General features: G+C 36.3%; 41 protein-coding genes, 1 tRNA gene and 6 pseudogenes. 29 read left to right on the plus strand and 19 right to left on the minus strand.

All coding sequences use genetic code 11. The features are described 5' to 3' along the window. From ACFIMC_RS05205 to ACFIMC_RS05215, 3 pseudogenes are all read left to right on the plus strand, one after another. A pseudogene (locus tag ACFIMC_RS05205) lies at positions 1-350 on the plus strand (glycoside hydrolase family protein); the annotation flags it as partial. 66 nt (positions 351-416) lie between these two features. After that, positions 417-618, plus strand: a pseudogene (locus tag ACFIMC_RS05210) (hypothetical protein). A gap of 146 nt (positions 619-764) precedes the next feature. Then, positions 765-982: pseudogene (locus ACFIMC_RS05215) on the plus strand (hypothetical protein). Positions 983-1,042: 60 nt separating this feature from the next. On the opposite strand, the gene ACFIMC_RS05220 reads toward ACFIMC_RS05215, so the two are convergent. Together ACFIMC_RS05220 and ACFIMC_RS05225 are read right to left on the minus strand one after the other, a co-directional pair. Next, entirely contained in the window at positions 1,043-1,315 is a 273-nt protein-coding gene (locus ACFIMC_RS05220; RefSeq protein ID WP_375668549.1) for a type II toxin-antitoxin system YafQ family toxin, read from the minus strand. Positions 1,316-1,324: 9 nt separating this feature from the next. After that, positions 1,325-1,605, minus strand: a pseudogene (locus ACFIMC_RS05225) (type II toxin-antitoxin system RelB/DinJ family antitoxin). 277 nt (positions 1,606-1,882) lie between these two features. Here ACFIMC_RS05225 and ACFIMC_RS05230 point away from each other — a divergent pair. From ACFIMC_RS05230 to ACFIMC_RS05240, 3 genes are all read left to right on the plus strand, one after another. Next, positions 1,883-2,845: an L-threonylcarbamoyladenylate synthase gene (locus ACFIMC_RS05230; protein ID WP_375672019.1), complete on the plus strand. Its 963-nt coding sequence runs from the start codon at positions 1,883-1,885 to the stop codon at positions 2,843-2,845. A 2-nt stretch (positions 2,846-2,847) separates the two neighbouring features. Then, positions 2,848-4,257, plus strand: coding sequence for an FAD-binding oxidoreductase (locus tag ACFIMC_RS05235; RefSeq protein ID WP_375634207.1), 1,410 nt, complete (start codon positions 2,848-2,850; stop codon positions 4,255-4,257). Positions 4,258-4,401: 144 nt separating this feature from the next. After that, the gene (locus ACFIMC_RS05240) at positions 4,402-4,929 is read left to right on the plus strand and encodes a DUF6101 family protein (RefSeq protein ID WP_375628324.1); all 528 of its coding nucleotides are present in this window, start codon (positions 4,402-4,404) and stop codon (positions 4,927-4,929) included. Positions 4,930-6,013: 1,084 nt separating this feature from the next. On the opposite strand, the gene purD is transcribed toward ACFIMC_RS05240, so the two are convergent. Beyond that, the gene (purD, locus tag ACFIMC_RS05245; RefSeq protein ID WP_375634209.1) at positions 6,014-7,288 is read right to left on the minus strand and encodes a phosphoribosylamine--glycine ligase; all 1,275 of its coding nucleotides are present in this window, start codon (positions 7,286-7,288) and stop codon (positions 6,014-6,016) included. 90 nt (positions 7,289-7,378) lie between these two features. Here purD and ubiA point away from each other — a divergent pair, with 90 nt between their 5' ends. Further along, positions 7,379-8,383, plus strand: a complete 1,005-nt coding sequence (gene ubiA / locus ACFIMC_RS05250) for a 4-hydroxybenzoate octaprenyltransferase (protein WP_375634211.1) — start codon at positions 7,379-7,381, stop codon at positions 8,381-8,383. Between the two features lie 237 nt (positions 8,384-8,620). Here the strand turns inward: ubiA and pdxH are convergent, their stop codons facing one another. Continuing rightward, on the minus strand, positions 8,621-9,244 hold the full coding sequence (gene pdxH, locus ACFIMC_RS05255; RefSeq protein WP_375680917.1) for a pyridoxamine 5'-phosphate oxidase: 624 nt from the start codon (positions 9,242-9,244) through the stop codon (positions 8,621-8,623). Between the two features lie 326 nt (positions 9,245-9,570). Here pdxH and ACFIMC_RS05260 point away from each other — a divergent pair, with 326 nt between their 5' ends. The 8 genes from ACFIMC_RS05260 to ACFIMC_RS05295 all read left to right on the plus strand — a co-directional run bounded on the left by ACFIMC_RS05260 (position 9,571) and on the right by ACFIMC_RS05295 (position 18,199). After that, entirely contained in the window at positions 9,571-10,476 is a 906-nt protein-coding gene (locus ACFIMC_RS05260) for a DnaJ C-terminal domain-containing protein (RefSeq protein ID WP_375634213.1), read from the plus strand. Positions 10,477-10,603: 127 nt separating this feature from the next. Beyond that, positions 10,604-11,422: an enoyl-ACP reductase FabI gene (gene fabI, locus ACFIMC_RS05265; protein ID WP_273787904.1), complete on the plus strand. Its 819-nt coding sequence runs from the start codon at positions 10,604-10,606 to the stop codon at positions 11,420-11,422. A 148-nt stretch (positions 11,423-11,570) separates the two neighbouring features. Next, positions 11,571-12,659 (plus strand): chorismate synthase, encoded by a 1,089-nt coding sequence (gene aroC, locus ACFIMC_RS05270; RefSeq protein WP_375613029.1) that lies wholly within the window; start codon positions 11,571-11,573, stop codon positions 12,657-12,659. Positions 12,660-12,674: 15 nt separating this feature from the next. Beyond that, positions 12,675-13,778, plus strand: a complete 1,104-nt coding sequence (ribB, locus tag ACFIMC_RS05275) for a 3,4-dihydroxy-2-butanone-4-phosphate synthase (protein WP_375680918.1) — start codon at positions 12,675-12,677, stop codon at positions 13,776-13,778. A 7-nt stretch (positions 13,779-13,785) separates the two neighbouring features. Beyond that, on the plus strand, positions 13,786-14,040 hold the full coding sequence (locus ACFIMC_RS05280) for an exodeoxyribonuclease VII small subunit (RefSeq protein ID WP_375618413.1): 255 nt from the start codon (positions 13,786-13,788) through the stop codon (positions 14,038-14,040). 241 nt (positions 14,041-14,281) lie between these two features. Further along, positions 14,282-16,189 carry a 1-deoxy-D-xylulose-5-phosphate synthase gene (gene dxs / locus ACFIMC_RS05285; protein ID WP_375680919.1) on the plus strand — a complete coding sequence of 636 codons (1,908 nt, stop codon included), beginning with the start codon at positions 14,282-14,284 and terminating at the stop codon, positions 16,187-16,189. Between the two features lie 16 nt (positions 16,190-16,205). Then, entirely contained in the window at positions 16,206-16,949 is a 744-nt protein-coding gene (locus tag ACFIMC_RS05290; protein WP_375672017.1) for a TlyA family RNA methyltransferase, read from the plus strand. Further along, the gene (locus ACFIMC_RS05295; protein WP_375634223.1) at positions 16,946-18,199 is read left to right on the plus strand and encodes a class I SAM-dependent RNA methyltransferase; all 1,254 of its coding nucleotides are present in this window, start codon (positions 16,946-16,948) and stop codon (positions 18,197-18,199) included. Before ACFIMC_RS05290 ends, ACFIMC_RS05295 begins: the two co-directional genes overlap by 4 nt. 556 nt (positions 18,200-18,755) lie before the next feature. Here ACFIMC_RS05295 and tldD read toward each other — a convergent pair. Beyond that, on the minus strand, positions 18,756-20,180 hold the full coding sequence (tldD, locus tag ACFIMC_RS05300; RefSeq protein ID WP_375634225.1) for a metalloprotease TldD: 1,425 nt from the start codon (positions 20,178-20,180) through the stop codon (positions 18,756-18,758). 110 nt (positions 20,181-20,290) lie between these two features. Then, positions 20,291-20,830, minus strand: a complete 540-nt coding sequence (locus ACFIMC_RS05305; RefSeq protein WP_375611128.1) for an invasion associated locus B family protein — start codon at positions 20,828-20,830, stop codon at positions 20,291-20,293. Positions 20,831-21,174: 344 nt separating this feature from the next. On the opposite strand from ACFIMC_RS05305, the gene cyoE reads away from it, so the two are divergent. From cyoE to rnhA, 4 genes are all read left to right on the plus strand, one after another. Further along, complete coding sequence (gene cyoE / locus ACFIMC_RS05310) at positions 21,175-22,110, plus strand: heme o synthase (protein WP_375634227.1); 936 nt, start codon at positions 21,175-21,177, stop codon at positions 22,108-22,110. A gap of 178 nt (positions 22,111-22,288) precedes the next feature. After that, the gene (gene ispH, locus ACFIMC_RS05315; RefSeq protein WP_375636191.1) at positions 22,289-23,344 is read left to right on the plus strand and encodes a 4-hydroxy-3-methylbut-2-enyl diphosphate reductase; all 1,056 of its coding nucleotides are present in this window, start codon (positions 22,289-22,291) and stop codon (positions 23,342-23,344) included. Next, positions 23,344-24,303, plus strand: coding sequence for a homoserine kinase (locus ACFIMC_RS05320; RefSeq protein ID WP_375672016.1), 960 nt, complete (start codon positions 23,344-23,346; stop codon positions 24,301-24,303). The genes ispH and ACFIMC_RS05320 overlap by 1 nt, the downstream gene beginning before the upstream one ends. 5 nt (positions 24,304-24,308) lie before the next feature. Further along, the gene (rnhA, locus tag ACFIMC_RS05325; protein ID WP_375634233.1) at positions 24,309-24,776 is read left to right on the plus strand and encodes a ribonuclease HI; all 468 of its coding nucleotides are present in this window, start codon (positions 24,309-24,311) and stop codon (positions 24,774-24,776) included. A 26-nt stretch (positions 24,777-24,802) separates the two neighbouring features. Here rnhA and ACFIMC_RS05330 read toward each other — a convergent pair whose 3' ends face one another. Then, entirely contained in the window at positions 24,803-25,681 is an 879-nt protein-coding gene (locus ACFIMC_RS05330) for a protein-disulfide reductase DsbD domain-containing protein (protein ID WP_375661881.1), read from the minus strand. A gap of 71 nt (positions 25,682-25,752) precedes the next feature. On the opposite strand from ACFIMC_RS05330, the gene ACFIMC_RS05335 reads away from it, so the two are divergent. Next, entirely contained in the window at positions 25,753-26,337 is a 585-nt protein-coding gene (locus ACFIMC_RS05335) for a YqgE/AlgH family protein (RefSeq protein ID WP_375672015.1), read from the plus strand. Between the two features lie 42 nt (positions 26,338-26,379). Here ACFIMC_RS05335 and ACFIMC_RS05340 read toward each other — a convergent pair whose 3' ends face one another. From ACFIMC_RS05340 to ACFIMC_RS05370, 7 genes are all read right to left on the minus strand, one after another. Beyond that, positions 26,380-29,265: an EAL domain-containing protein gene (locus ACFIMC_RS05340; protein ID WP_375672014.1), complete on the minus strand. Its 2,886-nt coding sequence runs from the start codon at positions 29,263-29,265 to the stop codon at positions 26,380-26,382. Between the two features lie 398 nt (positions 29,266-29,663). Continuing rightward, the gene (locus ACFIMC_RS05345; protein ID WP_375611135.1) at positions 29,664-30,938 is read right to left on the minus strand and encodes a M16 family metallopeptidase; all 1,275 of its coding nucleotides are present in this window, start codon (positions 30,936-30,938) and stop codon (positions 29,664-29,666) included. Between the two features lie 83 nt (positions 30,939-31,021). Then, positions 31,022-32,419, minus strand: a complete 1,398-nt coding sequence (gene thrC, locus ACFIMC_RS05350) for a threonine synthase (protein ID WP_375613018.1) — start codon at positions 32,417-32,419, stop codon at positions 31,022-31,024. Positions 32,420-33,056: 637 nt separating this feature from the next. Beyond that, the gene (locus tag ACFIMC_RS05355) at positions 33,057-33,419 is read right to left on the minus strand and encodes a hypothetical protein (protein WP_375613017.1); all 363 of its coding nucleotides are present in this window, start codon (positions 33,417-33,419) and stop codon (positions 33,057-33,059) included. Between the two features lie 209 nt (positions 33,420-33,628). Beyond that, the gene (locus tag ACFIMC_RS05360; RefSeq protein WP_375613016.1) at positions 33,629-33,991 is read right to left on the minus strand and encodes a hypothetical protein; all 363 of its coding nucleotides are present in this window, start codon (positions 33,989-33,991) and stop codon (positions 33,629-33,631) included. Positions 33,992-34,180: 189 nt separating this feature from the next. Further along, positions 34,181-34,537 carry a hypothetical protein gene (locus tag ACFIMC_RS05365; protein ID WP_375613015.1) on the minus strand — a complete coding sequence of 119 codons (357 nt, stop codon included), beginning with the start codon at positions 34,535-34,537 and terminating at the stop codon, positions 34,181-34,183. 1,983 nt (positions 34,538-36,520) lie between these two features. Next, positions 36,521-37,216 carry an HAD family hydrolase gene (locus ACFIMC_RS05370; RefSeq protein ID WP_375613014.1) on the minus strand — a complete coding sequence of 232 codons (696 nt, stop codon included), beginning with the start codon at positions 37,214-37,216 and terminating at the stop codon, positions 36,521-36,523. Positions 37,217-37,588: 372 nt separating this feature from the next. On the opposite strand from ACFIMC_RS05370, the gene ACFIMC_RS05375 reads away from it, so the two are divergent. Then, positions 37,589-38,677 (plus strand): site-specific DNA-methyltransferase, encoded by a 1,089-nt coding sequence (locus ACFIMC_RS05375; RefSeq protein ID WP_375613050.1) that lies wholly within the window; start codon positions 37,589-37,591, stop codon positions 38,675-38,677. Positions 38,678-39,432: 755 nt separating this feature from the next. Here ACFIMC_RS05375 and mutY read toward each other — a convergent pair. Beyond that, the gene (gene mutY, locus ACFIMC_RS05380; RefSeq protein WP_375613013.1) at positions 39,433-40,491 is read right to left on the minus strand and encodes an A/G-specific adenine glycosylase; all 1,059 of its coding nucleotides are present in this window, start codon (positions 40,489-40,491) and stop codon (positions 39,433-39,435) included. Positions 40,492-40,694: 203 nt separating this feature from the next. Between mutY and ACFIMC_RS05385 the strand changes: the two genes are divergently transcribed. The 4 genes from ACFIMC_RS05385 (at position 40,695) to ACFIMC_RS05400 (ending at position 46,439) form a co-directional block, all read left to right on the plus strand. Next, positions 40,695-41,195: a DUF721 domain-containing protein gene (locus ACFIMC_RS05385; RefSeq protein ID WP_375611142.1), complete on the plus strand. Its 501-nt coding sequence runs from the start codon at positions 40,695-40,697 to the stop codon at positions 41,193-41,195. Positions 41,196-41,277: 82 nt separating this feature from the next. Further along, positions 41,278-41,934, plus strand: a complete 657-nt coding sequence (locus ACFIMC_RS05390; protein WP_375611143.1) for a DsbA family protein — start codon at positions 41,278-41,280, stop codon at positions 41,932-41,934. A gap of 174 nt (positions 41,935-42,108) precedes the next feature. Then, positions 42,109-44,775, plus strand: a complete 2,667-nt coding sequence (gene ppdK / locus ACFIMC_RS05395; protein ID WP_375680920.1) for a pyruvate, phosphate dikinase — start codon at positions 42,109-42,111, stop codon at positions 44,773-44,775. A gap of 1,493 nt (positions 44,776-46,268) precedes the next feature. Then, complete coding sequence (locus tag ACFIMC_RS05400; protein ID WP_375640278.1) at positions 46,269-46,439, plus strand: hypothetical protein; 171 nt, start codon at positions 46,269-46,271, stop codon at positions 46,437-46,439. Between the two features lie 97 nt (positions 46,440-46,536). Here ACFIMC_RS05400 and ACFIMC_RS05405 read toward each other — a convergent pair whose 3' ends face one another. Further along, on the minus strand, positions 46,537-47,370 hold the full coding sequence (locus ACFIMC_RS05405; RefSeq protein WP_375634277.1) for a peptidoglycan-binding protein: 834 nt from the start codon (positions 47,368-47,370) through the stop codon (positions 46,537-46,539). A gap of 1,053 nt (positions 47,371-48,423) precedes the next feature. On the opposite strand from ACFIMC_RS05405, the pseudogene ACFIMC_RS05410 reads away from it, so the two are divergent. After that, positions 48,424-48,799 (plus strand): annotated as a pseudogene (locus tag ACFIMC_RS05410) (DUF5330 domain-containing protein). A gap of 108 nt (positions 48,800-48,907) precedes the next feature. Continuing rightward, positions 48,908-49,318: a SufE family protein gene (locus ACFIMC_RS05415; protein ID WP_375611146.1), complete on the plus strand. Its 411-nt coding sequence runs from the start codon at positions 48,908-48,910 to the stop codon at positions 49,316-49,318. A gap of 98 nt (positions 49,319-49,416) precedes the next feature. Here the strand turns inward: ACFIMC_RS05415 and ACFIMC_RS05420 are convergent, their stop codons facing one another. Beyond that, positions 49,417-49,854: a MucR family transcriptional regulator gene (locus ACFIMC_RS05420; RefSeq protein ID WP_012754848.1), complete on the minus strand. Its 438-nt coding sequence runs from the start codon at positions 49,852-49,854 to the stop codon at positions 49,417-49,419. An 855-nt stretch (positions 49,855-50,709) separates the two neighbouring features. Here ACFIMC_RS05420 and ACFIMC_RS05425 point away from each other — a divergent pair. Next, positions 50,710-52,803 carry a S9 family peptidase gene (locus ACFIMC_RS05425; RefSeq protein ID WP_375672013.1) on the plus strand — a complete coding sequence of 698 codons (2,094 nt, stop codon included), beginning with the start codon at positions 50,710-50,712 and terminating at the stop codon, positions 52,801-52,803. An 82-nt stretch (positions 52,804-52,885) separates the two neighbouring features. Here the strand turns inward: ACFIMC_RS05425 and ACFIMC_RS05430 are convergent, their stop codons facing one another. Next, positions 52,886-53,488: a superoxide dismutase gene (locus ACFIMC_RS05430; protein ID WP_375628283.1), complete on the minus strand. Its 603-nt coding sequence runs from the start codon at positions 53,486-53,488 to the stop codon at positions 52,886-52,888. Positions 53,489-54,360: 872 nt separating this feature from the next. On the opposite strand from ACFIMC_RS05430, the gene ACFIMC_RS05435 reads away from it, so the two are divergent. Then, positions 54,361-54,435 (plus strand) — tRNA-Gln (locus tag ACFIMC_RS05435). 82 nt (positions 54,436-54,517) lie between these two features. On the opposite strand, the pseudogene ACFIMC_RS05440 reads toward ACFIMC_RS05435, so the two are convergent. Further along, positions 54,518-55,157: pseudogene (locus tag ACFIMC_RS05440) on the minus strand (tyrosine-type recombinase/integrase); the annotation flags it as partial.

Here is a 55,157-nt window from a genome sequence, read left to right on the forward strand (position 1 = left end):
CAATATCCAGATCTTGCCATGAAAATCATAGGCAACACGTTAAGCCCTCAAGAAGGCTATAGAACATTGCTTAAAAGGCTTAATCGGGGTGATTATGAAGCTGTACCAACCGAATTGCAGAAAATGGACCAAAGCCAAGAGGCAAACGTTTACAAGGTCTTGTACTCCGGCGTGTATCAGAGGCAGGGCTATGGACGAAAGGGGCTTGTGTTTCTTCTAATTATCAAACAGTAGAAACGGGGGGTAAAGCAGAAGCATTGGCACCCATTATTGGTTCTTTCTCAGGTCTTGGCGGTTTTTTAGCGGGCAATGGTCTAGTTCAATGGGCTTTAGCCGCCATTATGGTTTGAGCCGCATATGCTGGCATTTTCTTTGTTGCTAAACGTTTTCAGGAGCACTGCCTATGAATCTTATGGATGAAAAGAAATCTGATGCTAACAGGTGCGGCTTTAGCCGCTTTTTTTTATGATTTTAGCAAGAGCTTTTACTCTTGGAAAAAAAGCAGAACAACAAAAGCAAACAGAAAAAGCTTTAAAAGCAGCCACAACACGTTTGGCGGTGGAAAGTGAAGTTAATCAAAAAAGTGCTGCTGATGTGCGTGCTGCTCTCTTTGATTGATTGCGCGACAAATAAATATGCTTCTTCTTGTGTTGGTTGGTTACCTATTTATTTAAGCCAGCAAGATCTGAACACCATCAGTTCCAATTTAGTAAGAGAGATCTTAAAGCACAATAATCTAGGTGAACGCTTGTGTGGGTGGAAACATGGTTAGAAAAAAAACACAAGACGATATAGAAATTACAGAAGTAGAAAAGAAATGCTTCAAGAAATGATCATCACCTATCAAAGCGTGAAAATGATGTCTCGCTTGATGAAGTGGATAGCATTTTTTCTTTTTTTGCTTATCCTTGATTTTGCACGCCTCATGGATGCAATAGACAACATCTTCGCACATTTAAAACAATGGTTCTCAAAAAATTAGAAAAACTGACATACAAGCAAAACTACGAAAAATTCTTTTTACTATGAATTGGAGATCCAATCATAAGCGTAGTTCAGAATGCAAACCAAGTCGTAAAAGCTCTAGTGTTTTGGCATCTGGCTTTCGATAGATCAAAACTAAATCTGGCTTGATATGACAATCACGACAATTGCGCCATTGACCTGTTAGCGCATGATCTCTCCAATGCGCTTTTAGCGGTTCATTCTCCGCTAACGCTTTGACTACAAGCAGTAAATCCTTCTCTAGTGTATTAGCATACCTACCTTTGCTTTCACGTTTAAGGTCAGACCGGAATGAACGCGTATAGACAATATAGCAAGCTTAGGTTTTCTTTTCAGATTTACGCATTTCGGTTCTATCTTCGCGTATCATGGTCCTTAAGCTGTCTAATAATGTACGTTCGACGCATCCCATTTCGACATCCTCGATAGCTCGTAATGTTTCCGGATTTGGTTGAAAGATCCAAGCGGTAATGTACGATCTCTAGCAATGCGGGTCATAAACATGCGTACTACATCCGATACAGTTAAACCCGTAGACTTAATAACTGCACTTGCAATTTCTTGAACTTGATCAGGTATGCGGGCTTGAATTTTTCCCATTGCTAAATCCCCTATTCAATTGTAGCACAATGTACTGTACGTTAAGTCTATGTCAAGAGTTTCAACAATAGCTTTTCACAAGAGAACTTAGCAAAATTCAAAAAATTATTAGAGAAAGTTAGCAGAATAAGATATGTTTTGTAGAAGAATATTGGAAAATCCTATTCCCTAACCTTTATTTATGAACCCCATACTTAAAAAAACATATAAATCAATGTGATATATGAATAAAAAAGAGCATAATATCACTAAAAGAGTGTTATAGAAATGATGTGTCATGACGATTCTACCACTCGATAGTGCTTCGATAAGAGAGGCAATAGCGCTTCTTGAACAAGGGAAGTTAGTAGCATTACCAACGGAAACTGTTTATGGATTAGCGGGCGATGCAACCAATGGGAGAGCAATTTCTTCTATTTATTCTACAAAGGGTCGTCCGCAAATTAATCCTCTTATTGCGCATGTCAGCGGCATCGAAATGGCGGAACGTTATGTTAAAATTGACTTTCTTTCACGCCAATTAATGGAGGAATTTTGGCCAGGTCCTTTGACATTGGTTTTGCCTTTAAAGGAACAGCATAATATCCATCCTTTAACAACCTCTGGTTTGAATACCTTGGCTGTTCGTTTTCCAGACAGTCGTTTTGCGGAAGTGGTACAACATTTTGGCCGCCCACTTGCTGCTCCTAGTGCGAATCAATCGGGGCGTCTTAGCCCTACTTCAGCTGAGGCTGTTTTTGCATCTTTGGGGGAATCTGTTCCTTTGATATTGGACGGAGGACCTGCTAAAATAGGGTTGGAATCAACGATTATTAAAATTTGTGGTGAAAATATTTATCTTTTGCGTCCAGGGGGGCTTGCGGCTGATAAAATTGAAGAGGTTGTGGGGAAGCCTTTAAAACGGATAGATCAAAGGGCGGCGATTGAAGCTCCTGGGATGTTAAAGTCGCATTATGCTCCCAATGCCACGGTTCGTTTGAATGTAGAAAAGGTGGAAAATGGTGAAGCGCTTTTAGCATTTGGTTCAAAGCGTGTTATGGGGGCTGAAAATGCCGTTTCTATTTTAAACCTTAGCGAAGATGGAAAGTTAGAAGAGGCAGCCTCTCATTTATTTCAATATATGAAGGAATTAGATTCATTTAAAGTGAGATGTATCGCAGTAGAACCTATTCCATTATACGGATTAGGGGAGGCTATCAATGATCGTCTTATACGGGCTGCGGCTCCAAAGGAGAAATGAACATGGAGCAGGAATTAATTGAAGGGTTTAGGGAAATTGTTGGTGCTAAGCATGCTATAACAGATCAAGCGTTGATTGCACCGTATTTGCTTGAAGAGCGTGGGCTTTTTCATGGAAAAACGCCTTTACTTTTACGTCCATCTTCTTGCGCAGAGGTCTCATCGATTATGCAGTTAGCGAGCAAAACGCGCACACCGATTGTGCCACAGGGTGGAAATACAGGGCTTGTGGGGGGACAACAACCAGATGAAAGAGGAGAGGGCGTTCTTTTATCCATGGAGCGATTAAATAAGATTAGAGCTATAAATATTGAAGGAAATTTTGTTGTTGTAGAGGCTGGTGTTATTTTACAGGATTTACAGAAAAAAGTGGATGAATCAGGTCGTTTTTTCCCTCTTTCTTTGGCATCTGAAGGTTCTTGCCAAGTAGGAGGAAATCTTTCGTCGAATGCTGGAGGGACAGCTGTTTTAGCCTATGGCAATATGCGTGATCTTTGTCTTGGTTTAGAAGTTGTTTTACCGGATGGGCGTATTTTAGATGATTTGCGTTTTGTTAAAAAAGACAATAGCGGTTACGATTTAAAAGATCTTTTTATTGGTGCAGAAGGTACATTGGGTGTTATAACCGCAGCCGTTTTGAAGATGTTTCCAAAAATAAAAGGAAAAGCTGTTGCTTTGGTGGGATTATATAGTCCGGCGAAGGCTTTAGAGTTTTTATCTCTGGCTCAAGAATATGGAGGAGGGATGTTGACAGGTTTTGAGCTCATGGGAAATCTCAGTTTGCAAATGGCTTTAGATTATAAGATGTGTGAGAAGCCTCCTCTTCAGCGGAAACATGAATGGTATGTATTAATGAACATTTCATCGTTGCAAGGCAATGATGAGGCGTTATCGGTATTGAGTACTATTTTAGAAGAAGCTTTAAAGAATGCGGTGATAGAAGATGCAGTTGTTGCGCAATCTTTAAAACAGCAAGATTTTTTTTGGCAATTACGAGAAAGTATATCATTAGCACAAAAGTTAGCAGGAGGGTCCATTAAGCATGATATTGCAATCCCACTTGCTTCTATTCCTGATTTTATTGCTGATGCAGCGCTTATTGTTGAGGATATTGCTCCAGGAGCACGGGTGATTTGTTTTGGACACATGGGCGATGGAAATTTACATTATAATATTACACAACCTGTAGGAGCTGATACGACAGTGTTCTTGCAGTTATGGTCAACAATGAATCATCGCATTCATAGTTTAGTGGTGGACTATAGAGGTGCATTTTCTGCTGAGCATGGAATTGGTCAGCTTAAGCGCGAAGAACTTCGTTCTTTTAAATCGCCTGTCGCATTGGATATTATGCAAGGGATTAAAAAAACGTTCGATCCTTTAGGGATAATGAATCCTGGAAAAGTATTATAATTCAAGAATGGTGATCATGCATTTTTGTTTAGATTTTAATAACCAAAAAAGAAACCAGTTGTTTTTTATTCAAACTTTTAATAATCCAATGAGAAAAAGCTGCTAAAGGGTGTATGTTATTTAAGATAAATTGGGATAATGTATATGGCTAATCAATGCTTTAATCAGGCAAAAGCGGTGCTTGAATTTCGGTTAGATCCGTGCCATTTGCCACAAACGACGACATATTTTTCATCCAAAACGGGTAATCAGGTTATTTGTTCGTTAAATGAGCGTGGTGTTTCTTTTAAAACGGATATGCCTTCAAGCTTATCGCATTTAATACCCCCTTATCATTTTCAAGGAATTGCAGCACGTACCGTAAAAACGCGTTCAGGAGAAAGAGCTGTTGCATTAGAATTACTTCATGCCGATGAGGAAGCTTGTATACCGCTTTTGGTTTCCAGAGATTTGAATAATGTTCTTCTGGATTGGCGGTTATGGGCGGATACTTATGGCCTTCCCATGCTTATGATCAATGAAGATAATCGCATTCTGGTTGTAAAAGATCGTTCTGATTTACATCGATTTTTTGGTACAACAGCACATTCTAAACAAAAGCATTTTTTACTTCGTTATAGCAATCCGTTAGGCTTGCGTTTGGTGATTGCGAATCGAATTGCACTCCAGTAAATTAACATGCATTCATTTTTGTACTACCGTCAGCATTTATCTTGTTGTGCTGTAAAACATCGTTGTTTGGGGAGGTAACATAAGGCATGTAAACTTCACACATGAAGTGTTGTTAGAAGATATGGCGAATATTCTTAAGTTTGCTTGTAGGTCTTTGTGTAAGTGCAGCATATGAGTGGGAAGCAAGAGGAACCCGCTTAATGAGAATTCAGACCTTTACAGACGGGATTTGGTGTGACTTTTGGTTCTTTAAAACAAAGAGAAAGTCAATGATTGTAAATGAGAGTTTTTTGACACCATACATTGGCAGCAGGAATCGATGATGTAAAACGCTTTTTTCAGAGAGGTAAAAACGGTTTTCATAACAATAGAAACTGTTTTTTTGCGGTATAATTTTGGGTTTTTGCCACATTATTAAAAACACCAGAAGATTACTGGAAGTGTTTTTGAATTTTTTTATAAATCATTTCTTCATGTTGAATGAAAGCTTTGAATATTGCAGAATATTCTTATTTCATCTCTCTTTTATAATCAAAATCATTTAGATAGAAAGGGTTATCGTAATATTGAGAATTGGAAAATACAATGATGGTATAGGTTTTTATTTTTATTCCAGAAAGCTGGCAGAATGGATTTATACTATTTGCAGGTAGTGTCGTAAAATGGGAATGATAAGCATGAGAGATATTGTTTAAGAGTTTGTATGTGAATAACATAACTATCTTTTTTGGGCATTTCATTTTTCGTAAAAGCGGAATTTCACTAAAAACGCGATAAATAAAAGAAATGATAGTATATACGTTTTTCCTCAGGATTTTATAAGAAAGAAAGTGTTTATAAAAATGATGAGAAAATGCGTTTAAAGTAAAGACAACAGTAAAATGATTATTTTATATTACATCTTCAGATTCAGAAAATTTTCCTATTTTATCATGAGTAGATATCCTATTTACAATATTTGATTGTTCAAAGGAAAGCACACTCATTTTTTCAAAATTATGGTCAACGTAAAACAGTGAGAAAATTTTTGTATCATGCTCTTATATAAAATAAGAAAATCGTAAAAAAAGAATATTCAAAGGATTTAATTTTCTCGCGCAACGGCTCTCCATCCGATATCTCGACGAACAAAACCTTCTGGCCAATCAATACAATCAACAGCTTCATAAGCACGTTTTTGTGCATGGGTAATCGTTTTTCCTGTTGCTGTTATATTGAGTACACGTCCACCATTTGCAATGAGTTCTCCATCACGCAACACTGTACCAGCTTGAAAAACTTTCACATCGAGAAGAGTGTTTACTTGATCAACGTTACGGATAACAGTACCTTTTTGGGGAGAGTCTGGATAACCATTAGCAGCCATAACAACGGTGAGAGCTGTTTTTTCAGACCACCGAAGAGGCTGATTTTCAAGTTTTCCTTGAGCTGCAGCAAGAAAAATTGGCAAAATATCATCTTTGAGGCGCATCATTAAAACTTGACATTCAGGATCACCGAATCGTACGTTAAATTCAATTAATTCGGGTCCTTTTTGCGTTATCATTAATCCGACGAAGAGAATACCTTTAAAGGGGGCACCCATTTCTTTCATGCTTTTTAAAGCTGGTTCAACAATTTCTTTGAGAGTACGATTCACTATTTCTTGGGTCATGATGGGCGCTGGTGAATAAGCACCCATACCACCGGTGTTTGCTCCAGTATCCCCATCACCTACACGTTTATGATCTTGAGCAGATCCAAAAGGAAGAGCAACTTTACCATCACAAAGGCAGAAGAAGCTTGCTTCTTCACCTTCAAGAAAAGATTCTACAACAATTTTGTTTTCTGCATCTCCAAATGTACTTTTGAAGCAGGCATCAACTGCGTTAAACGCTTCTTCCATAGTTGTTGCAACCACGACACCTTTGCCAGCTGCTAAGCCATCAGCTTTAATAACAATGGGAACACCTTGTTGCTGAATGTAAGCTTTAGCTTTAGAGGCATCATTAAAGCATTGGTAACTTCCTGTAGGAATGTTATTCTTCCGACATAAATCTTTTGTAAAGGCTTTTGAACCTTCTAGTTGAGCAGCTTTTTGAGTAGGACCAAATACACAGATGTTAGCGCTATTAAGAGAGTCTGTTATACCCGCCACCAAGGGTGCTTCTGGTCCTACAATTACAAGATCAATAGAATGTGCCTTACAAAAATCAATAACAAGGGGATGGTCATCAATGTTCAAATTAATATTTTCACCAAATTCTGTTGTTGCAGGATTTCCAGGAGCACAATATAACTTTGTTAGCAGTGGTGATGCTGCTATTTTCCATGCTAAAGCATGTTCTCGTCCACCTGAGCCAATAAGAAGAATATTCATTGCTTGCTCCTCTCATAAAAGATAATTAATCTCATCCTCTTCTCATAAGAATGAAATGTCTCTATCGCAAGACCAAAGGTAAATCATTTGATGAAAAAAAATAAAAATATCGCGCATGTTCAGTCCTATGATAGCCAAGGACGGGTTATGGATGCATCTTCCAAACAATGGGTCTACAGCTTCCTTCCCCGTTCTTTATGGTTTTATGCGCAATTGGCGCGTTGGGATCGACCTATCGGTTGGCAATTGTTGATGTGGCCTTGTTTTTGGTCAACAACAATGGCTTTTTTCTCTTATAACATGCATTACGATACTCTTTTATCAATGTTTCTTCATTGGGTTTGGTATCTTTTTCTTTTTTTTCTGGGATCTATTGCTATGCGAGGGGCAGGATGTACTTGGAATGATCTTATTGACCATAAAATTGATGCTCAGGTAGAAAGGACACGTTCTCGCCCATTGCCAACAGGACATGTGAGTCGGTTTCAAGCGAGAGTTTTTATCCTTGTGCAATGTTTTGTTGGTTTAGTCGTTTTATCACAATTTAATAGGTTTAGTTTTTTTCTAGGTATTTCGTCATTGATAGCTGTTGCATTTTATCCTTTTATGAAACGCGTAACATATTGGCCGCAGTTTTTTTTAGGCGTTGCATTTAATTGGGGGGCATTAATGGGGTGGGCTGTTGTCTTTGGAAGTTTAAGCTGGGCACCAATCTTGCTTTATGTGGGATCAATTTTGTGGACCATAGGATACGACACAATCTACGCACATCAAGATAAAGAAGATGACGTTACTGTTGGTGTCCGTTCTACGGCTCTTCTTTTTGGTAAAGCAACCAAGCGTGCTTTAGTATTTTTGTATGGTGGTTTTGTGATGTTCGTTAGTCTAGCATTTTATTTAGCTGGAGTCCCTGTTCTTAGTTTTTTGGGGATTTTTGTGGCAAGTATCCATATGTTTATTCAAATTAAAGTCATTGATATAGATGATAGTTCACAATGCCTCAGGCTTTTCAAATCTAATTCGCTTATTGGTTTTGTGATTTTTTCTGGTTTAGTATGTGGGGGTATATGGATGATATTTTATCCTGCGGTCTAAAAATAAGTTAGCTAAAATCATAGTTTCTACTGAATACAGTATGTTTTTTTTAATAAGCTTGTTGCTAATCTATTTTTAAGCAATACAGTAGAAAATATCACCAATTAACCTTTACAGTGAAAATAAAATTCTTCTATTTAAATAGAATAAATCATCTTCTTTTAGAATTTTTCGAATAAAAAATATTTGTTTAATTGTTGCGAAGAAAAAATCTTCATAACGATGAAGTTTGAAGGATTAGGGATAAAGTTTTTGTCTTTTCCAATCGCTGTGTTCAACACAATCCCGTGTAAAAAGCAAACGATCATGTAAACGAAATGGGCGATCGCACCAGAACTCTATAGAAAGGGGTTTAACACGAAACCCAGACCAATAAGGTGGTCGTGGAATATTGCCTAGAGCATAACGCGCAGTATATTGAGCAATTGCTTTTTCGAGCACAAAACGATTGTCTAAAGGTTGAGATTGTTTAGAGGCCCATGCACCAATTCGACTACCACGTGGTCGCGATTGGAAATAGGCATCGGCTTCCTGTTGACTTACTTTTTCAACGATTCCTCTAATTCTGACTTGACGACGGAGTGATTTCCAATGAAAACCTAAGGATGCTTTCATTGATTTTAAAATTTCTTGTCCTTTACAGCTTTCATAATTGGTATAGAAGACGAATCCTTGGGGACTGTAGTCTTTGAGGAGAACCATACGAACATTAGGGAGTCCTGTTTCGTCAACTGTTGCTAATGCCATAGCATTCGGATCATTTATTTCACTTATCGTTGCCTCTTCAAGCCACTTTGCGAAAAGTTCAAAAGGTTTTTGCATTTGCATAAAATGATCATCTGTTGGTATTTTTGTGCTCATAGTTTCTCCAAATATCAGTGAGCATGGGTGAGGCATTTTCTCATTTACTTGATCATCAAGAAGTTACAGTACTATTTTTTCTTATTTTCAAAAAGCCAATGCTATCGTGTATTTCTATGGTAGTTTAATTATTTTTTACTTTAGCATAGACTACAAGGAGCTATATTAAATAAATGTCTCATTTTATCTGGTATTTTAGTTTATTGATAGACATATAAAGAGAAAAGAAGAAATTATTCTCTAGAATAGACTAATGAAGCTATAAGGGATATTGAACAACGTATCAGTTGATATTTTGAAAACGAAGAAATTGAAAAGAGGGCAATATGCGTGATCCCTACACGATTCTGGGTGTGGCACGTACCGCAAAATCGCAAGAGATTAAATCGGCATTTAGAAGATTAGCGAAGAAATATCATCCAGACCATAATAAAGATGATACAAAGGCTAAAGAGAAATTTGCTGAAATTAATCAAGCCTATGAAATTATAGGTGATAAAGATAAAAAGGCACAATTTGACCGCGGTGAAATTGATATGGAAGGAAAACCGCTTTATCAAGCCTATGGTGCTGGTGAAAATTTTAGCAATAAACAAAATCCCTTTTCAGGAAGAGCAAAGGGATTTGATTTTTCCTCTTCAGGTGGTGCAAGTTTTGATGCGAGTGATATTTTTCGGGATCTGTTTGGAGGAGGTGGTAGCTTTTCGAATTCCACACACTATAACCGTCCCCAACAAGGAGCACATGTTCGTGCTAATCTTGCCATAACATTAGAGCAGATGGTTGGCGCAGAAAAGGTGGAGGCTGTTTTTCCAAATGGGAAAAAGTTAAAAATTAAACTTCCAGATTATATTGAAGACGGACAGACTATTCGTTTAAAAGGTCAGGGAGAAGAGGTACCTCACGGGCAAGCAGGAGATGCGTTGATAACCATTCAGATTCAAAAACATCCTCGTTTTCGGGTTGAAGGAAAAGCACTCCATCTTGATTTACCAGTTTCTCTTAAACATGCTGTTTTGGGAGCAAAAGAAGAAGTTGAGACGTTGGAGGGGCGTGTGGTTTTAACGATTCCTGCGTGGTCAAGTTCTGATCGCGTTTTACGGTTGAAAGGGAAAGGGCTTCGTTTAAAAAATGGTACAAGAGATGATCTTTATGTGCATGTTCGCATTATGTTGCCGGGAGATGAAAATGCCGCCGCACTAGAACAGTTTTTGCAAATGCAACAAGATTAATTTTAAAAATTTTATATATAAAAGCGTAGTTTTTGTTTGATTTTAAACCAATTGCTTGAAGAAAAAGTTGACCTGTGTCATAGGCAGGTGAATAATACTAATTTTAAGTAACAATGGGGCAGTGCTGATGGCTAAGGGTAATGGTTTATTGTACGGTAAGCGTGGTTTAATTTTGGGGTTGGCCAATAATCGCTCCATCGCTTGGGGAATCGCTAAAGCGGCAAGTAGCGCAGGGGCAGAGCTTGCTTTTACCTATCAGGGTGAAGCAATGAAAAAGCGTGTCGAGCCTTTGGCTGAAGAATTAAAGGGATTTGTTTGTGGACATTGTGATGTTTCTGACAGTGTCTCTATTGATACGGTCTTTAGAGAAATAGAGAAGAAATGGGGAAAACTTGATTTTTTAGTTCATGCTATTGGTTTTTCTGATAAAGATGAATTAAGTGGTCGTTATATTGATATCAGCGAATCAAATTTTATGATGACGATGAATATTTCCGTTTATTCCCTAACAGCTCTAACGAAGCGTGCAGAAAAATTGATGCCAGATGGTGGTTCAATCTTGACACTAACCTATTATGGTGCAGAAAAGGTTGTTCCCAATTATAATGTAATGGGGGTTGCCAAAGCCGCTCTTGAAGCGAGCGTGAAATATTTAGCGGTAGATTTAGGTCCCCAAAATATTCGTGTTAATGCTATATCTGCTGGACCAATTAAAACGTTAGCGGCTTCTGGTATTGGTGATTTTCGTTATATTTTAAAATGGAATGAATATAATGCTCCATTACGTCGTACGGTAACAATTGAAGAGGTTGGTGATTCTGCGCTTTATTTTCTTTCAGATTTGTCTCGTTCTGTTACCGGTGAAGTCCATCATGTCGATTCGGGTTATAATATCATAGGTATGAAGGCAGTTGATGCACCAGACATTTCTGTCGTTAAAGAATAAAGTTTGGTTTATAAGATTTTATTAGACAGCAGTAATTTGACCAAATTTAAGGTGTCCAAGAGTATTTGGGAGAAAAGAGTTGTCTTGTGTATAGCACACAACATACGTTATCGTTGTATATATTTGACAGAGAAATGGATCTTTTTTCATGTCGCATAATACATTTGGTCATTTGTTTCGTGTAACAACATGGGGTGAAAGTCATGGTGCTGCTCTTGGTTGTGTCATTGATGGTTGTCCACCTGGAATTATTTTTACTCTTGCAGAAGTTCAAGCTTATCTTGATAAACGCAAGCCAGGACAATCAAAATATACAACGCAGCGCCGAGAACCAGATGAAGTAGAGGTCCTTTCAGGAGTTGTTGTTCAAGACGATGGAACGACATTGGTGACAACAGGTACACCAATTTCTCTGTTGATTCGAAATACAGATCAACGCTCTCAAGATTATGGAGCAATTGCTCATCAGTATCGTCCAGGACATGCGGATTATACTTATGATATTAAATATGGCATTCGTGATTTTCGAGGCGGGGGACGTGCTTCGGCACGGGAGACGGCAGCACGTGTTGCAGCAGGTGCATTTGCTCGTAAAATCGTTCCTGGTTTGATTGTACGAGGAGCAGTGATAGCAATTGGTCCTCATAATATTAATCGTGATCGTTGGGATTGGTCAGAGGTCGATAATAATCCTTTTTTTACAGCTGATGCAGAGATGGTTCAAATTTTTAGTGACTATATCAGTAAACTCCGTAAAGAGGGGACATCTGTTGGTGCGGTTGTTGAGATCGTTGCAGAAAATGTTCCGGCAGGTTTAGGAGCCCCTATTTACGCAAAGCTTGATCAAGATATTGCCTCGTTACTTATGTCGATTAATGCGGTAAAAGGTGTGGAAATTGGTGATGGTTTTGCGGCAGCCCGCTTGAGGGGAGAAGAAAATGCGGATGAAATGCGAATGGGAAATGATGGAAAACCGCTTTTTTTATCAAATCATGCGGGAGGTATTTTAGGGGGAATATCGAGTGGACAGCCAATTGTTGCGCGTTTTGCTGTAAAGCCTACTTCATCAATTTTAACACCTCGTCGTTCCATTGATGTTGATGGTCATGATATAGACGTTATAACAAAGGGACGTCATGATCCATGTGTTGGGATTCGTGCCGTTCCTGTTGGTGAAGCGATGGTTGCTTGTGCTATTGCTGACCATTATCTAAGACATCGCGGTCAAGTTGGGTGATTGAAAAGGTGAACAATGGCGTATGATGAAAAAAAAATTGTTTCTGCACTTAAAGCTTTTGAACGCGGTGAAATTGTTGTGGTGACAGATGATGATGACCGTGAAAATGAGGGTGATTTAACTGTTGCTGCAGCGCATTGTACAGAAGAAAAGATGGCGTTTATTCTTCGTCACACAACAGGTATTGTGTGCACACCTATGCCAAAAAAAGAAGCAAAACGGTTTAATCTTTCTCCTATGGTACCAGATAATAACTCTGCACATGGGACGCAATTTACGGTTACTGTTGATTTTAAACACGGCATAACAACAGGAATTTCAGCGCATGACCGTACATTAGCTGTACGTAATCTTGCGAATTCAAATGCAAGTGCGGATGATTTTGTTCGTCCAGGGCATGTTTTTCCTTTAATTGCGCATGAAGGGGGGGTGCTCATGCGTTCAGGTCACACGGAGGCCGCTGTTGATTTATGTAAATTATCTAATTTGCCGCCGGTTGGTGTTATCGGTGAATTAGTCAATGATGATGGAAGCGTTAAACATGGCGATCAGATTATGAAATTTGCGCAAGAACATCGGTTGCATATTATAACGGTTGCAGATTTAATTTCTTACCGCCAACGTAAGGAAATATTGATCAAGCATGTTGGAGAAATGCTTATTGAAACATCTGTAGGTCCCGCTATTGTTCAAAGTTATCAACTCCCTTGGGAAGTCGTTCAGCATATTGCAATTGTTTTTGGTGATGTCCGTGAGGGTGAGAATATTCCTGTGCATTTACATCATGAAAACATTATAAGTGACGTTTTTTGTCAAACTTCAGATATTATGGTGATGATGCGGCGTATGATGGAAAAAGAAAAACGTGGCGTATTTATTTATTTGCGTGAAGGATCTGTTATACAATCAACTGTTGGTATTCAAAACATGACAAGAAACAGTTCAGAAAACCATGTGCAGGCGATTGAACGCGAAGAAGAATGGCGCAAAATTGGTTTAGGATCACAAATTTTAAAATATTTAGGAATAGGCTCTGTTATTGTTTATGTTTCTAAAGAGCATCATTATGTAGGTTTGGAAGGTTTTGGAGTTCGTATATCCAGAACAGATATTTTTTGAGGTTCATATGAAAAAAGAGATACAAGAGGGGGATATTACGACCTTAAGCTTTGAGCAAGCGCTTAAGCAACTTGAAGTTATTGTCGAAAATTTGGAACGTGGCGATGTGCCTTTGGAACAATCCATTGATATTTATGAACGCGGTGAAGCGCTTAAAAAGCATTGTGAAAAACTCTTAAGAGTTGCTGAAGCTAAAGTTGAAAAAATCCAGCTTTCAGAAGAAGGTTCTCCAGAAGGAGTGGAACCACTTGATGCTAAATAATTTAAATCTTTTTGGATATTTATTGTGGGACTTAAGAGAAGCAATAACCTTAGTTTATAAATAGAAAGTTTTATTGATTTCTTTTTTATAAAATAAGTTAAAAATGAGGAAATTATAGCTCATCTCAAATAGAAAAGAGCATTTTTCAGTAAAAAAGATGCAAAACTGTAAATAAAAGAGTAGAGAAGATATATTTTTATCATTGTGTTTTCTTGAGTTAAGATAATAGAAAGGATTTTTTTTGTCTCAAGTCTTAACACCATTGCTTGACCGTGTTTGTTTTCCGCAAGATTTGCGGGCATTGCCTGAGTCTGATTTGGTACAGTTGGCTGATGAGTTGCGGACCGCAACAATTGATGCGGTTTCTGTAACAGGTGGTCATCTTGGCGCGGGACTTGGTGTTGTTGAGCTCACTGTTGCATTACATTATATTTTTAATACACCAGAGGATAGGATTATTTGGGATGTTGGTCATCAAACCTATCCACACAAGATTTTAACGGGGCGTAGAGAAAAAATTCGCACATTACGTCAAGAGGGCGGATTATCGGGTTTTACAAAACGTTCAGAAAGTGTGTATGATCCATTTGGAGCGGGGCATTCGTCTACTTCTATTTCAGCGGGGCTTGGTATGGCGGTGGCAAGTGCTTTGAAAGCAGAGACAAGACGCAATATCATAACTGTCATTGGTGATGGTGCAATGTCTGCGGGCATGGCTTATGAAGCAATGAACAACGCTGGTGCTTTGAATGCACGCTTGATTGTTGTTCTTAATGATAACGATATGTCTATAGCACCACCTACAGGTGCTATGAGTGCACATCTTGCACGATTAGTGTCTCGTCCTTCTTATCGTCATTTGCGTGAACGCGTAAAGATGTTGAGCGAAAAATTGCCAAAGTTTTTTTTGGATAAAGCCCGTCGTTCAGAGGAATTTGCGCGTGGCCTTTTGGTTGGGGGAACTTTATTTGATGAGCTTGGCTTTTATTATGTTGGCCCCATAGATGGGCACAATTTGGGGCATTTATTGCCTGTTTTTAAAAATGTTCGTGAATATCCTAATGGTCCTGTTTTGGTGCATGTTGTAACCCATAAGGGAAAGGGATATCCACCTGCAGAGGCCTCGTCTGATAAATATCATGGTGTTAATCGTTTTGATGTCACGACAGGAAAACAGGTAAAAGCATCAAGTAATATTCTACCCTATACCAAGGTATTTTCTAAAGCTTTAATAGAAGAAGCTCGCCATGATGATAAGATTGTTGGCATAACAGCAGCGATGCCAACAGGGACAGGTCTTGATTCTTTTGCGAAAAAATTTTCTGAAAAAATGTTTGATGTTGGTATCGCTGAGCAACATGCCGTAACTTTTGCGGCAGGACTTGCTTGTGAAGGGTATAAGCCTTTTGTTGCAATTTATTCTACTTTTTTACAGCGTGCTTATGATCAAATTGTTCATGATGTATCAATTCAAAAATTACCGGTACGTTTTGCTATTGACCGAGCAGGTTTTGTGGGGGCAGATGGTGCAACACATGCTGGAAGTTTTGATATTGTTTTTTTGGCCACTCTTCCTGACTTTGTTGTTATGGCACCTTCTGATGAGCTTGAACTGATGCATATGGTGCGTACAGCTGCAGCTTATGATCAGGGACCAATTTCTTTTCGTTATCCGCGTGGTGAGGGGATTGGTATAGATTTACCGCAACGTGGTGAGTTATTAGAAATTGGAAAAGGGCGCGTTCTGCGTGAAGGAAATAGAATCGCTTTGGTTTGTTTTGGAACGCGGATGTCAGAAGTGTTGCAAGCTGCTGATGCGTTGGAGGCTGAAGGATTGTCTACAACGGTTGCAGATGCACGGTTTGCAAAACCTTTAGATAAGGATTTGATGCGTCGTTTGGCACGTGAGCATGAGGTATTGGTGACAATTGAAGAAGGGGCAATCGGTGGATTGGGAGCGCACATATTACAATTTTTAGCGCAAGAAGGGCTCTTAGAGCATGGTTTGAAAGTTCGTACACTAAAATTTCCTGATGAATATTTGAATCATGGTTCACCAGAAAAAGTTCTTTCACGTGTCGGACTTGACGCTATGGGTATTTTAAGCACGGTTTTTGCTGTTTTGGGACGCGAGATTCGAACAGAATAGAAAATTCGAGTATGAGATGGCTTCCAGAAAAAGACTCGATATTTTTTTAGTTGAAAAAAACTTTTTTAGGACACGTTCACGCGCACGTGATGCAATTATGCGCCAAACTGTTAAAGTTAACGGAGAAATCGTTTTTAAAGCTGGGCAAATCGTTTTTGATGATGCAGAGATTACCGTTTGTGATCCAGCACAGAATTATGTTTCTCGGGCAGCGTTAAAATTGATTGCTGCACTTGATGCATTTCCAATTATAACAGATAAAGTGACAGCCATTGATGTTGGTGCATCAACAGGTGGTTTTACGCAAGTTCTCTTAGAGCGTGGAGCAGATCATGTCATTGCCGTTGATGTTGGGCATCATCAATTTGATAAACGTTTATTGGGCAACAGTGCTATAACGTTATTAGAAGGCTTGAATGTCAGAGATTTTAAACAGGAACATTTAGGTGGGCGAGAAATTGATCTTATCGTTTCAGATGTTAGCTTTATTTCGCTCAAACTTGCATTGCCTCCCGTGTTGTCTTTAGCCAAGAAGGGAGCCCAAGCTGTTTTACTGGTAAAGCCTCAGTTTGAGGTTGGTCGTAAACACTTTAGTAAGGGAGGAATATTAAGTCCATCAAGTGCTAAAAAAATTGCTGAGGCGCTTTTTGTTTGGTTAAATACACAAACAGGGTGGAGTGCAAAAGGTTTAATTTCTTCCCCTATTACAGGTGGTGATGGCAACGTGGAATATTTACTATTCGGAGAAAAACAAGAGTGAATGACAATGTCATAATCGATCATATCGGAGCAAATGGTTATGGTACTGCTAAGACGTCTCACGGCTTCGTTTCTGTTCCTTTTACTTTACCAGGAGAGTGTGCTGAAATTACTGTTCATGGAAAATATGCAACATATATAGCATTAAAAGAAAAATCATTAGAACGCATTGATACTCTTTGTCAGCATTTTGGAGAATGTGGAGGGTGTACTCTTCAGCATTGGCATATGGATGCTTATCGCGTATGGAAACAACAATTGGTTGTTGATGCGCTTAAAAAGTATGGACTTAATAATGTTGTTGCGCCTTTAATAGAATGTAAACCTTATAGCCGACGGCGGATTACTCTAACAGCATCTATGACCCCACAGGGGCAAAAAGTTGGTTTTAACCGTTATCTCTCTCATGAGATTGTAGCTCTTGAGGAATGTCCAGTAAGCCGTCCAGAGCTTATTTCTCAGTTGCATAATATTAGAGAGCTCTGTGCTTTTCTAAGCAGCTCTGCCAAACGGTTTCATGTTACGATAACATGTGTTGAAAATGGTTTAGATGTTGCTTTAAGCGGTTGCATTATACACCATGAATCACTTCGTCAGAAAATGATCAGTGCTGCTCTTTCATATGGGATTATACGTTTATCTGTTGACGGTGAAGTTTTGGTTGAACGAGAAAAACCAGAGATTTACTTTGGAGATGTCCGTGTTGAATTTCCTTCTGGTGGTTTTCTGCAAGCAACTTGTGAAGCTGAAAATATAATGGGCAATATTATTTTGACTCATTTTAAAAAAGTAAAGAATGCTGTTGATTTGTTTTCAGGGGTAGGAACATTTACCTTGCGTATGGCAAAAAAGATGAATGTTCATGCAGTAGAAAATAATGAAGATGCATTAAGAAATCTAAATACAGCAGCACGTTTTGCGACTGGTTTAAAAACGTTCACTTGTGAAAAACGTGATCTTTTCCGACATCCCCTTTCTGTAAAGGAACTTGAATGTTTTGAGAGTGTTGTTTTTGATCCTCCCCGTGCTGGTGCAGAGCAACAAGTACGTGAATTAGCGAAGACAACAGTATCACGTGTTGTGGCAATTTCTTGTAATCCTACTACATTTGCTCGTGATTTATCTCTTCTTGTTGCAGGGGGGTATACAGTAGAAAAAATCATACCGATTGATCAATTTTTATGGTCACCACATGTCGAAATTGTTGCTGTTTTGAGCAAAAAGAAAAAAAAGAAAGGTTGGAAACTTTAGCCTAATTTTTTTTAATGCTATGAAGATTTTTTAAAAGTTGACCTGTGTATTATTATAAAATCTCTCCAAAATTTATCTATAATAATAATCTTTTTCTCGTTGAGTTAAGAGCACTGAATGTAGAAAGTGTTTTTTTTCTTTTAAGCTTTTTTATTATGAAATATAAAAGACAAGTTACCCCACACAAAAAAACCACAAAAGACTAATGTATTACGAAGAAGATGTGTCTGAATAAGCCTGTGCCGTCGTTATATTTGCCATCCCCTAATGTTTCTTAAAACTCTTGGTACTTGAGACGGCCCATAAGAGGAATCTTTAGTTCTTTCTTGTACAGTTTTTATCCATATAACTCTCCCCGCCTGTAACGTATAAACGAATGATTTTGATTGATCCAACAGACACAGATTTAAAATGAGAGAATCTTACGGTATTCAAGGTTCTAATAAAATATGAATAACGCTAGATTATCTTTATAAATCAATTCATTGTAACATCCCCCTCACAAAATGGTCGTAATAGACGAGAAGGAGGCAATACTGGGAAGGAATGAGCAAGCTTATTCCTCTATAAGCGCAGTTCCACCGATTGTCATATTATTGATTCGAAGATGAGGTTGACCAACACCAACAGGGACATTTTGCCCTGCTTTTCCGCACATGCCAATACCATTATCAAGTTTGCTATCATTGCCAATCATTGTAATACGTTTCATGGCATCTGGTCCATTACCGATAAGGGTTGCACCTTTAATAGGCGCTACAATTTTACCATTTTCTACTCTGTAAGCTTCAGTACATTCAAAGACGAACTTTCCAGAAGTGATATCAACTTGTCCTCCGCCAAATGAAACAGCGTAGATACCGTTTTTGAATGATGATAGAATTTCTTCAGGTGTTTTATCGCCTCCTAGCATGATCGTATTAGTCATCCGCGGCATTGGTGCATGTGCATAGGATTCACGCCGTCCATTTCCAGTTGGATTAACCCCCATAAGTCGAGCATTTAGTCTGTCTTGCATAAAGCCAACGAGTTTTCCATCTTCAATAAGAACATTATATCCTGATGGGGTTCCTTCATCATCAACAGTAAGTGAACCACGGCATTCGGGAATTGTACCATCATCAACAACTGTAACACCTTTTGCGGCAACTTGTTGGCCAAGAAGTCCAGCAAAAGCAGAAGTTTTTTTGCGGTTAAAGTCACCTTCCAATCCATGACCTACGGCTTCATGAAGCATAACACCGGGCCATCCATTGGCTAAAACAACATCAAATGTTCCTGCTGGCGCTGCTTCTGCTTCTAAATTTGTTAAAGCCATACGTAAGGCTTCATCTGCAGCTTTTTTCCAATTGTCTTCATGAATAAATTGGTTAAATGCTTGTCTCCCTCCACATCCATAAAAACCATTTTCACGTCGATTGCCTTCAGCTGCGACCACAGATATAGAAAGTCGCACAAGGGGACGAATATCACGAACCAAATAACCATCTGCACGTAAAATTTCAACATGTTGTAGCGAGCCGGAAAGAGAAACAGTCACCTGATGCAATTTATCATTTTTAGCACGTAAATAGGCATCAATTTTTTGCAAAAGAGCACTTTTTTCTTCAAATGATGGAGAATCAAGGGGATTATGCGGTTGATAAAGTCTTTTGTTTGTTTGTTGAGGTGCTATGCTATAAGTCCCTGCATGATTATTATAGGTAACAGCTTTAGCAGCTTCACTGGCACGTTTGAGTGCAGCAGCTGATAACTCACTAGAGTGAGCATATCCAGTAGCCTCTCCAGCAACAACGCGTAGTCCAAATCCCATATCTTGATGAAATGAGCCGTTTTTAAGCTGTCCATTATCAAATAAAAGAGCTTCGCTTTCTGTATACTCAAGGTAAAGCTCACCATCATCAGCATGATGAAGTGTTTCCTGTATAAGTGATTGCACTTTAGAGGAAGCAATATCAAAATGATCAATCAGCGATTTCATAAGAATTATCCTATTTTTATGGGGGCTTAGAAGATTTTTATCAATCTAATTTTAAGAATCTTTCAAAATATACGATGAGATTTTGATTGTTTAAAATGTATTGATTTCATTCATGTCGGTAAGGTTGCATAGGCGTCGCCAAGACCATGAAGGTCAACAAAACCTCCAATCCCTTGTTCAGGAGTTGTAAAGATAAAATAGGTTGCCATTTTTCCTTTTAAAAAGAGCTGCAATATGTCTTCTTTAAGAAAGGCTTCAGCAACACAATTATCACCAAGACAACGACGATATTCCATTCTGCCCATATTTTTATCGTCAATTTTAATTCCAACGCCAGGACGTAATTCAACGCGAATCGGAACAAAAACACGCATCAAGGCACCTTGCTTTTGAGGAAGTTTATAAAATGTAACGCGCAAGGTAATATCTTGACGCCCTTGTGTGTGAACGTTTTGTACAACTTCACACTGCATGTTAGGTGTACCTGGTGGTAGAGAACACACTTTTGTCCATGCACCATAGGTTTGTGGAGCAGGGACATCTTGTGCATAGGGTGTTTGTGCAAATGCATGACTGATAAAACTACTATAAAGTGTGTAAAGAACAGCACCAATAAAAAAAGTTTTTTTGAGTAATTTATAAAGTATCACAGAAAATCCTATCCGACTCAACACCCACAACCATGCATAGATTTACATAAAAAAATGAACTCCCCATAAAAAACTATAACACAAAATCAGTATTTACCCAAATATATTAATTCATATGATATATTTTTATGATACATTTGTAATGTGGAGAGAACGTTGATTGAAAAAATGTATTTTTATTGCCAATATTTCCATTTACTTTTAGGGGATACGTGCGAAAGAGATATTTCATATTTTCTCAAAAATACGATTGGTCTTAATTGGTCATTTCCATACGCTAGATAATATTTGTCAGATAATATTGGGTTTGTGAATGACAGAAATGGAAAAGGGCTTTGAGTGGAATGTCAGTTTCAGAAGAGTTATCTGTTGTGAATGGTAAATCAACGCCACCAAAATCCGGTATTGGTGATTACATCACATTATTAAAGCCACGTGTTATGTCTCTTGTGGTTTTTACGGCTCTGGTTGGTTTGCTTGTATCGCCTGTTCCTATCAATCCGTTGTATGGTTTTTTAGCAATTTTATGTATTGCTGTTGGCGGTGGTGGTGCGGGAGCATTGAATATGTGGTATGATGCTGACATTGATGCTGTGATGGAACGAACTAAAAAGCGTCCTATTCCCATGGGTAAAATCAGCTCCCAAAAGGCATTTATTTTTGGCATGGTTCTTTCTATGCTCTCGGTATTGGTTATGGGGAGCTTCATTAATTGGTTTGCGGCATTTTTTCTTGCGTTTACGATTTTCTTTTATGTCGTTATCTATACAATTTGGTTAAAGCGTATCACACCACAAAATATTGTTATTGGTGGTGCTTCTGGGGCTTTTCCACCAATGATTGGATGGTCCGTGACAACAGGGACAGTGAGTATTGATAGCTTTTTATTATTTTTAATCATTTTTATGTGGACCCCTCCTCACTTTTGGGCTCTTTCTTTATTTTCATCTCTTGATTATGAGGCTGCAGGTATCCCTATGATGCCTAATGTACGAGGTGAGCATTCAACAAAAAAACAGATTTTATTTTATACTGTTTTGATGGCATTATGCGCTGCTGCTCCGTGTTTTACTGGTCTTGGCGGAATTTTTTATGGTATTTTTTCAACAATTTTAAGCATTATCTTTATTTATTTTGCCTATCGTTTGTGGAAAGCTGATACACATAATGAAACTATTTTGATGGCCAAAAAAACGTTTTTCTTTTCATTACTTTATTTGGCAGCTATCTTTGGAATTCTTTTGATTGAATCTCTTGTTTGGTATTTTATCGCTCTTTAGTCGCGTAAAATGAAGGAGCAAATTTTAAAAGAGCTTTTCTTCAAGAAAATGCTGTAAGAAAATACGATAGAGTGTGTTCTTATACAAAAGATGATATTGCGCGTTTTTTTACATTGCTTATTCATGTATAATGATAGGTTGTTTGAATATGATAAAGCTATAGAGATTAAGGATGATTATGTCTGGACTTCCCCCTTTAACGATACGTCTTTGTGGTCCACGTGGATTTTGTGCAGGGGTTGATCGTGCTATCCAGATTGTTCTGCTTGCATTAAAAAAATATGGTGTTCCAGTATATGTTCGTCATGAAATTGTACACAACCGCTACGTGGTTGAGGGATTACAGCAACGGGGTGCTGTTTTTGTCGAAGAACTTAATGAGATTCCAGAAGAACATCGCAATCAACCAGTTGTTTTTTCTGCTCATGGTGTACCAAAATCTGTTTCAGAAGAAGCACGATGCTATAATTTGTTTTATCTCGACGCAACATGTCCGTTGGTCTCGAAAGTTCATAAACAAGCGATACGACATCAACGTCATGGTCGTCATGTTATATTGATTGGTCATGCTGGTCATCCTGAAGTGATAGGGACAATGGGACAGCTTGAAGAAGGGGTTGTGACGCTTATTGAAACGATAGAAGATGCTTTGCATTATCAACCCAATGATCCAGATAAATTAGGATTTGTTACACAAACAACGCTTTCTGTTGAAGATACTGCAGGAATTATCGATATATTACAACAACGTTTTCCTACATTAGCAGCCCCAGCGGCTGAATCAATTTGCTATGCTACAACGAATCGACAAGATGCGGTTAAAGCAGCGGCAAAGGGGAGTGATTTGTTTTTGATTGTTGGAGCACCAAATTCTTCTAATTCACGACGTTTAGTAGAGGTTGCCGAAAAGTCTGGTGCGCGACAAGCTATTTTAGTTCAGCGCGCTGATGAAATTAATTTTGAAAACCTAAAATCTCTTTCTATTGTCAGTCTTTCAGCAGGGGCTTCGGCTCCTGAAATTATTATTGATGAAATTATTTCAGCGTTTCGTGAGCGTTATGATGTCACAATAGAATTAGCTGAAACAGCGGTAGAAACGGAAAAATTTTTAGTGAGTCGCGAATTACGTGACGTCATTTTAACGTCTCAAGATATGGCTTTCGTCAATGGTCAAGCAAATAATGCAAAAAATGAAAATCAGAATACAGACATGTCTACAACGAAAGCAGAATAATGGCCGTTTATACAGATATTCACCCAAATGATTTAAAAGTGTTTTTAACACGTTATGCAATAGGATCACTTTTGTCTTATCAAGGTATAGAAGAGGGGATTGAAAATTCCAATTTTATGTTAGAGACAACACAAGGGCGATTTATTTTAACACTTTATGAAAAGCGTATTTCAGAAGATGATTTACCTTTTTTTTGTCGCTTGATGCAGCATTTAGGACAACGTGGAATTCCTTGTCCTAAACCTGTTATTCAAAATGATGGAATGATGATCTGTGAATTAGCAGGACGTCCTGCTGCTATTATTACTTTTCTGGAAGGAGAGTGGATCCGCCAGCCCAACATAGATCATTGTGGCGAAGTGGGGATGGGGTTAGCACAATTACATTTAGCAGGACAGGATTTTACACTCAGTCGTAAAAATACTCTTTCTGTTATGGATTGGCAGGTATTGTGGCAACGTTGTCAAACCAAAGAAGATGCATTGTTAAAAGAATTTGGACAAAAAATTGAGTTGGAATTGGCTTTTTTACAGGAAAATTGGCCGTTCAATTTACCAATAGGCATTATTCATGCAGATTTATTTAATGATAACGTTTTTTTTGTGAATCATCGTCTTTCTGGGATGATAGATTTCTATTTTGCTTGTAATGACTTTTTTGCTTATGATTTAGCGATCTGTTTAAATGCTTGGTGCTTTGAGCCTGATCATTCCTATAATCTTACCAAAGCACGTAAGTTATTGGAAAATTATCAAAAAATAAGACCATTGATCCCTTTAGAATTGGACAAGATGGTTTTATTAGCTCGTGGTGCGTCTCTACGTTTCTTACTCACACGTCTATATGATTGGTTTAATACACCGCCTAATAGCTTTGTTATTAAGAAAGATCCATGGGAGTATTGGCACAAGCTTTGTTTTTTCAGTAATGTAAATTCGCTAAGTGAATTAGGTTTTTAAATTTTATGGCAACTCAACAAAAAGTCGTTGAAATTTATACAGATGGTGCTTGCTCAGGGAATCCTGGAATTGGAGGGTGGGGGGCAATTTTACGCTGGAATGGTCATGAACGGGAGCTTTATGGCGGTAAGGTCCATACGACAAACAATCAAATGGAACTCATGGCGGCAATTTGTGCATTAAAGGTGCTTAAAGAGCCCTGTTTGGTCGATCTTTATACAGACTCAGTTTATGTACGTAACGGTATATCTAAGTGGATTGAAGATTGGAAAAAGAATAATTGGCGCACCGCATCAAAAAATCCTGTTAAAAATATGGAGCTATGGCAAGCTCTTGAGGATGCTAGTTCTTGTCATACAGTTAGATGGCACTGGGTAAAAGGGCATGCGGGACATCCAGAAAATGAACGCGCAGATGCCCTTGCTCGCAAAGCAATTACTCAATATCGTGAAAATGGACGTTTTCCAGCATAATTGCTGTTTGAGAGCTTTTTCTTTTATCACGGAGACGCAAGAGGGGTTGGCTGCGTATGGAATATGAATGTTCCACTTAAGGCGTGATCTTTAAAAGAAACTGTATAAAAAATTTTTTGGTTTATTTCTTCTGGTGCGAAATAGAGTGGAGCATTAAAGAGTGTATATTCTGCGTTATCACTGACTTTTCTTGCTGCTCCAATTTGCATTTCTCCTCCATCTAAAAAGAGAGAGGAAGGAGTGGTTTTGTTATTATTTTGTATTTTTATAAGAAGGGTACTGTTATTTTTTTCGGCACTTATTTTTAGTGCATTCTGCGCCATGCGTGGCAAAGAATCTTGCGCCTTTTTTAAGAAGGAAGCAGGAAGCTGTTTATTTTTAAGAGCAGATGGCGAAAAATCAAAGTTAACAGTAAATGGAAGACAGATTTTGTGACATAATCCAAGAGTGAAAGCACCACTTAAATTTTTGCTTGAACTAGAAAGATTGAAGGGCAATATTACTTTATCTTTATAACCTAATGACCAATCATTTTCTGTTTCAAAAAGCTGTGGAGTAGGATAAAAGATTTCATAAGAAATCTGTTGGTTGAAATTAAAAAATGGTGCCATGCCAGAATTACCTGGATTACGCCAGTAAGTTTTCCATCCTGGTTTAAGCTCAATTTCAATAATGCCTTCTCTTATTCCAGAAAGAGAAGGTTCAGTGATCGCTAATCGGATACGACCACCATCTGATTCATACCAAGATGTTGCGAAAAGCTGGAGTTTTTGTTCTGTTTGAGCATTTACAGGAATGTTAAGTAATTCTAAAACTATGAATGTTAAGCTTAAAGTAACTAAAAGCTTTTTATAAAAGAAAGTTGCGATATTTTGTAAATTTGTAAATATATAACTTTTTTTCATTGGAGTTTTATTTTCCTAGTGTGCTAAATGAACAAACTTTTATCATGTAAATTATGGAGAATAACAGATTAATGAAGCGGTGTAATGGCTTTTTAGGTGGACAATTACTCATAGCAATGCCTGGGATGAATGACAAACGCTTTATTCGTTCTGTTATTTATATTTGTGCGCATTCTGATGCCGGTGCGATGGGCATCATTCTCAATCAATTGCATCATATTGATTTTCCGGAGCTTTTGCTTCACTTAGGAATCATAGACAGTGGCCAAAAAAAAAGTCTTTCTGAACCAATAAAACAGTTTCCAGTTCGCTATGGTGGTCCTGTTGATCCTTCGCGTGGTTTTGTTCTTCATTCAGATGATTATGCTTGTGAAGAAACTGTTTTTATTGCAGATAAGATCTGTTTTACTACGACAATTGATATATTAAAAGCGATCAGTTGCGAACAAGGTCCGCAACATGCACTGGTCGCATTAGGCTATGCTGGATGGAAAGCGGGGCAACTTGAGGCAGAAATTTCTACAAATGGTTGGCTAATCAGTTCTACATCACCTAGTTTTCTTTTTGAAAGCGATTTAAGCTGCAAGTATGATAAAAGTTTAACACGCATGGGTATCGATCCAACTTATCTTGCTTCTGAAATGGGACACGCGTAGAGTTTTTTCTAAGCTTTTTAACTTTACACGTTATTTTATCCCTTATGTTTTTATTTTATAAGGGAAATGGCTCTGAACGAGCGTAATTAATTCTTCTATGGCAATCGGTTTCGTCACAAGTGTACTTTGAACATATTTACAGCCTTCTTGACGGAGGAAGATTGCTTCTTTTTCATTTTCAACACCTTCTGCGATAATTTGCAAATTAAGATCTGTTGCCATATTAATGATAGACTTTAGAACAATTTTCTTCTTAAGAGAGTCGATTGAGATAAGTGAACGATCAAGTTTAACCATATCAAATGGATAACGTACGAGATAGGTCAGAGACGAATAACCTGTTCCAAAATTATCGAGTGCGAGATTCATTCCAAGTGTTTTAATTTGTTCAAGAAAGTGCGCTGATTGTTCAGGATTATTTCTTAAGACAAATTCAGATATTTCAATCATCAGACGCCCTTTGTGGAGCGGATGGCGAAGCAAAGCGGCACGCAATTGACTGATAAAACGAGGATGAATCATTTCTGCGCTTGGTAAATTAATTGAAATAAAGAAAGATTGTTGGGAAAACTTTTCTTGTACATTTATAAGATCAATAATGGCATTATCGATGATAAATTGTGACAAATCCATAACAATTTGTTCATTTTCTACGATTTTTATGAAATCAGAGACATTTAAATTTCCATAAGTGGGATGATGCCATTCTACAATTGTTTCAAAACCAATAATATGTCCGTCTGATAAATTAAGAATAGGATGGTAGAGGATTTTCATCTCATTACGTTTTATGGCATAATGGACATCTTTCTCCAGAGTATTATGTTCGAGACCCAAAGTGCGAAAATTAGGACGAAAAGGTTCAATATGGTTCCCACCCATTTGTTTTGCGCGAATCATCGCTAACTCACTATCATTAAAAATATCTTTAGCCGTCGACCGGCTTTCACTCCATGTAACCAATCCGATAGAGGTTGAAAGGATTATTTTATTTTCTGAAAGTGAAATAGGTGCTGAAATTGTTTTGTGCAAATGATCTGCAAATGCTGCAATTTTTTGTGGTTCGGTTTCACTGAGTAAAATAATTGCAAAGCGGTCTGCTGAAAGACGCGATAAGGTGTCTTGAAAGTTAATGAGACGATTTAAACGACGTGCGATTATAAGCAGTACAGTATCCCCAACTGCTATGCCTAATTTGCGATTAATTTGGCGAAAATTGTCAAAATCAATCATAAAGACAGTTGGTCTAATTTTGATATTTGCTTTCGCTAAAGAGGTATAATTTTGTAGTCTATCAAAGAAAATTTGTTGGTTAGGAAGTCCAGTTAAGCTGTCGTGGATTGCATCATGCAATAAGCGTTCTTCGGATTTTTTATGGTTAGTAATATTGACAATGGTTCCAATGACACGTGTGATTTTTCCATCTTTTTGCATAGCCGGACGTGCACGAAGAGAAAACCAATGATAATAACCACCACCGGAAGAAAGCCGAAAAATTTGATCAATGCGCCCTTTTTTATTTTTAAGAATGATATCCAATACGGCTTGAAAGCGTTCACGATCATCATGGTGCAAGGCTGAAATCCAGTTGCGCATAGGTCCATTGAGGTTATGAATTTCAGTACCAAAAAGGGTTGCCATGTTTGGATGTACAACAATACGATCACGCTCAATATTCCAATCCCAAATAATATTTCCAGCTCCCTTTGCTGCGAGTACTTGTTGTTCAAGGTCGGAAAATATTCCTTCATGGAAAGCGTCATTAGAAAAAGTTTGTTGCAGGACAGTAAAGCTTATGAGAAGAACAATGAGCACTAATCCTCCCGCTAATGCTGGCTGGATAATATCATTGTTTAAATGTCCAGCTATGCAGGCATAGGCTCCAACACACCAAAAGCTAATGAGCAACCATGTTGGAATAAGCATAATGGCGCGGTCATAGCTTCTGATTGAGAAATAGATGATTAATATTATACCAAGCACAGCGGTAAGGCCAAAAGACAAACGCGCAATTCCAGCTGCTCTGATGGGATCATAAATAGCAAAGGCTCCTAGACTGCAAAACGCAATGGTCCAAGCGATAGCACCGTAACTAAAATGATAATGCCAGCGGTTAAGGCTGAGATAGGTAAAAAGAAAAATGAAGAGTGTAGCAGTAAGTGCTACTTCTGTACCAGCACGCCAGATTGGTTGGGTTGTGAGTGTAACTGCAAAGAATTTATTTAAAAAGTTGAAGTCAATACCAATATAAAAAAGCACTGCCCAAGCAACTGCCGCTGTTGCAGGAAACAGCCCTGTTCCACGGACGACGAAGAGAACAGTTAACAAAAGCGCTAAGAGACCTGATATCCCAAGAAGAATACCATGATAAAGCGTATAAGAATTAATTGCATCTTTATAAGCTTCAGGTTGCCATAAATAGATTTGCGGTAGATTTGCAGAGTTAAGTTCGGCCACAAATGTAATAACAGCACCAGGGTTAAGGGTAATACGAAAGATATCAGAGTTTGCACTAAGTTGACGATCGAGGGAAAAACCTTCGCTTGGCGTTATGGATTGAATCCTTGATGATCCAAGGTCTGGCCAAAAAAATCCAGAATGTGCCATGCGGTAATGGGGGGCAACGATGAGACGATCAACTTGTTCATCTGTTGGATTTGCAAGAGAAAAAACTGCCCAATTTCCGGAAAATTTTTCATTTTTTGCCTGCACTTCAATACGCCATACAATACCATCTGGTCCTGGTGCTGTACTTGTTTGAAAAATAGAGTTGTTTGTATGGTGAATTTCAATTGCTTTTGAGAGATCAAGAGCAGCATCTTGAGAAGAAATTTTAACTGGTTCAATTGCTTGTGCTGATGTAAGATGGACAAAAGAACTAACGACTACAATGAAAATGATGTCAATTATTTTACGCAAACTCTTCACAATGTCCCACTCTCAATATTTTAGGATGTTTAATTTTCATTTCGACTTTTGAGAAAAAACGTCCACCTTTTATAATTTATTTACATAATAAATTGTTATCACTTTTTCTTAAGTTATGTGATTTTATATACAAATAGACCACACACCCATTTGCTTCAATGGAACCTGAAGCGAATGAAGTTTTATATTTTAAAAGGGCAAAGTTAAACCATGAATTTCCAGATTTCACGGATATACCTTCACTTATTAGAATCTTTATCACATGAAGTATGAATTGGGTAGTTTTGTACGCCTATTTGCCCAATATTTCCAAAACTTATTTAATGAGGAGAGCTTTTGTGGTAAATTTTATGATAAAATATGTGATGTTATTGTGATGCTGCTTTGAAAAGAAGTTTTTACTTTAGCTTGTATGAAAGAGTTGACGTTAAATCATCAAAATTTATGAGGGGTCCTACAGGTCCGACAGCAGTTAGTGTTGGAGTGGAGTTTGTAAAAAGACGATGTGCTAAATCAGTTAATCTTTTAGGAGTGATGAGATTGAGGCGTTCAATTGTTTCCGATATTGGAATTGGTCGACCATAAAGGAGTATTTGGCGAGCAATGAGATGTGCTTGACTAGAGGGATTTTCCTGTGACATTGTCAGATTTGCACGATATTGCGTTTGTGCTCGTTGCAGTTCGTTGGCGTGAATATTTTTGCTGACCTTGGAAAGTTCATCAAGAATCACAGGAATAAGTTCTTTGAGCCCTTCTTGTCCGGTAGCTGCGTGAACACCAAAAAGCCCAGTATCTGAAAATCCCCAATGAAAAGCATAAATAGAATAGCATAATCCACGTTTCTCTCTTACCTCTTGAAAAAGACGTGAAGACATACCACCACCAAGAATGATAGAAAGAATTTGGGCTGCATAAAAATCACGCGCGTGATAAGCACGTCCTTCAAACCCTAGAACAACTTGTGTATCCATTAAATCGCGATATTCACGAAAGTCGCCACCGACATAATTTGCAAGATTAGTAAGAGGTGCGGTTGAATGGGAGCGAAAAGTACCAAGACGACTTTCAACTTCTCGCAAGAAACTTTCGTGCTTTACAGCTCCTGCAGCAACGACAATCATACGATCTGCACTATATTGTTTATTGATGAAATCATGGAGATCAGTAGATGTAAATGATTGAATAGTTTTAGCTGTTCCTAAAATAGAGCGTCCAAGGGATTGATGACGAAAGGCTGTTTCTGTAAAGTGATCAAAAACAATGTCATCAGGAGTGTCATGGGCAGCACCAATTTCCTGAAAGATTACTTGTTTTTCTCGTTCTAGTTCATCGTCGTCAAATTTTGAATGCATTAAAATATCGGCTAAAATATCTATAGCAAGTGGGATATCGCTTTTAAGAACACGTGCAAAGTAAGCTGTTGTTTCAATACTGGTTGTAGCATTGATTTCACCGCCAACATCTTCAATATCGGTTGCAATTTGAAAAGCAGTACGGTTTTCGGTTCCTTTAAAAGCCATATGCTCAAGAAGATGAGCAATACCATGCTGTGTGGAGGTTTCATTGCGTGAGCCCACTTTAACCCATATTCCGAGGGCAACACTATCAATTTGTTGCATTGTATGTGTGGCGATAGTCAAACCATTACTAAGGCGACATATATCTACATCCATGTATTTACAACTCCATTAAATAAGCTAAATACCTCATTGTAAGGGTATCAGAATATTCTTGATTTAAATTAATGCAGCTAACTTTAATAAGATGCACGCGATTTTAAAGAAATATAATCTTTTACTATTTTTTCATCATTAGCAAGATTTATAAAATGTTCTTCGTGTTTCATTACATCATTGAGATGAGATGGCCATGGAGCATGAAGGCCACAAGCGCTTTTAATAGTATCAGGAAATTTAGCTGGATGAGCCGTGGCAAGAACGATCATTGGAATATGCGATTTTTTGTTTTCACGCGCTACTTGAAGAGCGACCGCTGTATGTGGATCAACAAGATAGCCACTTTCCTTATAGACACTATCAATTGTTTGAGCTGTTGCAGCCATGTTGCTTTTTCCAGCGGAAAATAGGGAACGAATATTTTTGAGTTGCTTTTCATCAAGAGTAAAGAGACCCGTTTTTTTCAAGTTTTCCATTGCATTGCGAATCCACATTGGATCACGATTGCCACTTTCAAAGAGCAAACGTTCAAAATTAGAAGAGACCTGAATATCCATAGAAGGTGATGTTGTATGGACTATTGGTTGTGTTTTGTAAGTACCACTGGTCAATGTACGTACAAGGATGTCGTTATCATTCGTTGCGATGACCAGTTGAGCAATGGGTAATCCCATACGGGCTGCGACATAACCTGCAAAAATATCACCAAAATTTCCAGTAGGAACAGTAAATGAAACAGCTCTATCAGGTGCTCCTAAAGAAAGTGCAGATGAAAAATAGTAAACAATTTGCGCCATGATACGCGCCCAATTTATAGAATTAACACCTGAAAGTGCTCTTTTTTTACGAAAATTGTGGTCATTAAACATTGCTTTGACAAGAGCTTGGCAATCATCAAAATTTCCTTCAATGGCAATGGCATGAACATTGGAACAATGATTGGTTGTCATTTGCCGTTGTTGAACAGGCGATACACGTCCTTTAGGAAATAAAATAAAAATATCTGAGTGTTCTTTTCCAGCAAAAGCCTGTATTGCAGCTCCTCCTGTATCACCTGATGTTGCAGCAATAATCGTTGCACATCTATTTTTTTCAGTCAAAACATAATCCATCAGTCGAGAAAGAAACTGCATTGCTACATCTTTAAAAGCTAAAGTAGGACCATGAAAGAGTTCAAGGATAAATTCATCTGCTCCAGTTTGTCGTAACGGACAGATTGCTGGATGGTGAAAGGTTGCATAAGATTCAGCGATCATATTTTCAAAAGCTGTATATTCGATTTCGTTATTCACAAAGGGCCACAGAATAGTTTTAGCAATTGTTGTATAGGACTGACCACGAAGTGCTCGTAACGCATCAAATGATAGCTGAGGAAATTTATCTGGCAAATAAAGTCCCCCATCACTTGCCAACCCTGTCATGATTGTTTCCGTAAAGCTTAAAGCAGGAGCTTCACCTCTCGTGCTGATATATTCCATAAGTCTTATCCTTTTTTTATTTCTGGCAAATTGATGAAGTTATTTATTTCACGTTTTTCATAATATTTAAATTATTAAATGGATAGAGCTTCTTTTCTTCTTTTTAATTCAATAATGAAAGGAAATAGCCTTAAGCATTTTTATTTTTGAGATATAAACGCCAAATGTTCACAGAAAATCTGTTACAGTCAAAATTTTTTTCTCTATTATTCATTCACTTAAATTTTACAACGTATCTTCACTTGTACACCTTCTTAAATAATAAAATTAAATAGATAGAATGGTATTTATTGAAGAACTTTTGTATAAAACTCAATCATTCATAGTTATTTTATGCTCTTAATACTTTGTAACAATTAAATCTGCTAAACTGAATGTTAAAATGATACATCTCAGAACTCACATTGGAAGATTTATAAGGTAATTTTATGGCACTTCGTGCGCAAATCTATACTTTGAATAATCTTTTTTAGCTTAATTTATCACTTTGTATAATAATAGATATTATATTTGTGCTATACAGTATGGTAACCTAAAGTTTATCCATAGAAAACATACAACAGCCTGCTAAATGATGGGAAGCAGGCTGTAAAGTATTTTCATTTTAAATAGAAAAAAATAACTAAGTATCTTTGAATTATTTGCCTTTAATTTTTCCTATTGCCCATCCGATTATCCCGCTAAATATGGCCATAACAGATCCAGTCAAGAATCCAAAACCCAAAGCTCCTACTGTAGAAAAAACTCCTAGCGTAATTGGTTCAAACACTTTCTCAAATTTTCCTTCAAAGGCAGATTCACTTTTTGCTTTATGAGTGAAACTTGGGACATAAAGAGCAGCTATATCGATAGCTTTTTTCTTTCCTTGTTCTATTAAAGAGACAGTTTCCCATTGAGTATCATTTTTCAAATGATTGGCATGAACATTTATAACTTGTGAAAGCAGAAAAGCAACTGCTATAAAAATATTTAATACGTAAGTTTTCAATACTTTAATCATAGTTTACCACCAATACTTTTATTTTAATCTGAATTGAATAGATGCATCGGCAGAATTAGTGCACATTGAGAGAAACAGAAGCATTTAAAGCTTTTTTCACTCTTAGTGTGATAATTCATTAGTTTTTGTCATCAACAATGGATAAACACGGAATATGTTCATAGTTTATATTTCATATGAGAAGGTCTTATTCTGATGAAATTTCAATTTTAACGAGATTTAAAATACAATATTATTTTACTTATTATCCATCCTAAAAACATGCCTATCGTACTTGATGCATATCCAAGTGCCATCCCCATACCAAAAGCCCCGAGTGTAAGAGGTTCAACAACCTTTTCAAATTTTCCTTCAATAGTAGCTTCATTACCCACTCCACGATTTAGACTAGGTCTATAGAGAGAAACGGTATGGACTGCATCCTTTCTTTTCTGTTCTATTGCAGAAACAAAAATATTCTCACGATGAGTACTATTTTGTAAAGAGTTTGCATGCACATTTACAACCTGAGAAAGAGAAAAGGCAGACATAATGAAAATACTTAATATATGATTTTTAAATAATTTAATCATAATTTACCTCAAAGATTTATACTATTCAATATATATGAGTAAATTTATACTTAATTTATACTTTGGATATTTGGATGTAATCTACAACATTTATATTTTGTAGCATAATGAGCTTCATTATGTAATTATTTACAATGAATTATAGCCACATAATAAAGCTATTATTATAGAGTTCTAGACGAGGTTGAATTATTTGAACATCAATACTATGTCCTTTATCCAACTTATTATCGATCCTATAAAGCTCATTACATGTCCAGTAAACAATAGCCCCATTCCTATAGTCATAGGCTCAACGACCTTTTCAAATTTTCCTTCACCTATTGTTCCATGTTCTGTTTGATAATTTACAGACGGAGCATAGAAAGCAGTCGTAGAAACTACATCGGATTTCGCATATTTTACTTGTTCCATTGGGAAAACAGAAAGTTCCTCTTTTGGAGTATCGTTTTTCAAATAGTTTGCATTAACATTTACAGTTTGTGAAATAAAAAAAGTGCTCGCTATAAAAATGCTTAAAATATAATTTTTAAATATTTTTACCATAACTTTACCTCAAATATTTTTAAGTTATATATGTAAGAAATATACATAATGTTTATGTATCTCACACTATACACAAGTAATATAGTTCAATATGTATTTTTAGTCAATAATAAAAATACATATAAAAATATAACTATAATTTTTATAAACGTTATTGTAAAAAAGTAACAGTAATAATTACAAATTATATTTTTTAAAAACTTTATACAATATTTTATTATGTGTTATATATAAAATAACATATGGTTGTCGTATAATTTTTATAAATGATATTAATATATTTTTTTAAATACATTTATAGATAATAAAATTGATCAAAATTTTTACATATTAAATATATAAAAATTTATTTATTATTGATAGTATAATAGAAAACATGAAAATTATGATGTGGTTATAAAAATATTATTAACAATTAAAATATGAATGGACACGATAAAATTTTATTATTTATAGTATTTATTATAGATAGTCATTATTATAGAATTTGTGTTCTATATATATTATTCAATGGTTATTTAATTGCATCGTTATAGCAGAATAATACTGCTTAATTTACTATTAAATATATACATTTATCTTATAGATAATAATATGTTATAGATACTAAAAAATGTACAATTTTCTCATAGTGTAAAGTAGAGCTCGAATTGGATAGAGATAAATGATATTATCTTTTTATCGCCAATGTGAACAGCATATTACTATGATGCAAGGCAGTGTATAGAAGAATATAATTTAGACATATTTATGAGTGCCGAAAGATCAGCATTAGATAATATTTTCAACACTTTCTTCTTTCCAAACTGAAAAGCCGCTTTTATTTTTAGAAAGTGGATTACTTTTGAAAAGATCTGATTTCATTGCTTATTTAAAAAGGCTATTAAGTGCTTTCGGAAAATTTTAAGCAACTATTGGTATCGCTGTCGCTTGTTTAACATGATTATATGTTTCATATTTATGTGCTTTTTTAAAGAAACCGTTCTCAAGGTACTCAAGCCTATTTTGCAATGATAGATATGATGATAAAGCCCCCATAATATAAAATTCTTAGGGCATCAGAATTTTTGACGTTTATAAAGAAGAAAGATGGCATTGCCATACACTTTTCTCGCTCCTAATGTTGCTACAATTTTTGCCTTTTGAGATGATTCATTAAAAGGCATTTTTATTTCTTTATTTATTTAATTCAGCATATCTAGGTTTGAAATGAGAGAATCTTACAATATTCGGTTTTTTTGCTTAATTTGAATCATGATAAATTATGATTATAAATCAATATATTGTCTGTAAATTACTTGGTATGAAATATTTTTTATAAAATGCACATCTTCATAAGAGTGTATTCTTTTTGTTTTTTGTAATCTTAGGGAGGTTGTACCAATTGATGCTGTTAAAATACTATTTAAGCAGCAAAGTAAATAAGCCTTCAACAAGTTTATGAGATTTGGATTGAGTAAATATAAGCCTTTGTAACTCAACAAGGACGCATTTGTCATTTTCAATAAAGTCTTGTGTTCCATAGATTCCGCGAATTTTAATATTTTTTCCATGATCAATAGGCACATCCCTTACAATTTTACCATAGTATGTGATTTTTTTGATCAGATGAAAGAGGCTAGCAATTCTCACATCTTATCGAGCAAGGCATCGTAATATTCCTTTTTTGACAAATATAATAATTTATCAGGATGAGCTGCTGAGGTTGGGAGTGGGATATCGGAGTTGAGATAGATAAGCAGGGTTTAATTTTCATGAGTTGGCACCCCTGTTTTTGGCTTTTTTTTAAGTACGTGCAATGGTTAACAGACTTATGATTTCAATGAGGTGCTATATTTTTCCTTCACATTGAGATGCAATTCACCCGTGTCGTGAATTACGCATTTATTGAAGTTATTATAAAAGGAGCAGCGAGAAGAGCAGGACATTTGAATAAAAATGCTTCTTACAAGAGTTTACAAATTGATATATTCAAGAGATTTTTTATAATAGATCTCGCCATACTGCCATTGCTTCTAAGACTTCTCCTAAATGAGCATGTTTTGCAATAACTGTTTCTGCACCAGCTTCTGCAAGTGCATTAGAGTGGCCAAGATAGCTATGTGATCCTCCCGTAAAGCCGATGACACGCATGCCTGCTGCTATGGCTGCGTGTACACCATGAAGTGAATCTTCTATAACGATAGTGTTTTGGGGCTCTGCCTGTAATTGTTGTGCGGCAAAAAGGAAAACATCAGGGGCCGGTTTCGTTCTTTTTGTTCCAACTTCAGGTGCTGAAAATATTTTACCTTCAAAAAGGTCATAGAGATCAACCGTGATGAGCATCTCTTTTATATCTACGCTTTTTGCATTAGAGCAGATACAGTAGGGATAGCGTGTTTGGATAATTTCTACAGCTTCTCTTACATCATCAATAGCCCGTAATTTAGTTTTTATTTGTGTACGAAAAATATTAGTCATTTGATCTATGAGATGAGCAGAAATAGGTTTTTCTGTTTCCTGTTCAACGTGTTTAAGAATATCGCGAAAGATAAGCCCTGCAAAACGCTCACTCAATTCTTCGGGTGATATTTCATATCCTGTTTGTTTGAGCAATTGAGATCCAATTTTTGCTGCAAGATATTCAGAGTCGACGAGAACTCCGTCACAATCAAAAATAATAAGATCTATCTGAGGCATAAGATATTCCTTTACATGTTACGAGATGGACAACTTTCATGAAAACGATATTGAGAAGATCTTATTTCATAAAAATACGCTTTGAAAATGATTCTTAATTCTTTTACGAAATAAAAGATATGGGAACAGTACATTGAAAAAAAGAAAATTAAGGTTTCATTCATATGAAAGTTTTTTTTTACTAAAAAAACAAAAACAATCATCAATTTTGTAGAACTTTAACGATACGTTTACGCTATTTTGTAAATATAGATTGGTAATGCGGGCCTATAAACTATTTTGGTTGATTATAGGGCAAATTCAGTTAATTTTGTTGGGTTTTTCATGACAGTTATTCAGCTTCAAAAAGATTTCCTTCGTACTCCCTCACAAATGCCATGGCGCAATAAAATTTTTAAAGGAGATTGTGTTTCCGTTTTAGAAAAACTTCCAAAACATTCTGTTGATATGATTTTTGCGGATCCACCCTATAATTTGCAATTGGATGGAGCTTTATACCGTCCAGATCATTCGCTTGTTGATGCGGTTGATGATGCATGGGATCAGTTTGAGAGTTTTGCTGCTTATGATGCTTTTACTCGTGCATGGTTGCTTGCTTGTCGTCGTGTATTAAAACCCAACGGAACACTTTGGGTTATCGGATCTTACCATAATATTTTTCGGGTTGGGACGGCATTACAAGATTTAGGTTTTTGGATGCTTAATGATATTATTTGGCGCAAGAATAATCCGATGCCTAATTTTCGAGGGCGCCGTTTTCAAAATGCTCATGAGACGCTTATTTGGGCCGTGCGAGATCAAAAAGATAAAAAGTACACATTTAATTATGATGCCTTAAAAGCGGCAAATGAAGATCTACAAATGCGTTCAGATTGGCTTTTCCCTCTCTGCACTGGAGCTGAACGTTTAAAGGATGATTCGGGGCGTAAATTACATCCAACACAAAAACCGCAAGCGTTATTAGCGCGTATTATTATGGCTTCTAGTAAACCTGGTGATGTTATTCTCGATCCGTTTTTTGGTTCGGGAACAACAGGTGCTGTTGCCAAGCTTTTAGGGCGTGATTTTGTTGGGATTGAACGCGAGCAAGATTACATCGATGCAGCATGTGAGAGAATTGCGGCGGTTCAACCTTTAGCGCAACCAGAACTAGCGATTTTGGATAGAAAAAAAGCAGAACCGCGCGTAGCATTCAACAGTTTGCTTGAAGCAGGTTTACTCTATCCTGGAGAAGTTCTGTATGATCGTAAGAAGCAAGTATCTGCTATTGTAAGAGCTGATGGTACGATTATGCATGGTGGTGAAGCGGGCTCAATTCACGCAATGGGAAGAAAGGCTCAAGATTCGCAGAGTTGTAATGGTTGGACCTTTTGGTATTATGAGGAAAATGGACGGTTGAAGTCCATAGATCATTTAAGAATGATCATACGTTCACAAATGTTAAAAACGGGTGTTTTATGAACTAAGCTGATCGCTTCATTCTATTGACCACCAATATACCTGATCTTGATTGAGATGGACGTGAGGGTGTTTTAGCCTTTCTTAGATGTTTTTTATTGACACACTAAATCTCGCTTGTAAGCGACAAGCGAGTATTTTATGCTTCTTTTAGAAGAAATTAAAATGAGAAATTTTCACTCTATGTTCTCATTTTAGTTCCAAAACAGTAAAATTTCAATATAAGCTTATAAAAATGAAATATCAGAATTAAAAGGTTCATTCAGAAGTTCAAAATTAAGTGCTTTTTTGAATACGTACATCTGTAAAGTGCATATAATATATTGATTATAAAGATAATTTAGCGCAACTCATATCGAATTGCCCTCGGAATATCGTCAAGTTTTCTTATTTCAAATTTGTTCCATATTGAATCGATGAAAATTATTTTCTTGCATGTCATAAACGGGGTTGGCGTGTGAATAAAAATTGTTAACGAAAGAACTAAAAGTACCTCTTATAATCCGTTTCACGTACCAAGGGATGTTGAGGGGGCTGGTAAATATAACGATGGTGCTAACTTGCTCCGTCATAAGCGAAAAAAGGATAGATCCTGAAATTTAAATCTAAAGCTTCTAAGCGTTTCTATCGCTCCTTAATTTTTGTCTGTAGAAAAAATTGGTTATTTCATTTTTTAAAATTTTTCTTTTACAGATTAATAAATGATCGCTAGAGATACAAAAGTCTCCATTAGAAAACATTTTTATGAATAGGGAAGGTTATTTAAATCTAAAAGAATTGGGAAGTGCTACGGAAATGGCTTTTTTCATAACAGTAGGTAATGCTTCTTCGGCAAGATGTTGAATGTTACACCACCAACCATTTTCACAATTCATTTCATGAACATCTTCGGTATAGTAAACATCAAGTTTTAGAGAAAAGTGAGTAAAAACATGCGTAATTTGTCCTTTGAATTGCCAATTGGCAGTAAAGGGTGCGTTTTGTAGCCCATTTTCGTTGTTTATGCCAATATTGTTAGGAATTTGGGTCATTCCACCAAGGAGCTTTTGCGTCTGTCGTTTTTCCAAATAAATTTGTCTCTTTTTATTAAGGACCACAAAAGCAATACCTGTTTTTGAAGGGCGTTCTTTTTTAGGGGCTTTAACTGGAAAAGACTCCGGTTGTTGCATCTTTTTTGCTTTGCATAAACATTGAAGAGGGCAGGTATAACAAGATGGTTTGCGTGGAGTACAAATTGTTGCTCCCAAATCCATCATTGCTTGAGCAAAGTCACCAGGACGATTTAAAGCAGTAATTTTTTGTGTTTTTTCTTTAATTTCAACTTTTGCTTTTTGCAATATTGAAGTGATAGCAAAAAGTCGCGCTACCACACGTTCGACATTACCATCAACCACTGCTACAGGGTGGTTAAAAGCAATCGCAGCAATGGCTGCGGCAGTATAATCTCCAATACCGGCTAGAGTTCGCAATTCTTTTACAGATTGTGGAAATTGTCCCGCGTAGTTTTCAACAAGCTGTCGCGCACATTTTTTAAGATTACGTGCGCGTGAATAATAACCAAGTCCAGCCCATGCTTTCATGATATCATCTTGGGAGGCTTTTGCTAAAGAGGAAAGATCAGGCCATAGTTTTAGAAACTTTTTAAAATAAGGCTTAACTGTTTCAACGGTTGTTTGTTGAAGCATGATTTCAGAAAGCCAAACTTGATAAGGATCAGGACGGATACCTTGTTTTTGCTTTTCGGGGGTAATCCGCCATGGAAGATGTCTGTGATTTTGATCGTACCAAGCAAGGAGGTGCGAAGAAATTTCATACATGATTGCTTTCAAGCATAGGGAGATATAAAATGCAAAAGAAAAAATTATTTATTTTGTAATTCATGTTTTTTGCTCTTTTATTGTCAAGGCTCTGGTGAGAAAAGGCTTTTTATTTTGTTGATATTTCATAAATTGAGGAGGCAACAATTTTTAGATGAAACAAATGATTTTAATTTAGTAAGCGCTTGAACAATGATCTAAAAATGAGAAAACAACTTAAAAAACGTATCTTTTATTCTCTTTCTGAGGCGGTATACAAAATACTTGATCCAGTTTTACGCAAACGGACAGGGCTTAATGTAGCGCTTATAGAACATTGGCCACAGATTGCGGGCTATGATATCAGTGAACATACAATGCCGCTTAAAATTATTTGGAAACGTCGTGCAGATCAAGATGAAGTTTTTCAGCCAGCAACACTTGTTGTCGCATGTGAAGGATTTGCTGCGTTAAAATTGATGCATGAAACAGAGGAATTACTTCATAGAATTAACGGATTTTTTGGCTACATTGCTATTGATCGCATCAAGATTGAGCAAAGGAGTATGTCGGTTTTTATGAATCACTTGCCTCTAAAACCGCCTTTGAGTGAACAAGACAAAAAATACGTGGAAAAAATGCTTGAAGGAATTGAAGATAAAAGTTTGCACCAAGCACTTTATCAACTTGGCTGTTGCATTTTTTTGGAAAAAAATAATAAATAGAAAGATATTTTATATATTTTTCTTTAATATATGAGAAAGCATAGGATTCCTATTCGTTAATAACAACAGAAAAGTATTATTTATGGTAAAATATCGTTCTTTTTTATCTTTCGGGATAATTTTTCTCTTCATAACGATTGTACAAAACAGTGTAACAGTTGCTTTAGCGCGTGATCCCAAATCAGTGGCGACTGTTGATATGGCAGAGCTTCTCCAATCGGGTAAAGTAAAGGATCGCTTTGAGGGAGAGGCGGATGCACCAGTCGTCATTGTTGAGTATGCTTCGTTGACATGTACCCATTGTGCGCATTTTTATAATGATATACTTCCCCAAATTCGTAAAAAATATATCAAAACAGGAAAAGTAAAACTTATTTTCCGAGAATATGCTTTTGATCCTCGGGCAACAGCAGGTTTTATGTTGGCACGGTGTGCACCGGAAGATCGCTATTTTCCTTTGATAGAAGTTTTATTTCAAAAACAAAATGAATGGGCTTTCGGAAAAAATGCTCTAACACCATTGAAGAAAATTGGCTTAATGGCTGGTTTTACAGATGAAAGTTTTACTGCGTGTTTGAAAAATCAGTCCATTTTAGATGAAGTAAATGCATCTTTTGAACGCGGTAAAGAGCTTGGTGTCACAGCAACACCTACTTTCTTTATTAATGGTAGTAAATATGAAGGTGCCATGAAAGTAGAAGAATTTTTTTCGGTGATTGATAGTTTTCTAAAAAACTGAATCTTAATCTTCCAGAAGATGGATAGTGATACTTTTGGTCATTATCTCTTTTGGAAGGATTAATATTATGCATTTATGAAGCGATATCGTTGAGCCAATTTTGAATCAAATCATTGCTTTTAAGTGAGCCTAGGTTGAATGATGTTTTGAAGCTGATATGGGAGGATTTGTACAGTGAAAAAATGGGTTTATAGTTTTGGAGATGGAAAGGCAGAAGGAAGTGCAAGTGAGCGTAACCTTCTCGGAGGTAAAGGGGCTAATTTGGCAGAAATGAGTAATCTTGGTTTGCCCGTACCACCCGGATTTACGCTGACAACAGAAGTTTGTAATTTTTATTATGCCCATGACAAATCATATCCAGAAGAGCTACAGGAATCTGTTAAGCAAGCACTAAGATACGTTGCTGAACAAACAGGACGTGAATTTGGGAATGAACAAAGACCACTTTTGCTGTCTGTTCGTTCAGGGGCTAGGGCTTCTATGCCAGGGATGATGGATACAGTGCTGAACCTTGGCATGAATGATAAAACTGTAAAAGCAATTGCTTTAAAAGCCAATAATGAACGTTTTGCTTATGATAGTTATCGGCGTTTTATCCAAATGTATTCTAACGTTGTTTTGGGGCTAGACCATTCGTATTTTGAAGAGATTCTTGATGAAGTAAAAGCATGCAATGGTTACACTATTGATACAGAAATGACAGCAGATGATTGGAAGAATGTTATTATTTCTTATAAAGCCTATGTTGAAGAAAAATTAGGAACCCCTTTTCCACAAGATCCTGAACAACAGTTATGGGGGGCGATTGGAGCCGTTTTTTCAAGTTGGATGACAGCACGTGCAGTTACTTATCGCCGTTTACATAGCATTCCTGAAAGTTGGGGAACGGCAGTTAATGTGCAAGCTATGGTTTTTGGTAACATGGGAGAAGATTCGGCAACGGGCGTTGCTTTTACACGCAATCCATCGACAGGGAAAAAAGAACTTTATGGTGAGTTTTTAGTTAATGCGCAAGGGGAAGATGTTGTGGCGGGCATTCGAACGCCTCAAAATATTACAGAAAATGCGCGTATTGTTTCTGGTTCAAATAGACCGTCGTTAGAAAAAATTATGCCTGAGGCTTTTTTGAAATTATGTCAGATTGCGCAGAATCTTGAGCAGCATTATCGGGATATGCAAGATCTCGAATTTACCATTGAAAAAGGTAAATTATGGATGCTTCAGACTCGTTCAGGAAAACGCACGGCTCGTGCGGCTCTCAAGATGGCAATTGAAATGGTTGAGGAGGGGTTAATAAACCGTGAAGAGGCTGTGATGCGTATTGATGCAAAGTCGCTTGACCAACTTTTGCATCCAACACTTGATCCCAAAGCAGAACGTTTTGTTATAGGACGTGGTTTACCTGCTTCTCCTGGAGCCGCAACTGGTGAAATTGTTTTTACTTCAGAAGAGGCAGAAACTGTGTCGGCGGAAGGTCGCAAAGTTATTTTGGTCCGGGTAGAAACAAGCCCAGAAGATATTCATGGTATGCATGCTGCAGAAGGAATTTTAACAACGCGTGGCGGTATGACAAGTCACGCTGCTGTTGTTGCGCGGGGGATGGGAAAACCATGTATTTCTGGTGCTGGCAGTGTGCGGATTGATTATAACACAAATACGTTGTTTGCCTCAGGAGAAAGCCTAAAAAAAGGTGATGTTATCACAATTGATGGTGGAAGTGGAGAAATTTTCAAAGGGAAAGTTGCAATGTTGCAGCCTCAGCTTTGCGGAGACTTTGCAAAATTAATGGAATGGGCTGATGGGATGCGACGTATAAGAGTTCGCGCTAATGCTGATACACCATCTGATGCCCGTATGGGACGCTCTTTTGGGGCTGAAGGTATAGGTCTTTGCCGTACGGAGCATATGTTTTTTTCTGATGAACGTATCGTTGCCATGCGTGAAATGATTTTAAGTCATGATGAAAGTGGTCGTCGTAAAGCACTAGATAAGCTTTTGCCAATGCAGCGTTCAGATTTTAGTGAATTATTTGAAATTATGTGTGGTTTACCTGTTACTATCCGCTTGCTAGATCCACCATTACATGAATTTTTGCCTAAAACGAAAGCAGAAATTCTTGATGTTGCAACAGCTATGGGTGTTTCTGCTGAAGTGCTTGCTGAACGCACTCAGCAGTTGCACGAATTTAATCCTATGCTTGGATTACGAGGATGCCGTTTAGCTATTACTTATCCTGAAATTGCAGAAATGCAAGCGCGGGCGATTTTTGAAGCAGCAGCAGAAGCTGCCCAAAAATCTGGATCTCCTGTTATGCTTGAAATTATGGTGCCACTGGTTGCGCTTAAATCTGAACTCGATTTTGTGAAAGCGCGTATTGATCAGGTTGCTGAGGAAGTGATGAAAGAAAAGGGAAGCACTATTCAATATATGGTTGGGACGATGATTGAACTTCCAAGAGCGGCGCTTCGAGCAGATGAAATTGCTGAAACTGCTGAATTTTTTTCATTTGGAACAAACGATTTGACACAAACTACTTTTGGGATTTCCCGTGATGATGCAGCTCCTTTTTTGGCAACCTATTTTCAAAAAGGTCTTTTAGAGCAAGATCCTTTTGTGTCTATTGACCGTGATGGAGTAGGGGAACTTATTACCATTGCTGCACAGCGTGGACGCTCAAAGTGTGCAAAAATAAAATTGGGAATTTGCGGTGAACATGGAGGCGATCCTGCCTCTATTGCTTTATGCGAAGAAAATAACCTAGATTATGTTTCGTGTTCTCCTTTTCGAGTGCCAATTGCTCGTTTAGCAGCAGCTCAGGCCGCAATAGCAAAAAGGATGTAATGGGTTAATATTTTTTGTTGTATCGTTATTACTGAAATAAATTTTTATATATTCTTTTATTTTCTTTAATAAAGGGAATAAAAATGCTTCTAAAATGCACGATAAGTTGTGTTACGCGAGAAAGTGTTTTTTTTAGAGGTTTATGAGAGAAAATATAAAGCACAGGATAGACAAAGATGTATTATTAATACTACTTTCTATTGGCGAACCTCTTGATAGAGAGAAACGTGTTATTGTGCAGTCAATTTATGCGTTTGCTTTTTTATAGGGGAATGAGCTCCTCACGCAAAATAGAATGCTCCAAACAAATGCATTTTTTTTGCGCATCATGCTGTTTGAGATAGACATTTCTCAATGGATGCCCCATTTTACATTGATATTCGTGGAATGGGGATTATGTAAAACTCCCCGTAAGTTTATAAAAATCTTCCCAAAATTTATAAACTCCATTATGCACTCCCATCTTTACATTTATAAAGGAATATCAAAGTTACACAATCTATTGATTTATAAAGATAATTTTTTATTTCTCATATTGAATGAAAGCTGTAAATATCATAAGATCTTCTTATTTCGACTTCTTTTATAATGAATCAATCAAAACCATGTTTTTTGTATGTTACAGGCGGGATGAGCGTCTGTAGATAAAAAAATAAAGCAAGGATATGCCTCTTATGAAACGTCTCAAGTGTCAAGAGCTGTCACAAATTGAAGGTAGGTATAGTGTGTAATGGTGCCGGCTTGCTTCTTGACAAAAAGCGTAAAGATGATGCGCGGCGCGTGCAGTGGGACTACTATTATTATTCATGGGCGTTGTTGCGAAGTGGTTTTAGGTGCTTTAGAGATGTTTTTTAAGAAAGCCCGTGAATGGCAATCCAAGTATATTCCGTTTGGGACATTTTGTTTTAGGTGAGGGGGAGTGAGACCAAAAAGACATGTGATAAAGTAAGAGCATGAGGCAATAGGTAATTTCCGTTATTTTAAAGATATTGCTTTAGATGTCTTTGAAAGGCGTAAAGCTGAATTAAAAGGAAATGACAAAGATGAAAACTGGTTTTTACCTTAACTTTTCATATTTTTCCCAAATTAGGCTGTTTTCCTGTTTTAAGAGATTATACAAACAGAGATGCGTAATATTCTTGCCTCCATTTGGCATATAAAAGCTATAACAGCTGAGAGAAGTACTAAACTGTCTTAACATTTTTTTCAAACATACTGCTGCGGTAAGTTTGGATGTTGATTTATAGGCAATACTAAACGCACACGCTCTCTTAAGAAGACAATGTCATAAAACACATAACTTTCCAGCAATAGATTAGAGAGAAGTGCCGGTTTTTTATCAGACACTTTGCAAAACAACAACCATAACACAATTAGCTTTACGTCTATTTATCCTTACAGGTGTTTGCACAAATTCTTTGCATCATATTTATAAAGATCAAATTGACGATAATATATGGACAATTCGTGGTTCGATAATATGAAAGGTTTACATGATACTACAAAAATTTCGTGTCCTTTTATCATCAGAGGCAATAAAAATGCTAGAACAAGCGCGTTTGCTATTTTGCAATATTCTTTTTTCTGCAATCGGTTGTGGTTTTTTTGAAGCAAATTATACGGCTCAATATGTAATGTGTAAGAAAACCATTCTGATTGATTGAATATAAGAGGGCTTGAGATGAAGGAATGTTTGAGGGGAGCATTAAACAAACGAAAGATGAATTATCATTATAAATTAAGAGATTATTATGATTAGCTTCAATTTAATAAACCAATTTCACGCATTTTCATTAAAATTGTGTGATTAATTTTACCTGTTACAGGAAGATCAAATATTTTTTGAAACTGTTTTAAGGCTTCTATCGTCTTTTGATCTTCTATTCCTGTGACAATAACCTCCTCATTCCCAAAAATATGTAAAGCTTTTTGCACTTGTATAATATCTTCAACAGAAGGCTCTAAAATAGCTTCTTTTAAGTGTGTCATATTTTTTGTATTGTTTGTTTCTATTTCGCTTTGCTTAATTAATATCGCGATTTCATCTGCTGCGGGATTAGATAGAACATTCTTTTGCATTCTCTGAGCAGTTTGCTGTTTCCATAAAGTGATGGCTCGGCGTGTTTTAGGTCCTTCCAGTCCATCTAATGGACCATCATAAAATCCTAATTTTGCTAGTTCTTTTTGCTTTTCCAGCATGCTTGCTGATTGAGAGGGTAAAGGTGAATTTGTGTGGTTATGACTTTGAGAATGTACAGAAGCTACACGGGAGAGTTCTTGTGATTTTTCTTCTTTTTCCGATAAATTAGAGCTCTTACCTATACTTTGAACAGAGGAAAATTTCATTTGAGTTAAAATATTTTGATGCGTTGTCATTTGCGAAAATAAAGCATTAAATGAAATAAATAAAAAACTAATGCTAAAAAGAAGAAATCCAACAAAAAATAAAGTATTTTTTCGTGTATAGAAATAAAGAGTTTTTGCACTCCAAAAAATAAAATGAAAAGTTATAAGAAGAAGTGTTATAACAATACTACTGTAGTATTTACGGTGTTTTACAGTTTTTTTTCGGTATGTCTTTCGTTTTGTTGCCATTACTTTTATTTTCAGTTGCGTTTATTTTTTACAAAGAAACAAATATAAATTAGGAAACGAATATAAATCAGTTCTTACTTCCAGCCAGAGAGAAATGCATTGACATTATTGATTTTTCCTTTCAAACTCCTAGAATGAGCAGCTTCATTATATCAATTTATAAGTTGATAAATCAATAAGAGTTCTTACCAACTTTTATTCATTTCATTTTTTACAAATCTTTAATGTGTATAAAGAGAGTACCAAATGATTAGCATTCAAGATCATTTTGGTGTTTGCAAACTGCATTATCACATATAATTATCTAAACAATAATGCCACGTTATTCTTCATTTTGTGGCATATGTTTGCCTATTATTTAAAATAAAATTGAAAATATTTGCCTATAACGCTAAAAAGATGACAATCGTTATCTATTCTTTATAATTTACATATAGATGGTTACTGATCCATAAACGGTTTGGTAAGAATAATTATCTCTTAATATTATTATATTTTTGTATAAATTCCTTCTATTAAATAATTTTCATAAGTATCAATTAAATTGATGTTTACAATGTTATAGAAAAAAACTGGCTTGAGATGTAATCATAAGAGATGCAGTTATTTTTTTGATGTTTTTATCGACATGTTGACCATTTTCATAACATTCCAGTAAAAATTTTATAGATAATATAAATATTTTATCGACACTATAGTCAGAATAACAGAATTTTACTCTTTTTAGCCTTTTCAACTAAGCTAATATGGTGGACTATTATTTAAAATAATTATGTACACAACATGATTATCTCTCTCATTTTTTATCATAGTATGTTCATTAACATGACCAGCTTGTAAGTGTATAATTTTGATGTTAATTTTTTACTGAATAGACAATGTATCCCATTTTATACAGCGGAATTGTGCCATATTTATAAAAAAGCCAATGATATAGATCCAATACATGAATACTCAATTTTATAAAAAGCACATTTTATAAATTGTTTATAAAGCAACAGTGTATAAAATGTTTCTTTTATTGTATTTACCACTGCGGTACATTGATTATCCATGATACGTTTTTTAATCAAATTATCATTTTTTTTATTTTTTATTTTTGTCATTATTTCATTTTTTGTAGCAGATCCAAGCAGTAACCATTCTTCTAGCCCCCAAAATAATGAGACAACAACGAGCGATGTGATTATTGCTTTTAAGGAAGCCTTAAATGACTTAGGCGCATTTTGTGACCGTAATATAAAAACCTGCAAAGTAGGAAAATCCTTTTTAAGTTCACTTGGCGAGCGCGCATATTACGGTGCAAGAGCTGCTTATGAATATTTAGGGAACATATTAGGAAACAAAAATGATATCAGAGACTTCCCCTAATGTTTCTTACAAAATCGAAATACAAGAGTTCTTACAAAACCATGCAATGTTATCTTGAAATAAGGATTTTTAACGTTCTTCGTGTTATTTATGTTAGGAAGAATAAATATTTATTTTTTATAAGTGTATTCAAGAATGATTATTCAAACGAAACAGGACTAAAATAATGGCGGAAACAATCGGTAATATTATAGAGAACTTTTCGCTTTTGGATAATTGGGAAGATCGTTATCGTTATGTCATCGAGCTTGGCTATGAATTGCCACCTTTTCCAGAAAGCGCTCGAAACGATGCTCACAAAGTTCCTGGTTGTGTTAGCCAAGTGTGGCTTCTATCTTCACGTAATAACTCAAAAGATCCAATATTGACGTTTCAAGGTGATTCCGATGCTCATATTGTGCGTGGACTCATTTACATACTTCTTGCTTTTTATTCAGGCAAAAAAGCTTCTGAAATTCGCAATTCTGATGCTCAAGAGCTCTTTGAAAAACTTGGTTTAAATGAAAATCTTACACCACAACGATCAAATGGTTTGAAATCAATGATTAAACGGATTCGTAACGAAAGCTATATGTAATCCCCTTGGTAGAAATTGCTATATATACAAAAGCTTCACACAAAACATGTATACTAAAATCAACTTTATGCACGAAACCATTTTTTCGCAAAATAAGATTATTTAGTTTTTTTCCGTTTGCTTTTGCGTCCAAGCCCCATTTCTTTGGCCAAAGCCGATCGTGTTTTTGCATAATTAGGCGCCACCATAGGGTAAGAACTATCTAACTGCCATTTTTCACGATATTCCTCTGGCAACATTCCATAATGTGTCATGAGATGACGCTTTAGAGATTTAAACTTCTTTCCATCTTCAAGGCAAATGAGATAATCAGGAAATACTGAACGCTTCGGATTAACGGCAGGCCTTTGTTTTTCAACTTCGACTTCTGTTAACTCTAGATTCCCTGCTTTACGAAAAGCAGCATGGACATCAGCAATTAAACTTGGCACTTCAGTCGGTCGAATAGAATTATTACTCACGTAGGCAGCAACAATATCAGCAACCAATGTAATAACTAAATTGCTTTCAGTCTCTAAGACTGCACGATGTTCCATTCTTGTTTCCTTTAATTTAAAATTGAGTAATTCAAAATCGAGATATAGTGCATATACTCATGATATAAAGATCTCATGCACATGAGTTTCATATTGTACAAAAATCTTTTTTGTCAATTCAATTATTCTATAAAATTGCCAAAACACAAAAAAATCAAATAAATACCTATTTTTTGTCATAATATACAATAAGAAAAACGAAATTATTACATGCTAAAATATATTTTTACCCTATAACATATCATACATAATATATAATACATCACAAATATAAAAAAATATATGATAAAATTTATTTATTTTTTTTGAGAACGTAAAAATAAAATTACTAATTATAAAAATATAATATATAAATTATTATATTTTGTTTTGAATACTTATAGTTTAGTAAGTTTATGTTTAATAAGTTTTAAATTTGTTTTTATTATTTATATTTATAAAATTTAATAATAAAAAACATGATATATTATAAATATGACATAATAGTATTATTTATAATATAAAACTATTCATTAAAAGGAGATAGGACATTTTTATTTTTTATACAGTAATAATAATATTTTAGATATATTTATTCCTTTCTGTAAAATTATGCGATTATACTGTTTCAAAAAAAATCAATTCTTTTTCTAATAGTTTAATTGTTTTACCAGTCACTTTCATTATAAAAGTGGTGTTATATCCCTAGAAAACAATAGCTGTGATATGTAATGAACAGAAAGGTATTAGTTTTAAAAATTATCATGGTGCTATTTTTGCAAGTGAATAGAACTTATAGGTTTTTACACTTGCATCAATCATTGTGATTCTAACATATAAACGAAGCTATTAACATATTTTAATATAGGATTATGTATGACTCGCACTTTTGCAATTCCTCCCAAAGCATCTAGAATCACTCATAAGGAAATATATCATGGTATTTTTCGTGATGATCCCTATCATTGGCTACGTGCGTCTAACTGGCAAGATGTTTTTAAAGATCCTAACTGTCTTGATCCCAATATTCGACATTATCTTGAAAAAGAAAATGCTTATCAATCAGCTCAAATGGCTGATACAAAACCATTACGAGATTTGCTTTTTACCGAAATGAAAAACAGGATCCAAGAGAATGATAGTTCTGTTCCTATAAAACATGGCCCTTTTGCTTACGGATTCTCTTATGTTACCGGAGGCCAACAACCACATTATTTTCGGACACCAAGGAATGGCGGAGAAAAAAACGTGTACCTTAATGGTGATGTCTTGGCAGAAGGCAAAGAATATTTTAAATTTGGTTCAGTTCAAGAATCTCCTGACCATACACATGTGGTATGGACCTATGATGACAAAGGATCAGAGTTCTATACAGCTAAAATTCGTAATTTTGAGACATTATCTGACTGTACGGACATAATTACTGATACATCTGGTCAAATTGTATGGGATGCTAGGTCTGAAGGTTTTTTCTATACTAAGATGGATAAAAACCACCGACCTTCAGAGCTCTATTATCACCAATTAAACACAGATCAATCACAAGATAAGCTTATTTTTCGTGAAGACAATCCAGGTTTTTTCTTAGATGTAAGCGGTTCTAAGCTTAATGATGTTATTTATATTAATATTCATGATCATGAAACATCCGAGATCTGGTTAATTCCTGCTGAGGCGCCTTTTACTGTTCCCCAATGTGTACGGAAACGACAAAAAGGTATTGAATATTTACTTACAGAGGGTGGTGATGTCTTTTATATTCTAACCAATTTAGATAATGCAAAAGATTTCAAAATTATGGTAGCGCCATATACATCTCCACAATCAGAAAATTGGTCTGAGTTTATCCCACATCAGCTTGGGTGCCTAATATTATCCCATGATGCTTATCAAGATTTTCTTGTCTGGATCGAACGTTTTGAGGGGCTTCCACGTATAAAAGTAATGGAACGTACCACTAAACAAGTTAATTCCATCGCTTTTACTGAAGAGGCTTATTCTTTAGGTCTGCAAGGAGTTGCAGAATATAACAGTCCAACTATTCGTTTTTCCTATTCGTCTATGACAACACCTGATCAAGTGTTTGATTATGAGATGAAAAATTGTAAACGAATGCTTTTAAAAACGCAAATAATTCCCTCTGGGCATAATAAAGATGCATATGTAACACGACGGATTACAGCAATAGCAGACGATGGTGAGAAGATTCCTATTTCACTTTTTTACCACAAAAACACTCTCCTTGATGGTGGTGCGCCTTGTCTGCTTTACGGTTATGGTGCTTATGGGATCTCTATTCCTGCCAGTTTCAATAGTAATGTACTTTCTCTAGTAAACAGAGGTTTTATTTACGCGATTGCTCATATTCGCGGAGGAAAAGAAAAGGGAGTAGAGTGGTATGAGAAAGGAAAGCATCTCTTTAAGCACAATACATTTACAGATTTTATTGCTTGTGGGCGTTACCTTGTAAACAATAAATTCACTTCTCACGACCGGCTGATTGCTCATGGTGGTTCAGCAGGGGGGATGTTGATGGGAGCCATTGCCAATATAGCTCCACAGGATTTTGCTGGGATCGTAGCAAATGTGCCTTTTGTTGATGTCTTAGCGACAATGTTAGATGCTTCATTGCCACTCACTCCTCCAGAATGGGCCGAATGGGGGAATCCTCTTGAATCAGAAGAAGATTATAAGCTTATTGCTTCCTATTCCCCTTACGATAATGTCAAAGCTCAAAACTATCCCCCTATACTTGTGATGGCAGGATTAACAGATCCTCGTGTAACTTACTGGGAGCCTGCAAAATGGGTGGCAAAATTACGAGACCTAAAAACAGACGATAATGCAATTTTATTACGTATTAATATGGATTCAGGGCACGCTGGTGCAGCTGGACGTTTTTCAAAGCTAGAAGAAGTTGCCTATATCTATGCATATATTCTAAAGATAGCAGGAAAAGACTTTTGCTAATCCATAATATTTTGGTATGAAAGTCTCCGATAATTTATTGGATTATAGGGACTTTCATACACTAAAAAATTATTGAGACAGTTTAAAATTCACATTCTTCATAAAGTTTCAAAACATAGTCCCAATTAATTAAATGGTCTACAAAGGCTTCGAGGTACTTCGGTCGAGTATTGCGATAATCAATGTAATAGGAATGTTCCCACACATCGACACCCAAAATAGGGTGAGCATTGTGAATTAAGGGATTTTCGCCATTAGGCGTTTTCATAATTTCAAGCTTGCCATCTTTAACAGCAACCCACGCCCATCCAGAACCAAATTGGGCACTAGCAGCAGCAATAAAATCAGCGCGGAATTTGTCGTAACCACCTAGATCAGCGTCAATAGCTTTTGCTAACTTTTCAGGAAGTTTTTGGCCACCACCATTTTTTTTCATCCAAAGCCAAAAGTGGTTATGATTGTAATACTGCGCTGCATTATTAAACAAACCAATATTTTTTCCAAAACTTTTTTTAACAATATCTTCAAGGCTTTCATTTTCTAAGCCTAACTCTTTCACAAAATTATTGGTGTTGGTAAGATAAGCGAGGTGATGCTTATCATGATGATATTCAAGCGTTTCGCGTGACATATAAGGCGAAAGGGCATCGTAATCATAAGGCAACGGGGGCAATTCAAAAGCCATTTAAAAATCTCCTCGATTCTAATTGTTAAGCTTATTTCATAAGCCTAATTTGCCATTTACCGCATTTAAAAGCAAATGTTGAATACCTAGTTTGTATGAAATAGTTTTAATGTCTCTCTTTTTGTAAAAGAAGCTTTTAGGAAATGTATATTCATCAATCAAAAAGGATATTGGTCTACATAAAGATTGCTTCTGAAGATTTTTTACATCTATGAGTGGGTAATAAATATCATTATCTTTTGAATAAAAAGTAAATGGAAATAGCTATTATTCCTTGTTTTTGTATCTCTATTTTTTCAAATACCATATAAAATGTTTTTAATTTTTGCAAAACTCTTCCAGTTTATGGGTGTATCATAATGTTTTCAACAGAATAATAAGTGTTATTTTTTAGGAAATATTTTTCAATGTGCTTGATTTTATTTTATGGTGCTACCCATGAATAATATAATGTAAAAATTAGTGGACATTACCATCTTTATGCTTAATGCAAGAGCACAGCAGCACTATCATACACTTACCGGTTGCCAATGTGGAGACAGTTTTTTTTAATTGAGCAAGATGGGATTTTAATATATCAAGAAAAGTAAATCATATGCAAATTTATTAGATACATGAGTAAACTGCAAGATTTTCATTTTCTGTTCCTAGAAAATCAATACAAAGAGCAAAATAATTGATGGATAAATGGTTCCTACTTATGTTAAAATCACAACTGTATATCAGTTTCTGCTACGAATTTGTATCGATGGCAATGCCATACAAGACTCAGAAATTTTATGATAAAAAAGTAAGGTCTTTGATTTTCAAATATTGCGTTCAATCACAGGAATCGCTATAAGGTGCAGGAGTCGCTATAAAGCGTGTTTTTTTGGGGTATAGCCAAGCGGTAAGGCACCGGTTTTTGGTACCGGCATTCCCTGGTTCGAATCCAGGTACCCCAGCCAATATTTAATTAAATCAATAGGTTATATAAAAGTTCGGGAATTTTGATTCCGTTGATTCTTTTAACTTATTTTCCACCTATCCCTAACTTTTTTGAAGTTTTTTGATTGCTTCTATTGCAAGTCGTTTTCTATTGGCTGTTTTGGTATAAAGGGATGCCATTTTATCTTCTGTCCAGCCAAAAAGCGCTTTCATTTGCGAAACTGTCGCACCAGCATTTGCTGCACGTGTTGCTGCTAATTTTCGCAATCCATGCGCTGATTTTTTAATACCTGCTGCATTACAAGCTTTACGAAACAGATTACCAAAACTTTCTTTGGTCAGTTTTTTACCTTCTTTACCGCAGATAAATGTTTCATCTCCAATAGGTCAAATTTTAAGTGTTTCTGCGAGTTCTGGCAAAATCGGGAGAAAAACATCTGTTTTAAATTGGCTCTTTTCTGTTTTTAAATGAATAATATTATCTGTTGTGATATCTTTTCAGCCGATACGAACGGCATCACCACGACGTAAACCTGTATACAAAAGGACGTCAATCCATACATGTTCATGCGTTCCTAGCATCCAGCGATGATAATATTTGTCAATATCTTCTTCTAACCATGGTATGAACCCTTCTGCGTTAAAGGATTTTGGCGGCTTTATATTAAAAGCAGGATTTCTATTTAAAAGGGCATTATCAACCGCCCAATTAAAGAGACCGTTTAAAGAGGTCAAAAAATGT

This window comes from Bartonella sp. AP21QHHD (assembly GCF_042196205.1).
GTDB lineage: Bacteria > Pseudomonadota > Alphaproteobacteria > Rhizobiales > Rhizobiaceae > Bartonella.

Excerpts from the sequence above, each read along its gene's own strand:
- ACFIMC_RS05230 (WP_375672019.1), top strand. The coding sequence starts at position 1,883 with ATGACGATTCTACCACTCGATAGTGCTTCGATAAGAGAGGCAATAGCG.
- ACFIMC_RS05235 (WP_375634207.1), top strand. The coding sequence starts at position 2,848 with ATGGAGCAGGAATTAATTGAAGGGTTTAGGGAAATTGTTGGTGCTAAG.
- ACFIMC_RS05240 (WP_375628324.1), top strand. The coding sequence starts at position 4,402 with ATGGCTAATCAATGCTTTAATCAGGCAAAAGCGGTGCTTGAATTTCGG.
- purD (WP_375634209.1), bottom strand. The coding sequence starts at position 7,288 with ATGAATATTCTTCTTATTGGCTCAGGTGGACGAGAACATGCTTTAGCA.
- ubiA (WP_375634211.1), top strand. The coding sequence starts at position 7,379 with ATGAAAAAAAATAAAAATATCGCGCATGTTCAGTCCTATGATAGCCAA.
- pdxH (WP_375680917.1), bottom strand. The coding sequence starts at position 9,244 with ATGAGCACAAAAATACCAACAGATGATCATTTTATGCAAATGCAAAAA.
- ACFIMC_RS05260 (WP_375634213.1), top strand. The coding sequence starts at position 9,571 with ATGCGTGATCCCTACACGATTCTGGGTGTGGCACGTACCGCAAAATCG.
- fabI (WP_273787904.1), top strand. The coding sequence starts at position 10,604 with ATGGCTAAGGGTAATGGTTTATTGTACGGTAAGCGTGGTTTAATTTTG.
- aroC (WP_375613029.1), top strand. The coding sequence starts at position 11,571 with ATGTCGCATAATACATTTGGTCATTTGTTTCGTGTAACAACATGGGGT.
- ribB (WP_375680918.1), top strand. The coding sequence starts at position 12,675 with ATGGCGTATGATGAAAAAAAAATTGTTTCTGCACTTAAAGCTTTTGAA.
- ACFIMC_RS05280 (WP_375618413.1), top strand. The coding sequence starts at position 13,786 with ATGAAAAAAGAGATACAAGAGGGGGATATTACGACCTTAAGCTTTGAG.
- ACFIMC_RS05290 (WP_375672017.1), top strand. The coding sequence starts at position 16,206 with ATGGCTTCCAGAAAAAGACTCGATATTTTTTTAGTTGAAAAAAACTTT.
- tldD (WP_375634225.1), bottom strand. The coding sequence starts at position 20,180 with ATGAAATCGCTGATTGATCATTTTGATATTGCTTCCTCTAAAGTGCAA.
- cyoE (WP_375634227.1), top strand. The coding sequence starts at position 21,175 with ATGTCAGTTTCAGAAGAGTTATCTGTTGTGAATGGTAAATCAACGCCA.
- ispH (WP_375636191.1), top strand. The coding sequence starts at position 22,289 with ATGTCTGGACTTCCCCCTTTAACGATACGTCTTTGTGGTCCACGTGGA.
- ACFIMC_RS05320 (WP_375672016.1), top strand. The coding sequence starts at position 23,344 with ATGGCCGTTTATACAGATATTCACCCAAATGATTTAAAAGTGTTTTTA.
- rnhA (WP_375634233.1), top strand. The coding sequence starts at position 24,309 with ATGGCAACTCAACAAAAAGTCGTTGAAATTTATACAGATGGTGCTTGC.
- ACFIMC_RS05330 (WP_375661881.1), bottom strand. The coding sequence starts at position 25,681 with ATGAAAAAAAGTTATATATTTACAAATTTACAAAATATCGCAACTTTC.
- ACFIMC_RS05335 (WP_375672015.1), top strand. The coding sequence starts at position 25,753 with ATGAAGCGGTGTAATGGCTTTTTAGGTGGACAATTACTCATAGCAATG.
- ACFIMC_RS05345 (WP_375611135.1), bottom strand. The coding sequence starts at position 30,938 with ATGGATGTAGATATATGTCGCCTTAGTAATGGTTTGACTATCGCCACA.
- thrC (WP_375613018.1), bottom strand. The coding sequence starts at position 32,419 with ATGGAATATATCAGCACGAGAGGTGAAGCTCCTGCTTTAAGCTTTACG.
- ACFIMC_RS05355 (WP_375613017.1), bottom strand. The coding sequence starts at position 33,419 with ATGATTAAAGTATTGAAAACTTACGTATTAAATATTTTTATAGCAGTT.
- ACFIMC_RS05360 (WP_375613016.1), bottom strand. The coding sequence starts at position 33,991 with ATGATTAAATTATTTAAAAATCATATATTAAGTATTTTCATTATGTCT.
- ACFIMC_RS05365 (WP_375613015.1), bottom strand. The coding sequence starts at position 34,537 with ATGGTAAAAATATTTAAAAATTATATTTTAAGCATTTTTATAGCGAGC.
- ACFIMC_RS05370 (WP_375613014.1), bottom strand. The coding sequence starts at position 37,216 with ATGCCTCAGATAGATCTTATTATTTTTGATTGTGACGGAGTTCTCGTC.
- ACFIMC_RS05375 (WP_375613050.1), top strand. The coding sequence starts at position 37,589 with ATGCCATGGCGCAATAAAATTTTTAAAGGAGATTGTGTTTCCGTTTTA.
- mutY (WP_375613013.1), bottom strand. The coding sequence starts at position 40,491 with ATGTATGAAATTTCTTCGCACCTCCTTGCTTGGTACGATCAAAATCAC.
- ACFIMC_RS05385 (WP_375611142.1), top strand. The coding sequence starts at position 40,695 with ATGAGAAAACAACTTAAAAAACGTATCTTTTATTCTCTTTCTGAGGCG.
- ACFIMC_RS05390 (WP_375611143.1), top strand. The coding sequence starts at position 41,278 with ATGGTAAAATATCGTTCTTTTTTATCTTTCGGGATAATTTTTCTCTTC.
- ACFIMC_RS05400 (WP_375640278.1), top strand. The coding sequence starts at position 46,269 with ATGATACTACAAAAATTTCGTGTCCTTTTATCATCAGAGGCAATAAAA.
- ACFIMC_RS05405 (WP_375634277.1), bottom strand. The coding sequence starts at position 47,370 with ATGGCAACAAAACGAAAGACATACCGAAAAAAAACTGTAAAACACCGT.
- ACFIMC_RS05415 (WP_375611146.1), top strand. The coding sequence starts at position 48,908 with ATGGCGGAAACAATCGGTAATATTATAGAGAACTTTTCGCTTTTGGAT.
- ACFIMC_RS05420 (WP_012754848.1), bottom strand. The coding sequence starts at position 49,854 with ATGGAACATCGTGCAGTCTTAGAGACTGAAAGCAATTTAGTTATTACA.
- ACFIMC_RS05425 (WP_375672013.1), top strand. The coding sequence starts at position 50,710 with ATGACTCGCACTTTTGCAATTCCTCCCAAAGCATCTAGAATCACTCAT.
- ACFIMC_RS05430 (WP_375628283.1), bottom strand. The coding sequence starts at position 53,488 with ATGGCTTTTGAATTGCCCCCGTTGCCTTATGATTACGATGCCCTTTCG.